General features: G+C 64.8%; 48 protein-coding genes (2 of these 48 only partly in view). 21 read left to right on the plus strand and 27 right to left on the minus strand.

The window, feature by feature from the left end; all coding sequences use genetic code 11:
- On the plus strand, positions 1-979 hold the 3' portion of the coding sequence (mnmE, locus tag DXT74_RS02435; RefSeq protein WP_194427242.1) for a tRNA uridine-5-carboxymethylaminomethyl(34) synthesis GTPase MnmE. 374 nt of this gene lie to the left of the window's left edge; only the last 979 of its 1,353 coding nucleotides appear in the window; the start codon falls outside the window, past its left edge; it ends in the stop codon at positions 977-979.
- A gap of 71 nt (positions 980-1,050) precedes the next feature.
- Here the strand turns inward: mnmE and DXT74_RS02440 are convergent, their stop codons facing one another.
- The 3 genes from DXT74_RS02440 to DXT74_RS02450 form a co-directional block, all read right to left on the minus strand.
- Entirely contained in the window at positions 1,051-1,509 is a 459-nt protein-coding gene (locus DXT74_RS02440; RefSeq protein WP_231138256.1) for a DUF805 domain-containing protein, read from the minus strand.
- Positions 1,510-1,520: 11 nt separating this feature from the next.
- A complete protein-coding gene (locus tag DXT74_RS02445) occupies positions 1,521-1,838 on the minus strand; it encodes a DUF4190 domain-containing protein (protein ID WP_194427243.1) in 318 nt (105 codons plus the stop codon).
- Between the two features lie 315 nt (positions 1,839-2,153).
- Positions 2,154-3,077, minus strand: a complete 924-nt coding sequence (locus DXT74_RS02450) for a LysR family transcriptional regulator (protein ID WP_194427244.1) — start codon at positions 3,075-3,077, stop codon at positions 2,154-2,156.
- A gap of 191 nt (positions 3,078-3,268) precedes the next feature.
- Here DXT74_RS02450 and DXT74_RS02455 point away from each other — a divergent pair, with 191 nt between their 5' ends.
- Positions 3,269-4,045 carry a hypothetical protein gene (locus DXT74_RS02455; protein ID WP_194427245.1) on the plus strand — a complete coding sequence of 259 codons (777 nt, stop codon included), beginning with the start codon at positions 3,269-3,271 and terminating at the stop codon, positions 4,043-4,045.
- Between the two features lie 10 nt (positions 4,046-4,055).
- Here DXT74_RS02455 and DXT74_RS02460 read toward each other — a convergent pair whose 3' ends face one another.
- From DXT74_RS02460 to DXT74_RS02480, 5 genes are read right to left on the minus strand one after another with little or no spacing between them, the layout of a single operon-like run.
- A complete protein-coding gene (locus DXT74_RS02460) occupies positions 4,056-4,967 on the minus strand; it encodes a GNAT family N-acetyltransferase (RefSeq protein ID WP_194427246.1) in 912 nt (303 codons plus the stop codon).
- Positions 4,964-6,238, minus strand: coding sequence for a phenylacetate--CoA ligase family protein (locus DXT74_RS02465; RefSeq protein ID WP_194427247.1), 1,275 nt, complete (start codon positions 6,236-6,238; stop codon positions 4,964-4,966). Before DXT74_RS02465 ends, DXT74_RS02460 begins: the two co-directional genes overlap by 4 nt.
- Positions 6,235-8,658, minus strand: coding sequence for an acyl-CoA reductase (locus DXT74_RS02470; RefSeq protein ID WP_194427248.1), 2,424 nt, complete (start codon positions 8,656-8,658; stop codon positions 6,235-6,237). Before DXT74_RS02470 ends, DXT74_RS02465 begins: the two co-directional genes overlap by 4 nt.
- A 1-nt stretch (position 8,659) precedes the next feature.
- On the minus strand, positions 8,660-9,784 hold the full coding sequence (locus tag DXT74_RS02475; protein WP_194427249.1) for an acyl-protein synthase: 1,125 nt from the start codon (positions 9,782-9,784) through the stop codon (positions 8,660-8,662).
- 29 nt (positions 9,785-9,813) lie between these two features.
- Positions 9,814-11,070, minus strand: a complete 1,257-nt coding sequence (locus tag DXT74_RS02480; RefSeq protein ID WP_196783812.1) for an MFS transporter — start codon at positions 11,068-11,070, stop codon at positions 9,814-9,816.
- Positions 11,071-11,565: 495 nt separating this feature from the next.
- Between DXT74_RS02480 and DXT74_RS02485 the strand changes: the two genes are divergently transcribed.
- The 6 genes from DXT74_RS02485 (at position 11,566) to DXT74_RS02510 (ending at position 18,056) form a co-directional block, all read left to right on the plus strand.
- Positions 11,566-12,051 (plus strand): oxidoreductase, encoded by a 486-nt coding sequence (locus tag DXT74_RS02485; RefSeq protein WP_194427250.1) that lies wholly within the window; start codon positions 11,566-11,568, stop codon positions 12,049-12,051.
- A 413-nt stretch (positions 12,052-12,464) separates the two neighbouring features.
- Positions 12,465-14,543 (plus strand): M60 family metallopeptidase, encoded by a 2,079-nt coding sequence (locus DXT74_RS02490; RefSeq protein ID WP_194427251.1) that lies wholly within the window; start codon positions 12,465-12,467, stop codon positions 14,541-14,543.
- Between the two features lie 230 nt (positions 14,544-14,773).
- Positions 14,774-15,730 carry a choline ABC transporter substrate-binding protein gene (gene choX / locus DXT74_RS02495; RefSeq protein WP_194427252.1) on the plus strand — a complete coding sequence of 319 codons (957 nt, stop codon included), beginning with the start codon at positions 14,774-14,776 and terminating at the stop codon, positions 15,728-15,730.
- Positions 15,727-16,629 (plus strand): 3-keto-5-aminohexanoate cleavage protein, encoded by a 903-nt coding sequence (locus DXT74_RS02500; RefSeq protein WP_081556472.1) that lies wholly within the window; start codon positions 15,727-15,729, stop codon positions 16,627-16,629. The genes choX and DXT74_RS02500 overlap by 4 nt, the downstream gene beginning before the upstream one ends.
- A gap of 1 nt (position 16,630) precedes the next feature.
- Positions 16,631-17,593, plus strand: a complete 963-nt coding sequence (locus tag DXT74_RS02505) for an L-carnitine dehydrogenase (protein ID WP_081556473.1) — start codon at positions 16,631-16,633, stop codon at positions 17,591-17,593.
- Positions 17,586-18,056 (plus strand): thioesterase family protein, encoded by a 471-nt coding sequence (locus tag DXT74_RS02510; protein ID WP_081556474.1) that lies wholly within the window; start codon positions 17,586-17,588, stop codon positions 18,054-18,056. Before DXT74_RS02505 ends, DXT74_RS02510 begins: the two co-directional genes overlap by 8 nt.
- A 49-nt stretch (positions 18,057-18,105) precedes the next feature.
- On the opposite strand, the gene DXT74_RS02515 is transcribed toward DXT74_RS02510, so the two are convergent.
- On the minus strand, positions 18,106-19,041 hold the full coding sequence (locus tag DXT74_RS02515; protein ID WP_052370633.1) for a GlxA family transcriptional regulator: 936 nt from the start codon (positions 19,039-19,041) through the stop codon (positions 18,106-18,108).
- Positions 19,042-19,386: 345 nt separating this feature from the next.
- Between DXT74_RS02515 and DXT74_RS02520 the strand changes: the two genes are divergently transcribed.
- From DXT74_RS02520 to DXT74_RS02545, 6 genes are all read left to right on the plus strand, one after another.
- Positions 19,387-20,094, plus strand: coding sequence for an ABC transporter substrate-binding protein (locus tag DXT74_RS02520; protein WP_143330333.1), 708 nt, complete (start codon positions 19,387-19,389; stop codon positions 20,092-20,094).
- A 461-nt stretch (positions 20,095-20,555) separates the two neighbouring features.
- A complete protein-coding gene (locus DXT74_RS02525; RefSeq protein ID WP_043639177.1) occupies positions 20,556-21,677 on the plus strand; it encodes a Re/Si-specific NAD(P)(+) transhydrogenase subunit alpha in 1,122 nt (373 codons plus the stop codon).
- 10 nt (positions 21,678-21,687) lie between these two features.
- Positions 21,688-21,984, plus strand: a complete 297-nt coding sequence (locus DXT74_RS02530; protein ID WP_019101645.1) for a proton-translocating transhydrogenase family protein — start codon at positions 21,688-21,690, stop codon at positions 21,982-21,984.
- A 9-nt stretch (positions 21,985-21,993) separates the two neighbouring features.
- Positions 21,994-23,370, plus strand: coding sequence for an NAD(P)(+) transhydrogenase (Re/Si-specific) subunit beta (locus DXT74_RS02535; protein WP_043639174.1), 1,377 nt, complete (start codon positions 21,994-21,996; stop codon positions 23,368-23,370).
- 173 nt (positions 23,371-23,543) lie between these two features.
- Entirely contained in the window at positions 23,544-24,215 is a 672-nt protein-coding gene (locus DXT74_RS02540; RefSeq protein WP_043639171.1) for an META and DUF4377 domain-containing protein, read from the plus strand.
- Positions 24,216-24,280: 65 nt separating this feature from the next.
- Entirely contained in the window at positions 24,281-24,958 is a 678-nt protein-coding gene (locus tag DXT74_RS02545) for an META and DUF4377 domain-containing protein (protein WP_081556477.1), read from the plus strand.
- 197 nt (positions 24,959-25,155) lie between these two features.
- On the opposite strand, the gene pgi is transcribed toward DXT74_RS02545, so the two are convergent.
- The 5 genes from pgi to zwf all read right to left on the minus strand — a co-directional run bounded on the left by pgi (position 25,156) and on the right by zwf (position 31,272).
- Positions 25,156-26,814: a glucose-6-phosphate isomerase gene (pgi, locus tag DXT74_RS02550; RefSeq protein ID WP_043639165.1), complete on the minus strand. Its 1,659-nt coding sequence runs from the start codon at positions 26,812-26,814 to the stop codon at positions 25,156-25,158.
- Positions 26,815-26,819: 5 nt separating this feature from the next.
- Complete coding sequence (hexR, locus tag DXT74_RS02555; RefSeq protein ID WP_019103156.1) at positions 26,820-27,671, minus strand: transcriptional regulator HexR; 852 nt, start codon at positions 27,669-27,671, stop codon at positions 26,820-26,822.
- 4 nt (positions 27,672-27,675) lie between these two features.
- Positions 27,676-28,701 (minus strand): glucokinase, encoded by a 1,026-nt coding sequence (locus DXT74_RS02560; RefSeq protein WP_194427253.1) that lies wholly within the window; start codon positions 28,699-28,701, stop codon positions 27,676-27,678.
- Positions 28,682-29,359 (minus strand): 6-phosphogluconolactonase, encoded by a 678-nt coding sequence (pgl, locus tag DXT74_RS02565; protein WP_194427254.1) that lies wholly within the window; start codon positions 29,357-29,359, stop codon positions 28,682-28,684. Before pgl ends, DXT74_RS02560 begins: the two co-directional genes overlap by 20 nt.
- Positions 29,360-29,793: 434 nt before the next feature.
- Entirely contained in the window at positions 29,794-31,272 is a 1,479-nt protein-coding gene (gene zwf, locus DXT74_RS02570; RefSeq protein WP_043639153.1) for a glucose-6-phosphate dehydrogenase, read from the minus strand.
- 254 nt (positions 31,273-31,526) lie between these two features.
- Here zwf and edd point away from each other — a divergent pair, with 254 nt between their 5' ends.
- The 3 genes from edd (at position 31,527) to DXT74_RS02585 (ending at position 35,064) form a co-directional block, all read left to right on the plus strand.
- The gene (edd, locus tag DXT74_RS02575; RefSeq protein ID WP_194427255.1) at positions 31,527-33,377 is read left to right on the plus strand and encodes a phosphogluconate dehydratase; all 1,851 of its coding nucleotides are present in this window, start codon (positions 31,527-31,529) and stop codon (positions 33,375-33,377) included.
- Between the two features lie 2 nt (positions 33,378-33,379).
- Complete coding sequence (locus tag DXT74_RS02580) at positions 33,380-34,006, plus strand: bifunctional 4-hydroxy-2-oxoglutarate aldolase/2-dehydro-3-deoxy-phosphogluconate aldolase (RefSeq protein ID WP_039753845.1); 627 nt, start codon at positions 33,380-33,382, stop codon at positions 34,004-34,006.
- Between the two features lie 236 nt (positions 34,007-34,242).
- Positions 34,243-35,064, plus strand: coding sequence for an HDOD domain-containing protein (locus tag DXT74_RS02585; protein WP_043639147.1), 822 nt, complete (start codon positions 34,243-34,245; stop codon positions 35,062-35,064).
- 324 nt (positions 35,065-35,388) lie between these two features.
- On the opposite strand, the gene DXT74_RS02590 is transcribed toward DXT74_RS02585, so the two are convergent.
- Positions 35,389-37,308, minus strand: coding sequence for a ribonuclease catalytic domain-containing protein (locus tag DXT74_RS02590; protein ID WP_081556479.1), 1,920 nt, complete (start codon positions 37,306-37,308; stop codon positions 35,389-35,391).
- A 113-nt stretch (positions 37,309-37,421) separates the two neighbouring features.
- Here DXT74_RS02590 and DXT74_RS02595 point away from each other — a divergent pair, with 113 nt between their 5' ends.
- Positions 37,422-39,011, plus strand: coding sequence for a diguanylate cyclase (locus DXT74_RS02595; RefSeq protein WP_231138257.1), 1,590 nt, complete (start codon positions 37,422-37,424; stop codon positions 39,009-39,011).
- Positions 39,012-39,137: 126 nt separating this feature from the next.
- Here the strand turns inward: DXT74_RS02595 and DXT74_RS02600 are convergent, their stop codons facing one another.
- The 3 genes from DXT74_RS02600 to argH all read right to left on the minus strand — a co-directional run bounded on the left by DXT74_RS02600 (position 39,138) and on the right by argH (position 43,640).
- Positions 39,138-39,905 (minus strand): DeoR/GlpR family DNA-binding transcription regulator, encoded by a 768-nt coding sequence (locus DXT74_RS02600; RefSeq protein ID WP_043639141.1) that lies wholly within the window; start codon positions 39,903-39,905, stop codon positions 39,138-39,140.
- Between the two features lie 120 nt (positions 39,906-40,025).
- Entirely contained in the window at positions 40,026-41,633 is a 1,608-nt protein-coding gene (locus DXT74_RS02605) for an EAL domain-containing protein (protein ID WP_043639139.1), read from the minus strand.
- A 621-nt stretch (positions 41,634-42,254) separates the two neighbouring features.
- Entirely contained in the window at positions 42,255-43,640 is a 1,386-nt protein-coding gene (gene argH, locus DXT74_RS02610) for an argininosuccinate lyase (RefSeq protein ID WP_081556481.1), read from the minus strand.
- Between the two features lie 164 nt (positions 43,641-43,804).
- On the opposite strand from argH, the gene DXT74_RS02615 reads away from it, so the two are divergent.
- From DXT74_RS02615 to DXT74_RS02625, 3 genes are all read left to right on the plus strand, one after another.
- Positions 43,805-44,797: a sensor histidine kinase gene (locus DXT74_RS02615; RefSeq protein ID WP_194427256.1), complete on the plus strand. Its 993-nt coding sequence runs from the start codon at positions 43,805-43,807 to the stop codon at positions 44,795-44,797.
- A 72-nt stretch (positions 44,798-44,869) separates the two neighbouring features.
- Positions 44,870-45,448, plus strand: coding sequence for a TMEM175 family protein (locus DXT74_RS02620; RefSeq protein ID WP_081556483.1), 579 nt, complete (start codon positions 44,870-44,872; stop codon positions 45,446-45,448).
- 127 nt (positions 45,449-45,575) lie between these two features.
- Positions 45,576-47,108 carry a catalase gene (locus DXT74_RS02625; protein ID WP_194427257.1) on the plus strand — a complete coding sequence of 511 codons (1,533 nt, stop codon included), beginning with the start codon at positions 45,576-45,578 and terminating at the stop codon, positions 47,106-47,108.
- A gap of 127 nt (positions 47,109-47,235) precedes the next feature.
- On the opposite strand, the gene DXT74_RS02630 is transcribed toward DXT74_RS02625, so the two are convergent.
- The 9 genes from DXT74_RS02630 to DXT74_RS02670 form a co-directional block, all read right to left on the minus strand.
- A complete protein-coding gene (locus DXT74_RS02630) occupies positions 47,236-47,685 on the minus strand; it encodes a hypothetical protein (protein WP_194427258.1) in 450 nt (149 codons plus the stop codon).
- Positions 47,686-48,586: 901 nt separating this feature from the next.
- Positions 48,587-50,002 carry an alkaline phosphatase family protein gene (locus DXT74_RS02635; protein WP_081556485.1) on the minus strand — a complete coding sequence of 472 codons (1,416 nt, stop codon included), beginning with the start codon at positions 50,000-50,002 and terminating at the stop codon, positions 48,587-48,589.
- A 4-nt stretch (positions 50,003-50,006) separates the two neighbouring features.
- Positions 50,007-50,897, minus strand: a complete 891-nt coding sequence (locus tag DXT74_RS02640; protein WP_196783814.1) for a TatD family hydrolase — start codon at positions 50,895-50,897, stop codon at positions 50,007-50,009.
- On the minus strand, positions 50,884-51,582 hold the full coding sequence (locus DXT74_RS02645; RefSeq protein ID WP_194427259.1) for an EboA domain-containing protein: 699 nt from the start codon (positions 51,580-51,582) through the stop codon (positions 50,884-50,886). Before DXT74_RS02645 ends, DXT74_RS02640 begins: the two co-directional genes overlap by 14 nt.
- Before the next feature lie 16 nt (positions 51,583-51,598).
- Positions 51,599-52,561 (minus strand): UbiA family prenyltransferase, encoded by a 963-nt coding sequence (locus DXT74_RS02650; RefSeq protein ID WP_196783815.1) that lies wholly within the window; start codon positions 52,559-52,561, stop codon positions 51,599-51,601.
- Positions 52,537-53,772, minus strand: coding sequence for a metabolite traffic protein EboE (gene eboE / locus DXT74_RS02655; RefSeq protein WP_081862692.1), 1,236 nt, complete (start codon positions 53,770-53,772; stop codon positions 52,537-52,539). The genes DXT74_RS02650 and eboE overlap by 25 nt, the downstream gene beginning before the upstream one ends.
- Entirely contained in the window at positions 53,759-54,991 is a 1,233-nt protein-coding gene (locus DXT74_RS02660; protein WP_196783816.1) for a 3-dehydroquinate synthase, read from the minus strand. Before DXT74_RS02660 ends, eboE begins: the two co-directional genes overlap by 14 nt.
- A 293-nt stretch (positions 54,992-55,284) precedes the next feature.
- Positions 55,285-56,346, minus strand: a complete 1,062-nt coding sequence (locus DXT74_RS02665; RefSeq protein WP_043639121.1) for a ferritin-like protein — start codon at positions 56,344-56,346, stop codon at positions 55,285-55,287.
- Between the two features lie 13 nt (positions 56,347-56,359).
- Positions 56,360-57,017, minus strand: partial view of a hypothetical protein gene (locus DXT74_RS02670; RefSeq protein ID WP_194427260.1) — the 3' portion only. 1,310 nt of this gene lie beyond the right edge of the window; only the last 658 of its 1,968 coding nucleotides appear in the window; its start codon lies off the right edge, out of view; the stop codon is at positions 56,360-56,362.

Below are 57,017 nucleotides of genomic sequence, written 5' to 3' on the forward strand. Positions count from 1 at the left end.
CCTGGCCCAGGCGGAAAGCGTGGCGGACTTGATCGACGCCAGCAGCGAAACCGCGGCCAAGAGCGCGCTTAAATCGCTGAAAGGCGCCTTCTCCAAGGAAATCCACGTACTGGTGGACGAGCTGATCACCCTGCGCATGCTAGTGGAGGCGACGCTGGACTTCCCGGAAGAAGAAATCGACTTCCTCAAACAGGCGGACGCGCTGGGCAAGCTGGAACGGCTGCGCGGCCGGCTGGTGCAGGTGCAGGCCACCGCCAAACAGGGCGCCATCCTGCGCGAGGGCATGCACGTGGTGCTGGTGGGCCAGCCCAATGTCGGCAAATCCAGCCTGATGAACGCGCTGGCCGGCGACGACATCGCCATCGTGACGGACATCGCCGGCACCACCCGCGACACCGTGCGCGAGGAGATCGTCATCGACGGCGTGCCGGTGCACATCATCGACACCGCCGGCCTGCGCGACACCGACGACGTGGTTGAGAAGATAGGCATAGAACGCACCTGGCAGGCGGTGGAGCGCGCGGACCTGGCCTTGGTGCTGGCGGACAGCCGCGACGGCCTGACCGGCGAGGTACAGGCCATCCTGCAACGGCTGCCGGCCGCGCTGCCGCGCGTGCACGTGTTCAACAAGGTGGACCTGTCCGGCGAAGCGCCGGGCTTGGCCGATGAAGACGGCCACCCGCTGGTGCGCCTGTCCGCGCGCACCCACGCCGGCGTGGATCTGCTCAAAGCCAAGCTGCTGGAAATGATAGGTTACAGCGGCGGCGGCGAAGGCGTGTTCCTGGCGCGCCAGCGCCACCTGGACGCCATCCGCCGCGCCGCCGAACATCTGGAGCTGGCGCACGCGGACTGGGAGCAAGTGGAAATCTTCGCCGAGGAGCTACGCATGGCGCAGAACGCGCTGTCCGAGATCACCGGCGAATTCAGCGCCGACGATCTTCTAGGGGTGATCTTCAGCCGGTTCTGTATAGGCAAGTAAGACCATCATGCTGTAAAACAAAAAGCCCAGCTCAACGCTGGGCTTTTTTCTGAACCGCTTTCAAGACGACATTATACGGCTGTCGGCTTGGGACTAGGGCCAAAGCGATTGGCGCCTGGCTTAGTATCCAACACCAGGAAGATGAGATTCACGATAGGCAGTAGCAGCCACCAGCCGCTATGATCCGTGTCGTGCAAGCGCCGTACGCCAACCGCTATGCTCGGCAGCAAAACCCCCAGGTTGTACACCAGCGCCAACCCCTCTCCGATACCAAGCAGCGTGCCCACAACCACCAGCGCGATATAAATCAATAAGCTGAACAAGGTAAAAAACCAGTACTCTTTACGCCTGGCCCGTCCATCCAGAACCGCGTATTTCTTGAGCACGACCAAGAACCAGCCAATCGGGCTGATATCTTGCGACGCGGCCGGCTGAGCGACTGTGCCACCCTGCAAGGCCCCGCAATGCGGACAGCTAGGCGCTGTCTCATGAATTTCCTTGGCGCACCCTCTACAAAAAACCATAGCCATATCATTTCCCTTTAAGAATTTGTCATACCCAGCAACGCAATTATCGATATCGACGCCAACACCACTCCCGCTACCGCCATTCCTTTGCCGGGCATTTTTTTCGCCAGGCTGAGGGTGCCGAACACAAAACCGGGCAACATGAAGAAGATCAACACGCCCAGTATCGTTTCCTTATCCCAAGGAGAATCGTCAAACAGGGTGCACAGGGAGAGAATCCCCATAACCAGAGAGGCAACCGAAAAAAACAATGTGCCTTCGCTGCGTGTCGCAGCCGCGGCAGAGCTTTGTACCCCTCCACAATGCGGGCATGTTGGGGCGGTTTCGTGCACTTCCTTGCTGCAGTACCGACAAAAATTCATAGTTATCCAGCCATTTGCTATTGCATCGAAAACAAGACGATGACTCGCTCCGCCTGATGTTCCAGAAACGCCTCAGCGCAGATAAATCACTGGGAAAACCATGCGGGACAGGCGTAGCGGAATGGCGGAACCGAAAGCCCACTCTATTTAAATTTACTGCGGAGAAGTGCAAGTCACATTTGCAAGCTGGCGAATATATACCATTTGCAAATTATTTGGAATATACAGCCATCTAGAAAATGCCATTTTGGCAACGTCTTGCTTCATGCGGCACAAGCTCGCGACTCATACCGCCAGCGTCACCCCAGGGTGGAAAACTATTGCCTGCAGCGTTTCATCCAGCACCTGCAAAAAGGTGAAAGCGGCCGGCGATAGCGGCACGCCGCGGCGGGTGAACACGTGGACATCACGCCGCAGCTCGGCCGCCTCAAACAAGCGGTAAGGCAGATCCCGCGCCGACGGGTGGGAGGCCGCCAGTGCCGACAGCACGCAAGCGCCCACCCCGGCGCGGATCAGGCAAAACTGCATGTCCAGATTGGTGACGGTGATCTTGCTGGACACCTGTTGCCAAAACTCAGGCTGGCTGCGCTCCAACGCGGACATGATGCTGGTGTCGCTCTCGTCCTGCAGCAAAGGCCATTGTCGCAAGGATTGGCAGTTGAGCGGCCCCGCCGGGGGCTCGAAGCCCGGCGGAAACATCACCCCCAGCCGGGCGGACAGCAGCTTGCGCTTGTCCAGCTTGTCTCCGGCCGCGCCCACATAAGAGCCGATGCCGATGTCCACTTCCCCGGATTCGATGCGGCGCACCACGCCGCCGCTGGTATCGTCCAGCAGGCGCACATGGATGCACGGGTAGTCTCTTCTCAGCCGTTTGAGCACCTCCGGCAGCACGCTGGACGCAAAGGCCATGCCGCTGGCCACGTAGACGCTGCCGCTGCTGCCGGCGGATTTTTCGCGCAGATCGGACAGCAGCAGCTCAAAGTCGTTCAGCAGCCGGCGGGCCACCGGCAGAAAGGCGTTGCCCTGAGTGGTGAGCGCCACTTTGCGGGTGGTGCGCTCAAACAGCGTCAGCCCAATCTCCTGTTCCAGCTCGCGTATGGTCTTGGTCAGCGTGGATTGCGTCAGAAACAACTGGCGGGCGGCGGCGGTGAAGCTTTCGGCTTCGGCAACGGCTGAGAAGGCGCGCAGGTGGCGGAGAGAGATATTCATGAAGGACTGGAATTGATTGTATTTATTAATTCATTTTACACCAATAACTTTCAATGCTTGCGTGCTTAACATCCACGCTCTTCATCATGGGACGGCGGCTCCGGCTTTGCCGATAAAACTTGAGCGCAAGCCGCTGACGCAACATGCCGTTTGGATTACGATGCCGGGTTTTGGTCGCCATCGACTCTCTCATGACCGTCTCCCATCGCAACCCGCTGCATGATCCCGACGCCGTGCTGCAACGGCTGCGCGGTCTGCGCCCCATAAGCGCCAAGCAGAAGCAAAGCTCCTTCGAACGCGGCTGCGAGCGCTACGCGCGGCTGGCCTTGATGATATCCGGCGGCTTATTCGCCGCGCTGCTCGTTCTGGCCCTATGGCACCTTGCTGCGCCCTTGCCCCGCTTTGGCGTCTGGACCGCGCAAATCCTGGCGCTGCTGTGCATGGCGCTATCCTTGCTCTCCATCATCGTCAACAGCCTTCCCGGCCTAGCCTTGATACTCTGTTTTCGCCGCCAGGCTCAGCGCGATTTGTTAAAGGAACTGGAGCATGACCGGCTCCAGACGGCTCTATTGCGGCCTTACCGGCAGTCCGCGCTGGAACAGGCGGCGCAGGCGCTGCAAGACAAGCAGGAGCAGGCCGGCAGCCGCATTGGCGCCCTTATCGGCAGTCATGAGCAGCTCGCCCTGTTTTCCATCGCCGGCTTCGCCTTGGCTGTGTGGGAAAAACTATCCGATCAAGGCTCGGCCTTGAACCGGCTGTTCCAGTTCTCCATACCGTACAGCCATTGGAATGGGCATGATCTATTGATGCTGGCGTTGGCCGGCGTCGCCGGCTTTCTGCTGGGCGGGGTCCTGCTCAAGGCGGTGCTTCACCGGCGCGCTTATCAGTTGGCCTTGCTGCGGCAGGCCATCGCCGACAAAACCCGCCGCCGGGACGCGCGGCGGCGGCGTTTCGGGCCACGTGCCTGAACTGTCGGCCTCAGGCGGCAACCGCCGCCGCCTCCTGCCGGCTCAACCGGTGCAGATGATTGGCCAGCGGGCAGCTCAGCGCCAGTTCTTGCTGGCCGTATCCGCGCAATAGCAGCGCTTGCCAGCTACCATCCGGACCGGGTACCAGGCCACCGCAGACGAAGCCCGCCTGTTGCAAGGCAAGCGCCGCGCGCGGAGCGTCCGGCCCCAGCGCCAGCCTGACGTAGACCAAGCGCCCGGCCGGCAGCGCCGCCACTTCCCGCAGCCGGCCGCCGCTGATGTCCTCCAGCACCACTTCCAGCCGCCGGCCGTGGCTGGCGATGCTGAGGCCGCCGGCCGGTGCCTGCGCCGGCGGCGGCGCGCTGCCGAAGGCGCGGCTTAGCGGCGTCAGCCATTCCCGCCACGCCGCCGGCCAGTTCAGCGCCGGAATTGGCCGGCTTTGCAGCGGCAGGCAGCCCAACACGATGCTTTCCGGCTGCGGTTGGCCAAACGGCGAGGCCACGTAGTCCAGCAGCAGGCCGGTGGTGTGGAAGCCCAGGGTCTTGGCCAGGCGCTGGCTCTGGCCGTGGGACGACACTTGCTTGATGGTGAGCATGCTCAGGCCCAGGGCCACGCCTTGGGCGCTGAGGTGGCGGCCCAGCGCGGTGGCCAGGCCCTGGCCGCGCGCGTCCGGGTGCACCACGTTGAGCGCCAGCTCGGCGCTGCCCGGACAATGCGGATCGCGCCACAGCGCAGCGTGGCCCAGCACCCGGCCATCGCGCACGGCCACGGCGGAATGCCAGCGGCCGGCGGCGTTGTGGCGGCGGATCATCGACGGCAGATAGACGTCCGGGTAGACGTAGTGTTCGCCGTAGATGGCGCGGAACAAGGCGCTGACGCCGGCGGCGTCGTCCGCCTGGAAAGCGCGAATGTCTATGCTCATGCCGCCACCTCGTCGTAGCGGCGCTGGTCCACCACCCGCATCAGCTTGCCGGAGCGCGGATGGGTGAGCATGGCCTCCGGCGCGCAATAGGCGGCGTCCAGGCGCAGCAGGCCTTGGCTGCAGAGTTCGGCCAGGGCCGGCTGCGCCGCCAGCAGCCGTTGGCGCAGCGGCTCCGCCGCCGGGGCCGGCGCGTATTCGCTGGCCACCCGCAGGCTGAGGGTGTCGACGCCGTCGCGGCGGCCCACCAGCAACTGCCAGGCCAGCACGCCATCCTGCTCCCGCAGCAGCGGGTCCAGCTCGTCCGGGAACAAGGACAGCGTGCAGACGCGCACGCGGTGGCCGCGGCTGGCGCGCCCTTGCAACGCGAACTTGCGTTCTGGCCGCCCGGCCGGTTCGCGCCAGCAGGCCAGGTCGCCTGTGGGGTAGCGGATCACCGGCATCAGCAGCCGTTGCAGATTGCTGACCACCAGCAGGCCCTTGCGGTCCGGCTCCGTGATCGGCAGGCCGCTGGCTTCGTCGATGATTTCAACCAGGGTGTCCGCGTCGAACACGCGGTGTTCGCCCTGGGCGCAATCCGGCCCGGCGGCGCCGATCAGGCCGGCGTCCACGCTGGCGCAGCCTATGGAGCCGATGCGTGCCTTGGGGAAGACCCGGCTCAGCAGGGCCAGCTGTTCGGCGAACAGGCTTTCGCCGCCGTAGAGCAGACAGCGTACACCGGGCAGCGTGCGGCCGGCTTGTTGCAGCCAGTTGGCGAAACGCACCAGTTGCACCGGCACGCCGGCCAGCACATTGATATCCAGCGCGGCGATGGCGTCGGCCAGCGCGGCGTCCTCGACATTGCAGGTAAAGGGAAACTCCACCACCGGCACCGGCGAGTGCGACAGCGCGCCGTGGATGAACAGCAGGCTGGTGTAGAGATCCCCGGCGAAGAACAGGTTGGCGACGCGGTCGCCGGGCTGCAGTTGCCGGCCCAGGCCCTGGCCGAAGGCGCGCACGAAGGCCTGCCATTCATCGCGGCGGAACACCGACAGCTTGCCCTCGCTGGTGGAGCCGCCGGTCTTGAACACATGGCCGTCCGCCAGCGGGCCGCTCAGCACCGGCCAGTCCGCCAGCGGCTGGCATCGGCTCCAGTAGTCCGCCGGCTCGATCAGCGGCAGATCGCTCAGCGTCCAGTCCGCCGGCAGAGCGCGGTACAGCTCGGTAAAAAATGGCGAGTGGGCGCGGGCGTGTTCCACCAGCCCGCGGAGCCTGGCATCGATGGCGGCCTTCATTGCGCCGGCTCCGTGTTGCGGCGCTGGTCCAACACCAGCGGGGTCTTGCCGCTTTGCGGATGACGCTGGAACTGGCTGGCCGGGGCGGCGATGACTTCCAGTTGCAGCAGGCCGCCGCTGACGACCTCGTTCAGCATTGGGTGTTGCAGCAGGCGGGCGCGCACCTTCTCGGCGTCGCCGTCGGCCAGCACCCGAATGCGGTCGCAGCCGTTGGCGGCATGGTCCACCAACCATTGCAAAGCCAGGCCCAGCGGCGCGGACAGCTCGATTGGATTGACAAAGATGGTGCCCGCGCGCAGCAACGCGCCGTGGCGGCCAGTGAGCCGGAAGCGCGGCGACGGCAGGCCGCAGCCGCAGCGGCCGGGCAGCCAGCGGCCCAGATCGCCCAGGTCGTAGCGCCGCACCAGCTGGCCTTCGCGTGCCAGCGAGGTGAAGGCCAGCCGGCCGACGGCGCCGGGCGCGGCCGGGCGGTCGCTGTCCTGTTCCAGGATTTCCAGCCACTGGATGTCGGCCAACAGGTGGAATTCGCCGTCGCGGCCGTGGCCGCAGGCATGGCCCAGCGGGCCGGCGTCCACCGATCCGTACATCGCGGAGCGGATCAGCTCCACGCCAAAGCCGGCCAGGAACCGGCGTTGACCTTCGCTGATGTGTTCGCCGCCGCAGAACAGCTTGCGCACGCCGCCGTAGGCGCGCAGCGCGGCTTCCTCGCACTCGAACAAGCGCTGCAAGGTGCCTGGCATCCCCACCAGGGTGTTGACGCCGCGGGACACGATGAAGTGGGCGATCTGGCTGAAGTCGTCATCCACCGGGCCGCCCATCGGGTATTGCGGCACGCCCAGCTTGTCCAGGATGGTAAAGAAACTGAGCATGCCGCCGTAGAGGTTGCCGCCGTAGAGCAGATTCATCACCCGGTCTTGCGCCGGATCCAGACCCGCGGCGAGCAGGCCGTCCGCCGCCGCTTGCATCTGGCGGTGGTAGTCGTGGTAGCTGAAGCCGGCCAGCTTGGGCTCGCCGCTGCTGCCGCCGCTGCGGAAGAACAGCTGGGCGGCCGGTCCCATCTCGGCTTGTTGGAAGGCCGCCTTGTCCATCACCGGCAGCGCGTCCAGGCCGGCCGGCGGCGGAGGCAAGGCGTCCAGCGTCGCATGGCCGGGCAGTTGGCCGTCGCTCAGGCTCACGGACACCCGCCGCGTCAGCCGGCTCAGCGCGTAGACGCCGTCGTGCGGCTCGCCGGCGTAGCCGTCGTGCATCGCTCCCACCGGGCACAGCCGGCTGACGCCGGCGTCCAGCAGCAGGCGGCTGAGCGCCGGCACTTGCTCCGGCGCGGCGATCAGGCCGCAGCTTTGCAAATGGGTGCGCCAGGGTAGCAGCAGTTCCACTAGTCGCGCGCGCGGCGCCGGCCGCAGTTGCAGGGTGCGGAACAGCGGCGAGGCCGCCAGCTCTTGGCGCTGCGCCCAGGCCACGCGCCAGCCCTCGCCCTGCTCCACCGCGCCGGCCACGCCGGCGAAAGACTGGTCCAGCCGCAGCATGGCCAGCTGGCTGGAGATTTCCGCGGCTTCCTGCACGTCCGGCTGCAGGGCCGGCCAGGCCGGCGCGCGCCGCGTCAGCGCGGCGGCCATGGCCTGGGCCGCGCCGCGCAGCGCGGCTTCGTCCTCGCTGTCCACCAGCAGACATTGCGGGCTGGAACAGGCTTGCTGGTCGAAACGGCAGACGTCGTCGGCCAGCGCGTCGTAATCGGCCTCCGTCGCCGCGGCCGGGTCCAGGTAGGCGAAGCTGATGCGGTGGCCCCAGGGTATCCAACGGCAGCCGGCCGGCGCCTGGCGGCGGATCGCCTCCAGCGCGGCGTCGCCGCCCCAGGCGGACACCGCGTCGGCGCGGGCCAGCAGCCCAGCCAGTTGATCAGTGGCCAGCGGCAGCACCGCCACGTGGGCGGACAGAACGCCGGCGGCGTCGTGGCTCAGGAAATCCGCCAGCAGCCGCGCGCTGCGGCCTTGGTCGCTGCCGCTGGGGCGCAGCCAGTTGACGTTGCCGGCCAGCAGGCTTTCCAGCACCGCCATGAAGGGCAGCAGCGGCGCGTTGGCCGGGGTGATGTGGGCCACCAAGCCCAGCGGCCGCCAGCTTTCAAAACGCGGCTGGCGGTAGTCGAAGCGGCGCAGCGAGAAGGCCTGCTCGCCCAGCTCGCGGCGGACCTTGGCTTGCAGCGCCTCGCGCCGGCAAAAGCCTTGCAGCGCGTCGACGGCGGCGGCGTCCAGGCCCAGGGCCTCCGCCCGTTGCGGCAGGGTGGCGGCGAAGCGTTCGGCGCAATCCAGCACCGCGTCCAAGGCCGGCGGCCGGGCCAGCGCGGCGGGCAGCCCCGCTTGCAACTGCGCCAGCACGGCGGCGGCGTCCACGGCGGCGTTCAGTGTTCCGTTCAATAGATACATATCAGGATTCCTTGATCAATTCAGAGGCGGCCACCGCGCAGCTGCGGCTCTTGCTGGTGCCGGCGCGGCCCAGCAGTTCGAACCAGTCGGTGGCCAGGCCGCAGCCGCAGCTCTCGGCCGGATGCAGCACGGCCAGATCGCCCATCACAATGCTGTGCGCCGGGCTGGAGGTGATGTAGGGCGACAGCAGGTTGAGGAAGCCGGCGGCGCCGTAGGGTTGCGGCCGCAGGCTGGCGGTGTCGCGGATCACGGCGCGGGCATAGCTAGGCAGGTGGAAACGGTGGCGTTCGCACTCCACGTAAGGCACCGGGTGCTCCACCGCGCCGTAGCCGTCGCGGCAACGCGCGTCCGGGATGCCCAGTTGCTCGCCCAGCCGCCGGTACAGCTCGGCCTTGGGAATGGCGCGGTCCGCGTGGGTTTTCCAGCCGCCGCCCAGGAACACCAGCGATTCCGGGTGCAGTTGCAGCGGCGGCAGGCTCAGTTCCCGCATGCGTTCCAGCGCGAACCACAGGAAGGCGGGGAAGCCCAGCATGCGCACCGGCAGGCCTTGTTCGGCGAAGTCCTGCAAGGCGCGGATCACGCCGAAGGGGTCGAACTCGTTGCCATGGCCGTTGTGGCGCAAGGCGTAACAGGCCTGGTTCACCGGCGCGTACTTGCACAGAAATTGGTCGGTGTAGGCGGTACCCAGGGTGATGGCGCCGGCCGGCTCATAGCTGAGCAGCAGGTAGTTGCACGGCTGTTGCGGCGTGTCCCAGCCGTAATGGCGGAAGATGCGGTCCACCATGCTTTGCGCCGTACCCAGGCTGCGTTCGTCGTAGCGCATGCGGCTTTTCTGGCCGGTGGTGCCGGAGGACGTCAGCTCCAGCGCGTCCTGACCGGCGGCGCTCACCACCAGTTGGCGTTTGAAATAGTTGGCGAACAGCGGCGGCAGCCGCGACCAATCGTCCAGCGTGTCCAGCGTCGCGGCGTCCAGGCCGTTGGCCTGCAGCCAATGGCGATAGCCGGGCGTGTGTTCGCAGTGGTAATGGCTGAGTTGGCGCATGGCGGCGTCGAACAGCCGGCCGCAGTCGGCATCGGCGCGATAAGGGTGTTCCAGCGCGCACAGCGCGTCGACGTGGTTCAGCATGGTGGAGCTCCGGGAGTGAGAATGGGGATTCAAGCCGCTTGCAGCGCGTAAGCGCGCTGCTTGAGCAAGCGCCACAGCGGCCAGGCCGCCAGGCCGGCGCCGAGCGCGGCCCAGCCGGCGAAGGCTTGCAGGCCGGCGCCGGCGCCCAGCCAGGCCAGCGCGCTGCAACCCAGGCCGAGCAAGGCGGTGGAAATCATGCCCAGCATCGCCGCCACCGCGCCCTTGCCGCTGTCGCTGGCGTAGAGGGTGAAGCGGTATAGGGTGGCGTGGCCCAGGCCCAGGCCGAAGGCGTACAGCGTCAGGCCCGCCGCCAGGGCCGGCAGCGCTCCGCTGGACCAGGTCAGCGCCAGCATCGCCGCCAGGCCGCCGAACAAGGGCCACAGCGCCAGCCGCAGCACCCGTTCCAGTTCCAGGCTGACCGCCAGCCGGTTCAGGGTCAGGTTGCCGGCGATCAGCCCGCCGAACACCGGCAGCTGCCACAGGCCGTACTCAATGCCGGACAGACCCAGCCCGCGCATCAGCAGCAGCGGCGACAGGCCGATCCACCCCACCAGCGGGATGGACAGCAGGCCCAACGCCACGCTGCCGTGCATGAAGGGGGCGTTGCGCAGCAACGCCGCGTACTGACGCGCGCTGCGGCCCAGGCGCAGCGGGCTCGCCGCCAGCCGGCTGCCGTCGCGCCGCTCCACGCCCAGGGTTTCCGGCATCCAGCGCCACAGGCCAACGGCCACCAAGGCCGCCAGCACGCCGATCAGCGCGAACAAGCCGCGCCACGGCAACAGCCCCAGCAACATGCTGCCCAACAAGGGGCCGACCAGCGGTGACAGCAGCGCGATATTGGCCAGCAGGGCCATCAGCCGCACCGCGTCTTTTTCTGGAAACGCTTCTTGCAGCGCCGGGTAGCTGACCACCATCACGAAGCCCAGAGACAGGCCCTGGATGAAACGCAGCAGATTGAACAGCTCGATATCGCGGCAGCCGACCGCCGCCAGGCAGGCCAGGGCGAAGCCGACGGCGCCGGCCACCAGCAGCGGCTTGCGGCCGTAACGGTCTGACAATGGACCAATCAGCCATTGCAAGGCCACCCCGCCCAGCAGGTAGGCGTTGAGCGCCGTGGGCACGTGGCGGGCGTCGGCGTTCAAGTCGGCGACGACTTGCAGCATGGCCGGCATCACCATATCGCTGCCGATATAAGTCAGTAGTTCGAAAGCGGCCAGCAATAGGCAAAAGCCCACCGCGCGGCCTCGGGAAATAGGCAGCAAGGATTGAATTGAGTTTTGACTCATAAAATATCAAGGTAATTGAATGGCAGCCCCATAAAACCATGGGCAATTTAAAACCGACAATGAAAAGCAACGCGGAGAGATGGACGGCGCGGCATTTGTTTCGGCAACTGAATAGACCCGAAGCATGACATCGGGCTACTCAGAAGGGGCGAGATTATAGACAGGCTTTTTGTTTGAATTGACTGCCCTATTGGACAGTTATTCTAGAGTAAATATATTAATATCCAAATTTGGCGACGGATATTTATATAAATAAACCACACCCTAGAATAATATGCAAATGGCAACGCCATTAATGCAAAACAAAACGATCACAATTAAAACCATTAATTGATTGGGAGATGACTTTTCCATCTAGCACCTAAATTAGCCAGGGGAATAGTAGGCCAAAACTTAAAATGGACTTGTTTTATTGCGCAGCAGCAGGCATGACAATGGATTTTCAAGGTTAGAATGTCATCTTCATCGACATTCCCCCTTCAGGAGTCCATCCCCATGAGATCCATCCTGTCCTTTGCCGCCCTCCTGTCTTTGTTCTGCGCCGCGTCTTCCTGGGCCGGCACGCCCCCGGCCCTGGTCGTCACCGGCCAGATCAAGGTATCCAATCAGGCCCGCGCCGGCGAATACCACTTCAGCAAGGCTGAGCTGGAACGCCTGCAACAACGCACCATCCAGACTAAAACCACCTGGACGCCCAAGTCCTCCTTTACCGGCCCCACGCTCTCCGCCATCCTGCGCGCCGTGGGCGCGGCCGGGCGGCCGGTGGAAGTGGTGACCGAAGACCAGTACAAGGTGGTGATTCCGGCTGGAGACCAAAGCCGCTATCAACCCATCCTGGCGCTGCGCATCAACGGCCGGCCGCTGGAGGAGATGGGCTTCAGCCAATGGATGATGTATCCGCTCAACGACTTCCGCGAACTGCAAACCGCCGACATCGACGCCAAGCTGGCCTGGCGGGTGAAAGCGCTGGTGGTGCGCTGAGCGCGGCGCGGCGCTGAAAGCCGGTTCAAAGTCCGCTGCGCTTCCCGGGGGACAACGCCTTGCCTCGCCCTTGCTCGCGAGACTTTGAACAGGCTCTAAAAGCCGCTAACAAAACTCTGTTTTACGGCTAAGACAAGGCGCGCCGACGCAGTCAGTACAATGAGTACGACAAGTCGGCGCAACCCAGCATCAGGGGTTTGTTAGCGGGTCTAAAAATGTCTATGTTCTGAACAAAATCAATCAGTCCAAAGTAAATATTTACCTAAATAAAATAAGAACTTTGGAATAAGAAGCGGACTCCAGTGGGTAGGTCCCCCCACCAAGCCAACGGGGACCAGGGCGCAACCCGCAACTGGACAGACCGTGCCCAGCGCCCACAGCAGTCCGGCATGGTCTGATGGAATAAGAGAAATATGCACGCATCTAAGCTCAGTTCCTGTCTGTGGCTAGGCGCCGCGATGGTCGCCAATCTGTCCTCTCTGCCCGCCTTCGCGGACGCGCCTCGCCAGTTGACGCTGGAACAACGCGGCGATCCCAGCGAGTGGCTGCTGGCTCACCGCCGCGGTTTTCTCACCCATCCCACCCAGTCCACCGGCTACTGGGCGCGCAAAGGCGAAGCGCTGAGCGTCAATATCGCCTACCAGGGCACGCCGCCCAACCTCCCCCCGGAGCTTTGGCTAGTGCCTATCGCCGGCGCCAACAGCCCGATGCCGTCCAATCAGGTGGTCCCGTTGCGTCCCGGCCTCAACCTGATCACCGCGCAGAACGACGGCGTGATCTATTTCGCGCCGCGCAGCCAGCCCGGCAGCGGCAAGATCGTGGCGACGCTGCAAAGCGGCGGCCGCGAAATACCGCGCTTCGTCCTGGGACAGCACAGCAAGGCGGACTGGAGCGCCATGCTGAGCCGCCTGGCGGCCGAGCCTTACGCGGAGCTGGTGGGCAAACGCATGATCGTGACCATGCCGTTACCTGTTCTGCGCCAGCAGGTGGACGACCCAAGCGCCACCATGACGCTGTGGGACCGCATCGTCACCCTGGCTGAGGAACAATACGGCCTGGCCGCCGGCAACCCTTATCCGCACGCGGCAACGCCGTTCCAGTACCAATTCGTCACCAAGCCGGACAGCAGCGGCGGCTATATGTCGGCCAGCAATTACTGGCTGGGCACCAATGTCAGCGGCGCCGGCTCGGTGGCCAATTCCAAATTGCTGCAGCAAGACGGTTGGGGCCCCTGGCATGAGCTGGGCCATCACTACCAGATGCCGGCGATGACCTGGAACGACCAGACCGAGGTGACGGTGAACCTGACCTCGCTCTATGTGCAGCGGGCCTTGGGCCAGCGCTCGCGGCTGGAAACCGACCGAAAATGGGACTTGGTGCACCAGCACCTGAACCAGGCGCAGCCGTCTTACGACGCGCAAGCGGACTTGTTCGTGCGCGCGGCGATGTTCTGGCAGCTGGACCTGGCCTTCGGCAAGGATTTCTACAGCCGGCTGGGGCAGCGCTACCGCAGCATGCCCTTTGCCGAACTGCCAGCCGGCGACGAGGAAAAACGCCAGCGCTTCATCATCGAAACCAGCCGCGTCGCCGGTCACAACCTGACCCCGTTTTTTGACAAATGGGGCTTGAAGGCCAGCGCGGCCACCCGGCAGACCCTGAGCGGCCTGTCCCTGCCCGCCCTGTCCCAGCCGATCTGGCTGAACCGCGACGAAAGCCTGCTCTATCACTACCCGCTTGAACAGCAGGGCTTGGCCGGCCGCGTGTCGCTGCCGGCCGCCGTCGACGCTGGCCGCGCCTTCAGCGTGGAAGCGCGGGTCAGCAACGCCGGCGGCAAGACGCTGCGTTACCAATGGCAGTTGCCGCCGGGTTTCGGCGGCTCCCCCGGCAACAGCGCGACGGCGACGCTGACCGCGCCCGCTCAGGCGCTGCAAGGCGCGTACGCGCCGATTCGCGTCACCGTCAGCGACGGCGTCACCCAGATGACGCTGGGCAGCGCCATCCAGCTGCGCCGCCCCGGCGCGCAAAGCTACGATGCGATGATTCTGGCCGCCTACAACAAGGGATCGCTGCAAAAATGGAGCGAGAGCCGCACGGGCGCGCCGGGAGACGTTTACGTCTACGACAACCCCTACCGCAACACCCGCGACTACTTCCAGCTGAAAACCGCGCGCTACGGCTACTTCCCGACCGACGGCGGCAGCAACGCCGGCTGGCAGTTCCTGGACAGCTACAACGGCGCCCCGCTGTCCGCCACCCAGTCCTACGACCTGGCGATGCTGACCTCGCAACGCAAGAGCCGTTTGAACAGCTGGAGCGAGAGCCGAACGGGCACGGTGGGGGACGTCTATGTCTACGACAATCCCTATCGCTCAACCCGCGACTACTTCGTGCTGAAGAACGCGAACTACGGCTACTTTCCCACCACCGGCGTCAGCAACAGCAATTGGACCTTCATCGGCGCTTATGACGGCAGCCAGTACCTGACCCCGTAAGCCTGGGTTCCGCAACCGGCGCCGGCCTCCTTCGACGAGGCCAGCCCGGTCGCCCTGGTGACGGCATTGGTCGCTCCCGTGCGCTAACATTCGGCGCCGCCCGCCTAGATTGGTCCTTGCGCTCCGGCTCCCTGCAAGTCCGCGGCGTCAACATGGTCACGGCCATGCCTTCCAACCCAGCGGCCCGGCGCTGCCCGTCGGCAACGGAACCGCTTGCGGGAGAAGCTGACATGAAACTCTCCACCCCCTGGCTGGCGCTGCTATGCGGCGCGCTGGCCGCCCAGGCCTGGGCCGCGGAACCGGAAAGCTGTCGCAAGATCCGCTTCGCCGACATCGGCTGGACCGATATCGCGGCCACCACCGGCCTAGCCTCCGCCGTGCTGCAAGGCTTGGGCTACCAGCCCAGCACCCAGCTCGCCTCGGAGCCCATCGCCTTCACCGGGCTCAAGAACCAGCAGATCGACGTGTATCTGGGCTACTGGGTGCCGTCGCAAACGCCGGCCATCACGCCCTTTCTACAGGCCAAGGCGCTACAAGTATTGCCCGAACCCAATCTGAGCGGCGCCAAATACACGCTGGCGGTGCCCAGCCAGCTTGCGGAGCAGGGCCTGCGCACCTTCGCCGACATCGCGCGCTTTCGCAAACAGCTGGACGCCAAGATCTACGGCATAGAATCCGGCAGCCAGGGCAACGCCATCATCAAGCGAATGATCGCCAACAACGATTTCGGTCTGAAAGGCTTCACCCTGGTGGAGTCCAGCGAAAGCGGCATGCTGGCCGCGGTATCCCGCGCCATCCGGCAAAAACGCATGGTGGTGTTCCTCGCCTGGGAGCCGCATCCGATGAACTACCTGATGCGGCTAAGCTATCTGGCCGGCGGCGACCAGGCCTTCGGCGCCGAATACGGCGGCTCCAAGGTCTATACCGTGGTGGCCAACGGCTTTATGCAACGCTGTCCCAACGCCGGGAAGCTGATCAGCCAGCTGCGCTTCAGCCTGGACATGGAAAACCAGGTGATGAACGCCATCCTCAAGCGGGTCCCGCCCGCGCGCGCCGCGCGCCAATGGCTGCAAGCCAACCCTCAGCCGCTGGAACGCTGGCTGGACGGCGTCTCCTCCTTTGACGGCAAACCCGGCCTGCCCTTGGTCCAGGCCTATCTGCGCCAAGGCGAAGGGAACGGGCCATGAACCGGGACATCGTGCTGAGCTGCGCCGTCACCGGCGCCGGCGACACCGTGGGCAAGCATCCGGCGATACCGGTCACGCCCAAGCAGATTGCCGCCGCCGCGGTGGAGGCGGCCCGCGCCGGCGCCACCGTGGTGCACTGCCATGTGCGCGACCCGCTCACCGGCAAGGGCAGCCGCGAGCCGGCGCTGTACCGGGAGCTGGTGGACCGCATCCGCGCGTCCGGCGTGGACATGATTCTGAACCTGACCGCCGGCATGGGCGGCGACGTGGAGATCGGCCCCGGCGAGCGGCCGCTGCCGCTGGGGCCGGGCACCGATCTGGTCGGCGGCCTGGAGCGCCTGCTGCACGTGGAGGAATTGCGCCCGGAAATCTGCACCCTGGACTGCGGCACGCTCAACTTCGGCGACGGCGACTTCATCTACGTGGCCACGCCCGGACAGCTGCGCGACGGCGCGCGGCGCATTCAGCAACTCGGCATCAAGCCGGAGCTGGAAGTGTTCGACACCGGCCACCTGCGCTTCGCCAAACAATTATTGAGCGAGGGTCTGCTGGACGCGCCGCCGCTGTTCCAACTCTGCCTGGGCATCCCCTGGGGCGCGCCGGCCGACACCACCACGATGAAGGCCATGGTGGACAGCCTGCCGCCGGGCGCGCAGTGGGCGGCCTTCGGCATCGGCCGGCTACAAATGCCCATGGTGGCGCAAGCGGCCTTGCTGGGCGGCCATGTCCGGGTTGGGCTGGAAGACAATCTGTATCTGGCCAAAGGGGTGTACGCCAGCAACGGCGCGCTGGTGGAACAGGCGCGGCGATTGCTGGACCTGATGGGCGCACGCGTGCTGACGCCGGTGGAAGGCCGGATCCACCTAGGCCTGCCCCCGCGCCGCGGAAAAGGAGATTGAGATGTACCGTACCGACATCGCCACCTTCGGCGTGCTGGGCGCCGGCGTCATCGGCGGCGGCTGGGCCTGCCGCGCGCTGGCGGCTGGCCGCGACGTGCTGGCCTGGGACCCCGCGCCGCAGGCCGAAGCACGTCTGCGCGCCCAAGTGGAGCGCGCCTGGCCGGCGCTGGAACGCCGCGGCCTGGCCGCCGGCGCCGCGCCCGAGCGGCTGCGCTTCGTTTCCCGGCTGGAAGACTGCGCCGCCGCCGCCGACTTCATCCAGGAAAGCGCGCCGGAAACGCTGGCGCTGAAACGGGAGCTGCATCGCCGCGCCGACGCGGCCGCGCCGGAGACGGTCATCATCGCCTCCTCCACCTCCGGCCTGCTGCCTTCCGAGTTTTACCAGGACGTCCGCCGACCGGCGCGCTGCGTGGTGGGCCACCCCTTCAATCCGGTCTATCTGCTGCCACTGGTCGAGGTGCTGGGCGGACGCGACACCGCGCCGCAGGCGCTGGATGCCGCCGAGCGCGTCTATACGGCGCTGGGCATGCGGCCGCTGCGCGTGCGCCACGAGGTGCCCGGCTTCATCGCCGACCGGCTGCTGGAGGCCCTGTGGCGGGAAGCGCTGCACCTGGTCAACGACGGCGTGGCCACCACCGGCGAAATCGATGACGCCATCCGCTTCGGCGCCGGCCTGCGCTGGGCCTTCATGGGCACCTTCCAGACTTACGCCCTAGCCGGCGGCGAAGCCGGCATGCGCCACTTTCTGAGCCAGTTCGGCCCGGCGCTGCAACTGCCCTGGACCCGGCTACCGGCGCCGGACTTGAGCGAAGCGCTGATAGATCGGGTGGTGGACGGTTGCGCGCGCCAGCTGGGTCAGCGCTCCATCGCCGATCTGGAGCGCTATCGCGACGACTGCCTGATTGGAATCATGGAAGCGGTGGCGGCCGCCAAGCGCAAGCATGGACTGGCCGCGCATGAATAAGCGCCTCGTCCTGCTCCACGCGCAAACGCGGCCGGAATGGCTGGACTACAACGGTCACGTCCGCGACGCCTATTACCTGCTGGTGTTCAGCCACGCGGTGGACGCGCTGATGGAGCGCATCGGCATGGACGCCACGGCGCGTGAGCGCGGCGGCCACTCCCTATACACGGCGGAGCTGCATCTGCGCTATCTGCGCGAAATCCGCCAACAAGCCGAGCTGCGGGTGGAGGGCCAGCTGCTGGACCACGACGCTAAGCGGCTGCGGCTCTATCTGAGCCTGCATCGCGACGAGGAGGCCGACGCCGCGGCCGGCTGCGAGCTGATGCTGCTCAATGTGGACCCCGAGCAGGGCCGGAGCGCGCCGTTCTCAGCGCCGGTGCGGCACAGCTTGGACGCGCTGGCGCGTCGACAAGCCGGCCTGCCCTGGCCCGAGGACTGCGGCCGCCGCATCGAGATGCGCTGAGAACCTGTTCCGTGCCTGCCGCGCTTTTGAACAAGCGCTGGGAAGCGGCTCACGCCTCGCGCCGCTCCGTTCCCGGCGCGCAGCCGAAGCGGCGGCGATAGGCGCGCGCGAAGTAACTGGCGGACTCGAAGCCGCACGCCGCGCTGACCTGGGTGACGTTGAGCCCGCTCTGGCGCAGCAAGCGCTGCCCGTGTTCCAGGCGCAGGCCCAGGTAAAAGACATTGGGCGCCGCGCCCAACTGGGCGCGGAACAAGCGTTGCAGCTGACGCGCCGTCACGCCCACCCCGGCCGCCAAGGCCGCGCTGTCCAGCGGCGCGTCCATATGTTTTTCCATCAGGGCCAGGGCCTGGATCAATTTGCGGCTGTGCACGCCGTAACGCGCGCCCAGCTCCAGCCGTTGATGATCGCTCTGGGCGCGGATGCGCCCCAGCACGAATTGCTCCGAAACCTGCACCGCCAGATCATGGCCATGGCTGCGCGCCATCAAGGCCAGCATCATGTCGATGGAGGCGGTGCCGCCGGCGGAACTGATGCGCCGCGGCCCCAGTTCGTAAAGCTCCTGCGTGGCATTGAGCAAGGGATAGCGCTCGCGGAACGCCGGCAGCGCCTCCCAGTGCAGGGTCAGCCGCTGCTGCCGGAACAGTCCGGCCTCGGCCAGGATGAAACAGCCGGTATCGATGCCGCCCAGCACCCGACCGGCGGCGTCCTGACCGCGCAGCCAGGCCAGCAGGCCGGCGCCGCCGTGGCGCAGCGGATGAAAACCGGCCACCACCAACACCGCGTCGGCCGCTTCCGCCTCGCCCCAGGCGCCGTGCGCCGCCAAGGACATGCCGTTGCTGGCGACCACCGGCCGGCCATCGGCGCTCAACAGCCGCCAGCGATAGGCGCCGCCGTGAAAGCGGTTGGCCACGCGCAAGGGCTCGGTGGCCGCCAGCAAACCCAGCATGGAAAACTCGGGCAGCAGCACAAAGCTGAAATCCCGCATGCTCAGCCCTCCTCCGCGGCGATGATGATACCCATGGCGCGCCTTCGTTAAACATGTTTACAATCAACAGCCTACCGTTCTTCGATTGAAAACGGCAAGCCGACGCGCGGCGCTCCACGCCGATCCGCGCCGCGCCAGCCAATGGGACAGGTTGCCAATGCGGACATTTCCAATACCATACTGTTTTCATGGTTTTTTTCGGAACGGTGAATTTTCCCGCCCGTGCCGCGCCCAGCCGTCCGATAATGGCTCTCTGGCTACAGTCGGCTGCGTGGGGCCGCCGACGCCCGTTCGCATCTGTGCATCATTGTGAAACTCAAGTCCCTTTTGGCTCTGGCCTGCCTGATGGCAGGCATGCAGTGCGCGGCGGCGGAGCCGGCACTGGTCTTCGCCTACAATCTGTTCCCGCCCTGGAAGACCATGGACGCGCACGGCGCGCCTCAAGGCCCGTACACCGAGCTGATGCGCGAGATGGCCAGGCGCGCCAAGCTGAGGCTGGTCTTCCTCCCCTGCCCGCTGACCCGCTGTCTTCAATACCTGCGCCAGGGCAAGGCGGATGTGGTGATCGGGGTGAAAAGCACCCCGGCCCGCCGCGAATTCATCGACTTCATCGACCCCGCCTTCGCCTCAGGCAGCCGTCTAGCCTTGTATCAGCGCGCCGACGACCCGCGGCCGCTGCGCAGTTATCGTCAGCTCTACCCCTTTCTGATCGGCGTGGAGGAGGGCGTACGCTACCAGGACGAATTCGATAGCGACCTGCGCGTGCGGCGCGAGCCGGCCCCGTCGCTGGACTCCAACTTCCGCAAGCTCAAGGCCGGCCGCATCGACGCCTTGATCGCCGATGAACGCCAAACCGCCGAGCTGGCCGCCAGCTCTGAATTCCGCCAATACGTAAAGCGCGCGCCGTTGCTGCTGTATTCCCCGGAACCGCGCCGCATCGGCCTGTCCCCGCGCTCTCCGCACAAGCGCCGCATCGCCAGGGCGATGCGCTCCATGTTGCAGGACGGCACCGTGGAGCGGTTATTGGCGGAAGCGTCGCGGCCGGCTTTCTAGCCGGCCCTCCGTCGCGCGCGCGCAACAGCCAACGCCGGCCGCCGCGGGCGCTCGCCCTGGCTGGCAACTGGCGCATGGCGCAGCTTTACAAGCCGCGCCATCAACGCTAGTGTCCTGCATAAGCCTTGCCGGCAGCATATGCGCGTCGACCGGCCGTACTTGCCTCCGCGCCTTGTTCCGCCTGCCCGCCCGTGGCTGCTTCGCCGTCTTTCTTCCGCATTTCCGCTCCAACAGCCGTTGACTGGCCTCTGTCTGATTCACGTCACATCGCTGCTGTAGGGTTTTGCTAGCATCCGGCCCTTTATCCGTCGAAATTGTCCGACGGTATACGGTCGGCAATATAAGTGTTGCGCGGAAAAATCCCGCATGCCTTTAATTGAATTCAAACGCTCGTTCGATTTTCGCCGCACGGGCGTTCGCTATCTGGAATCTTTGTTATCTAATCGCAGGAAAGGAAGACCATGCATATCGCTATCCCAGCCGAGAGGCTGGCCGGTGAACACCGCGTGGCCGCAACGCCGGACACGGTGAAGAAACTCGTGGCCGGCGGCCACGCCGTCACGGTGGAAAGCGGCGCAGGCCTCGCGGCCGCGCAGCCGGACGCGGCCTATCAGGACGCCGGAGCCGCCATCGCGGCGGACCGCGCCGCGGCGCTGGCCCAGGCCGACATCGTGCTGACGGTGCGCCCGCTGGACGAGGACGGCATTGCCGCGCTGAAGGACGGCGCGGTGCTGATCGGCCAGCTCAACCCCTATCACAACCACAATCTGCCGGCGCTGGCCGCCAAACGCGTCTCCGCCTTCGCGCTGGAATTGCTGCCGCGCAGCACCCGCGCGCAGAGCATGGATGTGCTCTCCAGCCAGAACAATATCGCCGGCTACCGCGCGGTGCTGCTGGCCACCCAGCACTATCCGCGCTTCATGCCCATGCTGATGACCGCGGCCGGCACGGTGAAGCCGGCCCGGCTGCTGATTCTGGGCGTGGGCGTGGCCGGCCTGCAGGCCATTGCCACCGGCAAGCGCCTGGGCGCGGTGGTGGAGGCCTTCGACGTGCGTCCGGCCACCAAGGAACAGGTGGAGTCGCTGGGCGCCAAGTTCATCGAAGTGCCGATGAGCGAAGAAGAAAAAATGGCCAATAGCGGCGTTTACGCCAAGGAAATGTCCGAGAGCTATCGCCAGCGCCAGGGCGAACTGGTGGCCAAACACGCCAAGGCGGCGGACATCGTGATCACCACCGCGCTGATCCCGGGAAAACCGGCGCCCAAGCTGCTGTCGGCCGAGGTGGTGGAGGCGATGAAGCCGGGCTCGGTCATCGTGGACCTGGCGGCGGAAACCGGCGGAAACTGCGCGCTGACCCGCCCCGGCGAAACCGTGCGCCTGGACAACGGCGTCACCGTGGTCGGCCAGACCAATCTGCCCGGCCTGCTGGCGGCGGACGCCTCCAGCCTGTACGCCAAGAACCTGCTGACCTTCCTCGGCCTGCTGCTGACGCCGGAAGGCCTGAACCTCAATCTGGAAGACGAGCTCCTGTCCGCCACGCTGGTGACCCACGCCGGCCAGGTCCGCTTCCCCGCCGCCGATTAAGGAGAACAAGATGGTAGATCCCTTCATCACCAGCCTCACCGTCTTCGTGCTGGCCGTCTTCGTCGGCTACCACGTGGTCTGGAACGTCACCCCCGCGCTGCACACCCCGCTGATGGCGGTGACCAACGCCATTTCCGGCATCATCATCGTCGGCGCCATGCTGCAGGTGGTGGACATCAACGGTTCCGAAATCACCCTCACGTCAGTGTTGGGCACCATCGGCATCTTCCTCGCCAGCATCAACATCTTCGGGGGCTTCCTGGTCACCCAGAGGATGCTGGACATGTTCAAGAAAAAGAAGAAATAAGGGACCAAGATGGAAAACCTGTCCGCAATTCTTTATCTCATCGCCGCGGTGTTGTTCATCCTGGCGCTCAAGGGGCTGTCCAGTCCGGCCTCCGCCTTGCGCGGCAACCTCTACGGCATGATAGGGATGCTCATCGCCGTGGCCACCACCTTGCTGATCATGGACAAACCGGTGCTGGCGCTGATCGCGTCCGCCATTGTCGCCGGCGGCGCCATCGGCGCGTGGAAGGCCAAGACCGTGCAGATGACCGGCATGCCGGAACTGGTGGCGGCGATGCATTCGCTGGTGGGCCTGTCCGCGGTGCTGATCGCGGTGGCGGCCATCTTCCACAGCGGCGTGGAGCACACCCAGGTGCAAAAGGTGGAGCTGTTCATCGGCGCCTTCATCGGCGCGATCACCTTCACCGCCTCGGTGATCGCCTACGGCAAGCTGTCCGGGCGCTTCGGCTCCAAGGCCGTGAACTTCAAAGGCCAACACCTGCTTAATCTGCTGCTGGCCGTCGCCATGGTTGGCTTTGGCGTGGTGTATTTCCTCAGCGACAGCCAGGCCGCCTTCCTGACCATGCTGGCCATCGCGCTGGCGCTGGGCGTGACGCTGATCATTCCGATCGGCGGCGCCGACATGCCGGTGGTGGTGTCCATGCTCAACTCCTACTCCGGCTGGGCGGCCGCCGGCATCGGCTTCACGCTGAACAACCCGGTGCTGATCATCGCCGGCGCTTGCGTCGGCGCTTCCGGCGCTATTCTGTCCTACATCATGTGCAAGGCCATGAACCGCTCCATCATCGCGGTGCTGCTGGGCGGCTTCGGCGCCGAGGCGGCCACGGGGGGCGGTGCCGGCGACAGCGGGCCCAAGAACCACAAATCCGGCTCCCCAGAGGACGCCGCCTTCCTGATGGCCAACGCCGACAGCGTGATCATCGTCCCCGGCTACGGCCTGGCAGTGTCGCGCGCTCAGCACGCCTTGCAGGAGTTTGCCGAAATCCTGCACCAGAAGGGCGTCAACGTGCGCTACGCCATCCACCCGGTGGCGGGCCGGATGCCGGGCCATATGAACGTGCTGCTGGCCGAGGCCGAGGTGCCCTACGAGCAGGTACAGGAGATGGAGGAGATCAACTCCGACTTCTCCAACACCGACGTGGTGCTGGTGATAGGCGCCAACGATGTGGTCAACCCGGCCGCGCAGAAGGACAAAACCAGCCCGATCTACGGCATGCCCATCCTGGACGCGCACAAATCGCGCAGCGTGATCGTGGTCAAACGCTCGATGAACGCCGGCTACGCCGGTCTGGACAACGAGTTGTTCTATATGGACAAGACCATGATGGTGTTCGGCGACGCCAAGAAAGTGGTGGAGGAGTTGCTCAGGGGAGTGGAGCAGCTATAGCGCATCAACCATGCCAATGGCATTTCAAAACCGTCCAATGTTTTAAGCTTGGGCGGTTTTTTGTTTCCGTCTATTTCGAGCCCCGCTTTTCCGCGCCGCCCTGCTTCACAAGCGGCGGTTATCAGGTATATTGTAAACAAATATTAGTTTTTGTTTATACATGGAGTATGGCAATGCAAAATACTGGCTTCTCCGCCCGGCGCCTGGCTGCGCTCTGGCTGGGCGCGCTGGCCTTGCCGCTACCGGCGCTGGCCATGCCCAATCTGCAGGGAACCGAATGGCAGATGGTGGAACCCGCGCCCGCGGGCCAGCCGCCCACCGTGGCCTTCCAACCGGGCAAGATGACCGGCTTCGCCGGCTGCAACCGCTTCATCCGCACCGTTGACGCTCAGGGCAAGGCGCAGGTGGCCACCACCCGCATGGCCTGCCGGCCGCCGCTGATGGAGATGGAGCAACACTTCATCGCCTTCCTCTCCAGCCCCTTCCGCGTGCTGCCGGACGGCCGCGCGCAGAAGCTGGTGCTGAAATCGGAACGCGCCGAGTACCGCTTCGTGCGCTTGACGCCTAACCCCGACCCGACGGCCCAGCCGGCCAAGCTGCAATACCTGTATGTGGCGCCGGAACGCCAGGCCTGCCACAACGGCGAAGCCACGCGCGACTGCCTTCAGGTGCGCGAACGCGCCGAGCAAAACTGGCGGCCGTTGCAAGGCGAAATCGCCGGCTTCCACCCCAAGCCCGGCGTCAGCTACTACATTAAGCTGAAACCGGCGGCGCAGGCCGACGCCGGCTCGCGCTGGACGCTGGAACGCATCGTCTACAGCGAGGAAGTCAGCAAGCTACGCTGAACTCTAGAGAACGGCGGGCGCTCCAAGAGCATCCCGTCCCTGCCCTTAACCACGGAACATCGATAATGAAAAAATCTCTTTTGCTCGCCGCACTGACCGCAGCCGCCCTGAGCGCCTGTGCCACCCCGCAAACCGGAGCCAAAATGGACGCTCAAGCGGATATCAAACTGGACGCGCTGGCCGGCCAATGGAAACAGGCCGCCGCCGAGCACCCGATCACCCTGAGCTTCAAGGACGGCAGCGTGTCCGCCCGCGCCGGCTGCAACGGCATGTTCGGCCCGGTGTCGCTGGAAAGCGGCAAGCTGGTCAGCGGCCAACTGGGCAGCACGCTGATGATGTGTCCGCCGGAAGCGATGGAGCGGGACCGCGCGCTGGCCGCCTTCCTGGGCGCCAAGCCCGCGGTGAAGCTGGACGGTGACAAGCTGACGCTGCAAGCCGGCGACAAGACGCTGAGCTTTGACCGCCAGCCCTCGCTGGAAGGCGGCCTCACCCGCTTCGTCTACGTGGCGGCCGAACGCAAGCCCTGCACCGGCGTGGCTCCAATGCAATGCCTACAGGTCCGCGAAAGCAAGGACCAACCGTGGCAGTTGCACTACGGCGAGATCGAGGGCTTCAAACCGGAGCCGGGCATCGCCTACCGCCTGCGCCTGAAGGAATTCAAAGTGGCGAATCCGCCGGCCGACGCCTCGTCCATCCGCTGGGTGCTGGACATGGTGGTGGAGCAGGAAATCGTCAAGAAATAAAGCCTATTCACGATCTCGCGAGCTAAGGCGGGACAAGGCGAAAGCGGCCGAGAAAGCGGAGGGCACACAGGGTGCCTGGGCATTTCGAGGCTGTTTTCAACGCGGTATTGCCGCAGCGCAACGAATCGTGCGCAGCGGCGAGATTCAAACAAAACGCGAGGCCTCGGCCCCGCGTTTTGTTTGGGCCGGCGTCCGGCTCAGCACTTGCAGTCGTCGGCGTTGACCTGACGGTACAGTTCGATCAACCGCCGGGTGGAGCTGTCGTGTTCGGCGTGCTGGAGCTTGCCGGTCAGCTCGGCGTGTATGGTCTTGGCCAGCTGTTTGCCCAGCTCCACGCCCCACTGGTCGAAGCTGTTGATGTGCCAGATCACGCCCTGCACGAAGATCTTGTGCTCGTACAGCGCAATCAAGGAGCCCAGATTGCGCGGGTTCAAGCGGCTCATCAGCAAGGTGTTGGTGGGCCGGTTGCCGCCGAACACCTTGTGCGGCACCAGCGCTTCCAGCGCCTCGCCCTTGAGGCCCTGCTCCTTCAGCTCTGCGCGCACCTCGTCCGCGGTCTTGCCGCGCATGAAGGCCTCGGCCTGGGCAAACACGTTGGCCAGCAGGATTTCATGGTGGCCGGGCAGGCTGGAACAGTTTTGCACCGAGGCAATCAGGTCGATCGGCGAAATATGGGTGCCTTGATGCAAGAGCTGGAAGAAGGCGTGCTGGCCGTTGATGCCGGTCTCGCCCCAGATAATGGGAGCGGTTTCGAAGTTCACCGGCTGGCCGTCCAGCATCACCTGCTTGCCGTTGGACTCCATGTCCAGTTGCTGGATGAAGGCCGGCAGGCGGTGCAGGTATTGATCGTAAGGCGCGATCACATGGCTGCCGCCGCCGTAGAAATTGATGTACCAGACCCCAATCATGGCCAGCAGCACCGGCATGTTCTGTTCGAACGGCGCGTTTCTGAAATGCTGGTCCATGATGTGGGCGCCGTTGAGGAGTTCGGTGAAGTTCTCCTCGCCCAGGTAGAGCATGATGGGCAGGCCAATGGCCGACCACAGGCTGTAGCGGCCGCCCACCCAGTCCCAGAATTCGAACATGTTCGACGGGTCGATGCCGAAATCCGCCACCGCCTTCTGGTTGGTGGACACCGCCACGAAGTGCTTGGCCACCGCGCTTTCATCGCGCGAGCGCTGCAAGAACCAGTCGCGCGCGGTCAGCGCGTTGGTCAGCGTCTCTTGAGTGGTGAAGGTCTTGGACTCCACCACGAACAGCGTGGTCTCGGAATGGACCTTTTTCAGGGTTTCCTTGAGTTGGGCGCCGTCCACATTGGAGACGAAGTGCATGTTCAGCCGCGGATGGCCGAAAGGCTTGAGCGCGCTACAGACCATCAACGGGCCCAGATCCGAGCCGCCGATGCCGATGTTGACGATGTCGGTGATGGGCTGGTTGGTATAGCCCAGCCATTCGCCGGAACGCACCGCGTGAGCAAACTTGCCCATGCGCTCCAGCACCGAGTTGACCTTGGGCATCACGTCCTCGCCGTCCACATGGATGGGCGAGTTGGTGCGGTTGCGCAGCGCCACGTGCAGCACTGCGCGGTTTTCGGTGCTGTTGAGCTTCTCGCCCTTGAACATGGCCTTGATCTTGGCCGGCAGCCCGGACTCGCGCGCCAGCTGCATCAAGCCCTTCAGGGTCTCATCGGTGATGCGGTTCTTGGAATAGTCGAGGAACAGGCCGCCCACCTCCAGCGCATAGCGCTCCGCCCGCTCCGGATCGGCGGCGAACAAATCGCGCATGTGCTGGTGCTTGGCCTCGGCAAAATGGTCCCATAGTGCCTGCCAGGCCGGCAGTTCGGTCAGTTCGCTCATGATGGTCAATCCTCTTCGGTTTTGTTGTCCAGCCTTCGGTTCTTCAGGCTGTGCTTGGTTTTTTCCAGCTGGCTGATCAGGCCCGGCCCGCGCTTGAGCGCCACGCTCACCGCCAGGATGTCGATCTGCACCAGATGCACGATGCGCGAAATCATCGGGCTGTAGGTTTCATTGTCTTCCAATGTGTCGGCGATCAAGGCCACGGTGGCGCGGCGCGCCAGCGGCGAACCGCTGGTGGTCAGCGCCACAACGCTGGCGCCGGCGGACAAGGCCACGTCCACGGCTTCCAGCAACTCCAGCGTGCGGCCGGAGCTGGAGATCGCCACCAGCACATCGCCCGGCCCCAGCACCGACGCCGCCATCATCTGAATGTGGGTGTCGGAATAGGCGACGGTGGGAATGCCGAAGCGGAAGAATTTGTGCTGGGCGTCCGCGGCGATGATGCCGGAGTTGCCCAGGCCGTAGAACTCGATGCGGCGCGCGTCGGTCAGCAGCCTCACCGCGGATTCTATCGACTGCGGATTGACGTCGTTGCGGCACTTGAGCAGCGCGGACACGGTGTTGTCGAATACCTTGGCGACGATTTCCGAGGTTGGATCTTCAGGGCGCACGCTGGAGTGCACATAGGGCACGCCGGTGACCAGGCTGCCGGCCAGCTTCAGTTTGAAGTCCGGCAGGCCGGAACAGCCCACGGTGCGGCAAAAGCGGATCACGGTGGGCTGGCTGACGCCGGCGTTCTTGGCGATGTCGGCCACCGCCGCCTGGATCACGGTGTAAGGCTGCTCCAGCACCAGCTCGGCCACTTTGCGCTCGGCCGAGGACAGGATCTCCAATTGGCTCCTGATACGTTCAAGCATGTATTTACTCTCCTGCCGCGCCGTCGTCAGGATGCGCCCGGGGTCGGGCGCGGGCGCTCGCCAGTTCGGCCGCCAGATGGGCGGCCACGCCCGGCAAAGCCGGGTAGGAGCTGACGATCAGATAGACCGGAATCGCGGCCAGATAGCCGGACATCCGTCCCTTATCCTCGAAGCGGCGGCGGAATGGTGATTGTTCAAAAAAACCGCGTAGACGCGGCACGATACCACCACCTAGATACACGCCGCCACGGGCGCCGAGATTCAGGGCCAGATTTGCCGCCGCGCCGCCCAGCATGCCGCAGAACACTTCCAGGGTTTCGCGGCAGCGCGGACAAGCTCCGGACAGGCCGCGCGCGGTGACCTCGGCCGGGTCCAACACCGCGGCCGTTTCGCCCGCGCGTTCGCACAAGGCTTGGTAAATCAACGGGATACCGGATCCAGACAGCAGCCGTTCGGCGGATACGTGGCCAAAGCGCCGCATCGCGTGCCGCCAGATGTCGGCCTCCCGCTCGTCAAACGGAGCGAAACCGACGTGACCGCCCTCGCCGGACAAGGGCGCGTAGCCGCCCGGGTAGGGAATCAGCGCCGACACGCCCAGGCCGGTGCCGGGACCGATCAGCGCCATCGGCGCGCCGGCCTCCGCCTCGCCGCCGCCGATGCGCAGCAGTTCGCTCGCCGGCAAATGCGGCAAGGCCAGGGCCAGCGCGGTGAAATCGTTGATCACCCGCAGCGTGGTCAGGCCCAGCGCCCGGCGCGTGGCCTCAATGGAAAACGCCCAGTGATGATTGGTCATCTGCACCCAGTCGCCCAGCACCGGGTTGGCGATGCCGAAAGCGGCATGGGCGACCGCGCGCGCGCCGGCCAGGTCCAGATAAGCGCGGATCGCGTCCAACAGCGTGGGGTAGCCGGCGCAGGGCAGCACCTCGATGTCCTCGATCACGCCGGGCGCGGTTTCCAGCGCAAAGCGGGCGTTGCTGCCGCCGATATCGGCCAGCAGCCGCGGCCATTGCTCAGGCAGACCAGTAGACATCCAGCTCCACCTTGTTCTGGGCCAGGAAATGGCTGATGGGCAACACGTCGCTGACGCCCTTGGCGGCGGCGTCCAGCACCTGGCGCTTCTTGTCGCCCTGGATGGACAGAATCAGACAACCGGCACGCAGCAACGCGGCGTAGCTCATCGAGATCCGGCGGTGCGGCGCGGTCTTGGGCGTCACCGCCAGGAAGGCCGCGGCGGAGGCCGGGTCCAGCCCGGCCGCCAGCTCGTCGGCGCCGGGGAATAGCGAGGCGGTGTGGCCGTCCTCGCCCATGCCCAGGATGGCGACAGTGGGCGGCGCAAATCCGGCGTTGGCGCGCGCCACCTCAGCGTCGATGTCCGCGGCGTCTTCCACCAGGGGCAGGAAACGCGCCTCCACGGCGCGGTCGCGCAGCAAGTGGGCGCGCACCAGCGCGGCGTTGCTGTCCGGATGGCTGTCCGGCACAAAACGCTCGTCCACCAGAGTGACAGTCACCTTGGACCAGTCTATCGCCATGGTGCTGAGCATGTGGAAAAAGGGAATCGGCGATTTGCCGCCGGACACCGCCAACACGGCGGCGCCCTGACTGGCGATGGCGGCGCCCAGCCTGGCGGCCACGCTATTGGCCAGCGCGGTGGACTGTTGCTCGCTATCGGAAAATTCTACGCAGTTCATCAGCGGCGCTCCGCGGGTAAAAAATTAAAATCAAACATCGCAGCGTTCGAGTTCGAAACGCGCTGCAAAACAGTCAGCATGGCGCAGCCATCGTCCATCGTCGCGAGCGCCTCAAGGTCGAAGCGAGTAGTACAGCCGTACAAGTAGTACGGCGAGCACCGCAGCACTCGAGATCGAAACGCGTAGCAAACGGTCAGCATGAGACAGCCATCGTCGCGAGCGCCTCGAGATCGAAGCGAGAAGCGCAGCCGTACAAGTAGTACGGCGAGCACCGCAGCATTCGAGATCGAGACGCGTAGCAAACGGTCAGCATGGGATATCCATCGTCGCGAGCGCCTCGAGGTCGAAGCGAGACGCGCAGCCGTACAAGTAGTACGGCGAGCACCGCAGCATTCGAGATCGAGACGCGCAGCAGATGGATGCCTCCATGCGGCTCAGCATTCCTCGTGCCAGCCTATCCCATCGCGCGATAACAAAGCACTAGACGCCGCCGGGCCCCAGGTGCCGGCGGTGTACTGCTTGGGCGGCAGGTTGCTGCTGCGGCTCCAGGCATCCATGATGGGCTCCACCCAGCGCCAGGCCTCGATCAGCTCGTCGCGGCGCATGAAGAGGGCCAACTTGCCGCGAATCACGTCCAGCAGCAGGCGCTCGTAGGCGTCGGCGCGGCGCACCTTGAAGGCTTTGTAGAAGTCTAGGTCGAGGTAGGCCGGTTGCAGGCGCATGGTGTCGCCGGGTTCCTTGGCCAGGAAGTACAGGCGGATGCTTTCTTCCGGTTGCAAGCGGATCACCAGCCGGTTGGCGGTGTGGCTGCCGCTCATCGGGCCATTGAACAGCTGGTGCGGCACGTCGCGGAAGTTGATGACGATTTCGGCCAACCGCTCTTGCATCCGTTTGCCGGTGCGCAGGAAGAAGGGCACGCCGGCCCAGCGCCAGTTGTCGATCTCGGCCTTGAGCGCGACGAAGGTTTCGGTCTGGCTGTCGGCGGGGATGCCCTGCTCGCTCAAATAGCCCACCACTGGCTGGCCGCCCACGGCGCCGGCCTTGTACTGGCCGCGCACGGTCTTGGCCGCCACGTCCTGCTCGCTGAACGGGCGCAGCGCCTTCAGCACCTTGAGCTTCTCGTCGCGCACCGCGTCGGCTTCCATATTGGCCGGCGGCTCCATCGCCACAATGCACAGCAGTTGCAGCAGGTGGTTCTGCACCATGTCGCGCAGCGCGCCGGTGCCGTCGTAAAAGTCGCCGCGGCTGCCCACGCCCAGGTCTTCGGAGATGGTGATCTGCACGTCGTGTATCCATTCGCGCCGCCACAGCGGTTCGAACAGCGCGTTGGCGAAGCGGATCGCCATCAGGTTCTGCACCGATTCCTTGCCCAGGTAGTGGTCGATCCGGTACAGCTGCTCTTCCTTGAAGAAGCGCGCCACGTCGTCGTTGATCTCGTTGGAGGAGTCCAGATCCGTGCCCAGCGGCTTTTCCAACACCACGCGCACGTTGCCGCTATTGAGGCCCACCGCCGCCAGGTTCTCGCAGATGCCGGCGAACAGATTGGGCGCGGTGGCCAGATAACAGACCACCACGCGGCCGTCGTCGCCCTTGAGCTTGTCCGCCAGCGCCGGGAAGTCCCGCGGCTGGGAGGCGTCCACTTTCAGGTATTCAATCCGCGCACAGAAGCTGTCCCAGGCGGCGGCGTCGAAATGGGCTTTAACGTGCTGGCGCGAGTTCTTCTCGACAAAGGCCAGGTAGTCGTCGCGGCTCAGTTCCTTGCGGCCCAGCGCCAGGATGCGGCCCTGCTGATTGAGCAGACCGGCCGCGTGCGCCTGATACAAGGAGGGCAGCAGCTTGCGCATCACTAGATCGCCGGCGCCGCCGAACAACACCATATCGAAGGCCGGGGTTGGCGTAGTACGGGTATCCATCCTGATCTTCCATCTCGAGATGTTTGTAGATGTAGTTATATTACCACCAGCATTTACCTTGTCCATGTCATCCCGCTGACGCAGGCCGCTTTTGCAACACCTTTTGCCTCAAAGCAAACAATTCGCTCAATCGCTGCAACGGCGGGTGTTGCCCAGCGCCGCCGGGCGTATCATGGCGAGACGGCGCTGGAGCGCGTCTTGCATTTTGAGTGTAGTAAAACTACTATCAACCCACTTCAACACGGAACGTCATCATGGCCTTGCATTCCACCCTGTCCGCCGTTACCGAGCGCATCGTCAATCGGAGCCAGGCAACGCGCGCCGCCTACCTGGACCGCTTGCGCGCCGCAGCCCATCAGGGAAGGGTGGAGCGCTCGCAATTATCGTGCACCAACTTGGCCCACGCCTTTGCCGCCATGCCCGACGGCATCAAGATACATCTTAAGGAAGAACACCGCCCCAATCTGGCCATCGTCTCTTCCTACAATGACATGCTGTCCGCCCACCAGCCGCTGGAAACCTATCCGGCGCAGCTGAAGGAAGCGGCGCTGGCGGCTGGCGCCACCGCTCAGTTCGCAGGCGGCGTGCCGGCGATGTGCGACGGCGTAACCCAGGGCCAGCCGGGCATGGAGCTGTCCCTGTTCTCCCGCGACATCATCGCGATGAGCACCGCGGTGGCGCTGTCCCACCAGATGTTCGACGCCGCGCTTTACTTGGGCGTGTGCGACAAGATCGTGCCCGGCCTGTTGATAGGCGCGCTCTCCTTTGGCCACCTGCCCGCGGTATTCGTTCCCGCCGGCCCGATGACCACCGGCATCGCCAACGATGAAAAAGCCAAGGTGCGCCAGCTGTACGCCGAAGGCAAGGTGGGCCGCGACGCGCTGCTGGAATCCGAGTGCCAGTCCTACCACGGCCCCGGCACCTGTACCTTCTACGGCACCGCCAACTCCAATCAGATGCTGATGGAGATCATGGGCCTGCACCTGCCCGGCGCCGCCTTCGTCAATCCGGGCACCCCGCTGCGCGAAGCGCTGACCCGCGCCGCCGCTCAGCAAGCGGCCCGTATCGCAGCCCAAGGCAAGGCTTTCACCCCGGTGGGCGAGATGATAGACGAGAAGTCCATCGTCAACGCCATCGTAGGGCTGCTGGCCACCGGCGGCTCCACCAACCACACCATGCATATCGTCGCCATTGCCCGCGCCGCCGGCATAGCCGTGAACTGGGACGATTTCGACGAACTCTCCGCCGTGGTGCCGCTCTTGGTCCGCGCCTACCCCAACGGCAAGGCCGATGTGAACCACTTCCACGCCGCCGGCGGCATGGGCTTTGTGATCCGCGAGCTGCTGTCCGCCGGTCTGCTGCACGAGGATGTGGGCACCGTGGTGGGCCGCGGCCTGTCGCGCTACGCGCAGGAGCCGTGGCTGGACAACGGCGAGCTCAAATGGCGCGACGCGCCCACCGACAGCGGGGACGATAGCGTGCTGCGCACCGCCGCCGACCCGTTCTCCGCCGACGGCGGCCTCAAGCTGCTGTCCGGCAAACTGGGCCGCGCGGTGATCAAGGTGTCCGCGGTCAAACCGGAACACCGGGTAGTGGAAGCGCCGGCGGTGATTTTCCACGACCAAAACGATATGCTGGCCGCGTTCAAGCGCGGCGAGCTGGAAAAAGACTTCATCGCGGTGATCCGCTTCCAGGGCCCGCGCGCCAACGGCATGCCGGAACTGCACAAGCTGACCCCGGCGCTGAGCATTTTGCAGGAACGCGGCTTCAAGGTGGCACTGGTCACCGACGGTCGCATGTCCGGCGCTTCCGGCAAAGTGCCGGCCGCCATCCACGTCTCGCCGGAAGCCTTGTCCGGCGGGCCGATCGGCAAAGTGCGCGACGGCGACCTGATACGGCTGGACGCCAATAGCGGCGCGCTGACCGTGCTGGTGGACGACGCCGAATGGGCCGCGCGCGAACAGGCGCAGGCCGACCTGACGCATAATGATTTTGGCATGGGCCGGGACTTGTTCGCGGTGTTCCGCTCGGTGGCAGACCACGCCGAAGCCGGCGCCGCCAGCTTCCGCCATCCCGACTTCCACCCCGCTTCTTGGAGAAAATGAATATGGACGCATTGACCCTGCTGCGCCAAGGCCCGGTTGTTCCGGTGATCATCGTCAACGACGCGGCCGTGGCCGTGGAGCTGGCCCAGGCGCTGGTGGCCGGCGGCGTGCGCGTGCTGGAAGTGACGCTGCGCACCAAGGCCGCGCTGGCGGCGATGCGCCGCATGCGCGACGAAGTGCCGGGCGCCATCGTGGGCGCCGGCACGCTGCGCACCCGCGCTCATGTGGAAGCCGCCATCGACGCCGGCGCGCAGTTCGGCGTCAGCCCCGGCTTCACCCCGGAGCTGGGCGCCGCCGCGCGCGCCGCCAATCTGACCCTGATTCCCGGCGTGGCCACCCCGTCCGAGGCCATGCGCGCCCAAGACGAAGGCTTCACCATCCAGAAGCTGTTCCCGGCCGAGGCCGTGGGCGGCGTCAAGCTGCTTAAATCGCTGGCCAGCCCGTTCTCCGATCTGCGCTTCTGCCCCACCGGCGGCATCGACATCAAGAAAGCGCCGGAATACCTGGCGCTGCCCAATGTGTTGGCCGTGGGCGGCAGCTGGCTGACGCCGGACGACGCCATCGCGAACCGCGACTGGGACCGCATCACCCAGTTGGCGCTGGAAGCCAGCCAGCTGCACAGGAATTAAACGACGTTGCTTCTTTACAGGGCCTCCCGGCCCTGTTTTTTTTTGGGCCGCCCCGCCGCTGGCGCGCCTCTGTCCGGTTTTGTCCTTCCTTTCCCCCGCCAATTGCCTAAGCTCAAGGAGCAGGACTTCATCGCCGCCGGCCCACGCCCGCGCCGGCGACGGCACCGTTGGGTTTGTTGACGCCTGTTTTGCCGCTGGAAAACAGACGTCAGCAAACCCTCATATTGGAGACCCATATGCAAGTGGCGGAAATATTTGAAAAAGCGTCGGGCAAGCTGCCCATGGTGCCCAAAGTGGTTCAGGAGCTGGTGGCCAGTTTTCACCGCACCGACGTGAACATCGATGAAATTACCGACAAGGTGGGACATGACCAGGTGTTGACCGCGCGCGTGCTGCGCTTGGCCAATACCGCGCGCTTCGGCGGCAGCCGACGCGTAGGTTCTCTGGACGACGCCATCATCCTGCTCGGCTTCGACAATCTCAGGGTGCTGGTGATCGCCTCCGGCGTCACCGGCGCCACGCTGGGCATTCAGGGCTTCGACATGAAGGCGTTCTGGCAGCGCAGCTTTGCAATGGCCAACGCCGCCAAACGGCTGGCCAGGCTGGCCAAGCTGGATCCGCAGTTGGGCTATACCTGCGGCCTGCTGTCCAATATCGGCGAACTGGTGCTCTACGTGGCGGTGCCGGAACAGGCGCTGCAGATAGACCGCATCGTTGCCGGCGGCGCCGACCGGGTGGCCACCGAGCGCATGCTGCTGGGCATGGATTTGACCGAGGTGGGCGCCGAGCTGGCGCGGCGCTGGAATTTTCCGGACGAAATCCAGGAGGCCATCTTCAATCAGCACGATCTGCTGAACGAGGAAGTGTCTCCGTTCGCGCTGCTGATTGGTCTGGCGTCCTTCATGACCTCCGGCTTCAATCACGATATGAGCGAGGAAGACATGCTGGCCACCTTGCCGGTCAGCGTGATGGAGCGCGCCGGCCTGCACCGCGAGGCGCTGGCGGAAGCGCTGCCGGAGTTGCGCGAGGCTTGCACCGCACTGGACGAGATGTTCTAAGAACGTGTTTACGATCTAGCGAGCTAGAGCGAGACAAGGCGAAAACAGCTGAGAAAGCGGAATGTACACGTGGTACATGAGCATTTTGAGCTTGTTTTTAACGCCGTATCGCCGCAGCGCAGCAGATCGTGAACAGGTTCTAAGAGCGGCTAACAAAACCCTTGATGCTGCGTTGCGCCGACTTGCCGTACTCACTGTACTGTCTGAGTCGGCGCGCCTTGCCTCAGCCGTAAAACTGAGTTTTGTCGGCCACTCTAAGCACCATCCAGCCGGATGCAAAAAAGGCGGCCTGGGCCGCCTTTTCGCACGTCTCGCATGGCGGACTCAGCCGGCCTGGCCGCCCGCCTCGCCCACCTCGCCGGTTGTCTCCGCTTCGGTCTCTTCATCCTCGGCGGCATCCACATGGCCGAGCACTCCGACGCAGCGCAGCTCGATCTCCTGCATCAACTCGTCGATGCGAATCACGGCCAGCTGGATGCGGTCGCCGCGCGCCAGTTCCGGCAGGCCCGGGATGCGCACCCGCATCGGCAAGCCGTCGATGCGCACCAAGTCCTCCTTGATGAAGGTGGCGGTGGGGTCGGACACCCCTTCCTGACTGAACCAGCGCAGGCACCAGAAATGCTCCATCCGGTCCTGGAAGCCCAGGTAGGCGGAGTAAGTGGTGTCGAAATCGCGCAGGATGGCGAACAACATCGCGTCGCCCTGCTCGAACTGCGGCTTCTCCTCGCGGATCATCGACATCAGCTGGCGCTGGTTGATGAAGTCGGTGGCGCGGCGCAACGGCGACGTGGCCCACGCGTACTGGGCCACGCCCAAGCCGGTGTGCGGCTCCGGCCGCGTGGTCATCCTCACCTTGCCCATGCTCTGCGCGCGGTACATGCCGGGGATGTCGGCCTCGGCCAGCATCCGGCCCCACTCGCTGTTGGCCAGGATCATCAGCTCGGACACCAGCTTGTCCATCGGCGCGCCGCGTTTGCGCAGGGTGATCAACACCTTGCCGTCGACTACGTCGAAGTTGTAGTCCATCTGCACCGGCCGGGTCGGATCGTATTTGCCGCGGCGCTTCTCCAAGGCCTCGGCGAACTGCCAGAACCAGATCAGCTCCTGCTTGAACGGATAGTCCACACCCGGATCGCAAGCCAGCGTCTCTTCGTTGAAGAACTGCTCCAGCGCGGCGTGGCGCAGGTTGGCGGCGATATGCACCTTTTCGATGCGGTTTTCGTAGGCGACCGGCTCGAACTCCGGCGTCACCTCCACATAGAGGCTCAGCGCCGGGCAATCGTGTCCTTCCTTCAGGGTGAACATCTCCACCAGATCGTCCGGCAACATGGTGATCTTGTCGCCGGGGAAATACACGGTGGACAGGCGGGACAGCACCAGCTTCTCCAGCGGAGAGCCGATCTCTATCCCCAGCGACGGCGCGGCAATGTGGATGCCCACGCGCTTATTGCCGTTAGGCAAGTCCTGCACCGACAGCGCATCGTCGATCTCGGTGGTGTTGGCGTCGTCGATGGAGAAGGCGCGCACCGGCGACAAGGGCAAGTCCTCCGGCAACGCCGGCAGCTCGTACTTGCCGAAACCGCGGCCCTTGGGGAAGAACTCCAGCATGAAACCGGCCATCAGGTAGTCCGGCACCGAAGAGATGCCGCCCACCTTGTCCGCCAGCCGCAGCGGCGGCAGGCTCAGTTCGCGCGCGGCCTGGTCAAAGGCTTTGAACTCCAGCGTGTTCTTGTCGGGTTTCCACAACAACGTCATCAACTGGCTGCGGATCGCCTCCGGCAGTTGGCCGGCTTTCAGCTCCGCCACCCACAGGTCGATCTGCTCCTGTTCGCGCTTTTTGCGTTCCAGCCCGGCCAGCGCTGCCTTCAGCGCGTCTTCCGGCGCCTTCTTGTAGCGGCCCTTGCCCTTTTTGTAGAAATACATCGGCGCGCCGTACAGACGCGACACGATGGCGGCGGCCTCCGCCGCCGACGGCGCGCGGCCCCAGTAATCGGCCGCCAACGCCTCATAGCCGAACTCGTCGTCCGGGCAGCATTCCCACAGGAAATCCAGGTCAATATCCGCGGCAAGTTGCTCTACCATGGGCAGAAAATCGCCCAATGCGGAGCTAAACTCCAGAAAAACATTCGCAGCCTTGATCTTGGCGCGCTTGCCATGCTGGGTATCCACTTGCAGACTAGCGTCATTGCGCGAAACGATGCTGCCGACCTTAAAGCCGCCGCTCTCTTCGTAAAAAACGTTCATTAAAAATTTTTGCCAGGCCGTTGCAATCCAACGGCGAATTATAACAGCGCGCCCAAGGCGCGGCTTCAGAACTTGAATATCGGACAACCGGGTCCACCGGGGAACACTTGACCATGTCGCAACATCAGGCTTTCAAACAACGCGTGCATCTGGCACAGGAAATCGATCGCATCGGCCACCTGCTGGTCACTCGCTGGGAACGACCGCTGGCCGCTCACCTGCTGTCGCTGATCCTGCGGCTGGAAGATATGGTGCGCGAGCAGGACCTCAACGAAATCACGGGAGAAATCCAAACCCTGTCGCGCTTGCTGCAGGGCTGGATCCAGCAACCGCAGACCGCGCCGTCGGAAAGCGAGCGCTACAACCGCCTGCGCCACCACCTGGGCCTGGTCAGCCAACTGGGCATGATGGAACGCAAGGACGGCTTGCCGGAGATCGACTACGACAAGCTGCTGGGCGGCGACTTGGTCACCCTTTATCTATGGCTGCCGCAGGATGTGGACGCCACGCCGTTGATCCAGCAGTTGTCCTGCTACGGCATTCACGCCAAAGTGATCCAGCAGGCGGCCAAACTGGCCCAAGCCTTGCAGGACATGGCGCCGGAAGCCGTGGTGGCCTTCACCGAATTCGCCGCCAACGACCCCATCCTCTTGCTGGCGCCCACCATCAGCAGCATCTGTCCGCTGATCCTGACCTCGCCGCGGCACGATTTTCAGGCGAGGCTGGCGGCGGTGCGGGCCGGCGCCGGCAGCCTGCTGGACTGGCCGCTGCAGGCGCATCAGCTGATAGACCAGCTGAGCTTTGGAGATTTGGGCGAGAAGCGCGAGCCCCTGCGCGTGCTGATCGTGGAAGACATGGAGTCGCTGGCCGGGCTCTACTCCAGCGTGCTCAACGCCCAGGGGGTGGAAACCCGCGAGGAGACGCAGCCGGAACGGGTACTGGACATGATAGAGCAGTTCCGCCCGGACCTGATCCTGATGGACATGTACATGCCGCAATGCAGCGGCATGGAGCTGGCCAAGGTGATCCGTCAGCAACGGCTGCTGGACGGCATCCCCGTGGTGTTCCTGTCTGTGGAAAAGCGCCAGGCGGTGCAGCTGGACGCGCTGACCCTGGGCATAGACGGCTTCCTGACCAAGCCGGTGGCGCCGGAGGAGCTGATCGTCACCGTGATCAACCGCGCGCGCCGTTACCGCAAGCTGCGCTCCTACATCATCAACGACAGCCTCACCGGCCTGCTCAATCACTCCCATCTGCACGGTCAGCTGGAGTACAGCATCCAGCGCGCGCGCCGCGATCAACGGCCGTTATCGCTGGCCATGCTGGATCTGGACTTCTTCAAAACCATCAACGACAGCCACGGTCACCCGGCCGGCGACGAGCTGCTGATCAATCTGGCGCGCTTTCTCAAGGAGCGGCTGCGCAGCAGCGACCTGGTGGGCCGCTACGGCGGAGAGGAGTTCGCCATCGTGCTGCCCAGCACGAATCAGACGCAGGCGCGTGAACTGATGGACCAATTGCGTCAGGACTTCAGCCAGATCCAGCAACGCGCGCCGGACGGCGATTTCCGTCAAACCTTCAGCGTGGGCATCAGCTCGCTGGATACCGCCGGCAGCAGCACGGAGCTGGTGCAGCAGGCCGACGAAATGCTGTACCGGGCCAAGGCCAACGGCCGCAACCGGGTGGAAACCATGCCGGGCTGAGCCTGGCGCGGCAATGAAAAAGCCGGGGCGTCAAGGACGCTCCGGCTTTTTTCGCGCACGCTCAGAGCCTGTTCAAAGTCTCGCGAGCAAGAGCGAGATCATAGACAGGCTCTTACACGCGGGTCATCAGGCCTCGGTCAACACCAGGCGCACGCCCTGCTCTTCCAGCAGCTTGGTCACCGGCTCCGGCGGCAGCGAGTCGGTGAACACGGTGTGGAATTCGCTGATGTGGCCCATGCGCACCAAGGCGTTGCGGCCAAACTTGCTGTGATCCGCCGCCAGATAGCGGTGACGGGCGTTGGACATCATCGCCTGCGCCACCCGCACTTCGCGGTAATCGAAGTCCAGCAGCGAGCCGTCCGGTTCAATGCCGGATACGCCGATGATGGCGTAATCCACCTTGAACTGATTGATGAAGTCCAGCGTGGCCACGCCGGTGATGCCGCCGTCGGACGCGCGCACCGTGCCGGAGGTGATCATCACCGTGAAATCCGGATTGGTGGACATGATGGAGGCAACGTGAATGTTGTTGGTGATCACCCGCAAGCCTTTGTGCGTGCTGGTCAGCGCCTGGGCCACCGCCTCTATGGTGGTGCCTATGCTCATGAACAGCGAGGCATGATCGGGAATGCTACTGGCGATCATGTCCGCGATATGCGCTTTTTCGCTCTGGAATTTTCCTTTGCGCGCGAAATAGTCCTCATTCTCCACACTGCTGCCCAAGGCGGCGCCGCCGTGGTAACGGCGCAACAAATTGGCCTCGCACAGCTGGTTGATATCGCGGCGAATGGTTTGCGGGGTGACATCGAGCAGTCTGGCCAGCTCTTCGATCGGCATGAAGCCGTTTTCGCGGACCAGCTGCAGAATCTTGTCGTGACGGGGTGAGCGGCTCATAACTATTCGGAATCGAAAATCACGTCACTTTAGTAACATATTTTGCGGGTCAGCGGCAAACAGAACCACTATTCCGGCTTGATATCGGCCAATAGTGTTCGTTTATTGCGCATTTTTTACTCAGGGAGCCGCCTGGCCCTCCGCCAAGGACGCACGCCGTCCCCACAGAAAATCGCGCAACTGCTCCAGCGGCATCGGCCGCGCCAGCAGATAGCCCTGCAGGTAATGCACGCCGCTTTGTTGTAGATAGGCGCGTTGTTGTTCGGTTTCCACCCCCTCTGCCACCATGGAGATGCGCAGTTGCTTGGCCAGGTCGATGATCATTTCCAGAATGCGGTTGGCGATGGAATCACTGCCTATCGCCGCCACGAACACGCGGTCTATCTTCAGATGGTCGGCGTGAATGCGGTTGAGTTCCGCCAAGCTGCTGTGGCCGGTGCCGAAGTCGTCGATGGCGATCTGCACCCGCATCCGCCGCAGCTCGGCCATCACCTGCTGGCTTTGCGGCGTCACCCGGATAGGCTCGCGCTCGGTCACTTCCAGCACCAAGCGCGGCGGCGTCTTCGAGAAGTGTTGCAAAAACGCCTGGCAATCCTCCACCAGCTGCGCATGTTGCAAATGGCTGGGCGACAGATTGAGCGCGACAAAGAAGCAGTCGGGCAAGGATAGCGACTCCATGTCCGCGGCCACCCGCCGCATCAGGTAGCGGGTAATCTGGATGATCATGCCGGAAGCTTCCGCCACCGGGATGAAGAGATCCGGCGGCGCCAGGCCCTGGCGCGGATGCTGCCAGCGCAGCAACACTTCCACCCCCATGCAGCGATGGCCGCAAGCGTCGAACACCGGCTGGTAGTAAGGCAGGAACTCCTGATTGCGCAAAGCCAGCAGTATCTCCCCGCTGACCGAGCCACGCTTGCGCAAATAGCCCAGCAGCAGGGCCGCCCCCACCACGCCCACCGGCAGCAACAGCAGCAAGGCGCGCAGCAGGCGCGCCGACGCGCCGCGCCACAGGTACTCGGAGTCCACCCAGCTGTGCACCGCCAGCGGATAGTGCCGAGACGCCGCAATCACGCGCAGCACCGCGCTGCCCGGCACCTCGGCAACGCCCGGCAAGGTGGATTGCACCGCTTCCTTATGGTTCAACACCAGCAGCGAGCCGCTGTGGCCGTCGTCGGCCTGCCAGGGCAGCAAGGGGCTGAAATAGGCCAGCTCCACGCTGGCGACAATGCCCTGCCCCCGCTCCCCCAGCAAAGAACGCATTAGGAAGGGGCGCTTGGGATACAGGGGGCCGGAACCCTGGCGATGGATCAGCTGTTGCGGCGCCGATGGAGTGAAGGGCAGCACCGTGTCCTGCGCGCCCAGCACCGAGGTGCAATACAGGCGGCGCCCGTCCAGCAGCCCCAGCGAGCGGATATAGGGGTCGAAAGCCGCCAGCGACACCAGTTTCCCGCGCGCCTGCGCGCAGGGCAGGCCAGCCAGCGGCGCGGCTTCGCGCAGCGAGCGATCCACCTGACCAAACACCCGGTCCACAGAATTGACCGCGCGCCCCGCGGCGCTTTGCAGCTGCGCCTGCACATCCAGCTGGTAGCGGTTCCAGGTCAAGGGCAGGCCTATTGCCGCCGGCAACACGGCCACCAGCAAGACCAAGGCCCATTCCGCGGCGTTGAGGCTGCCGCGGAACTGATTGCCTCGGCTGATCAGGTGACGGAAGCGATGGCGACAAAACACATTGTTCCCCGGCGTGACTGAGTGACTGAATGACAAGAAGCAGCCCGGCGCCCGGCCATGACGACGCGCGCCAATCCGCGACACGGCTGGCGCTGGCGAGAACAGCATGGATGGACGGGGACTGCCAGGATGAGGGATGAGCGGGCATTGCCGCGCGGCGCGTGCTCGGCCGCCATCGCGATTTTTCGAAGCTCCCGCAAGTCTGGCGCTAAAGATAACGGTTTAGCCGAAGACAGAAAAGCTAATTAGAAAGATTTATTTAATAAAATGTCTTTGATTGACTTATGTTTGATATAAATTGCCGCAATCGACGCCGCCCAAAACGCAATCGAGCCGCGTGCCGCCAGGGTGGGCGGGCGCGGCCCGACAGCCATGCGTGGTGTTTAGAAGTCTGCTGCGCTTCGTGGAGCGTCGCACGGTGAGTACAAGCTCAAGATGCTCATGTACCCCTCGCACATTCCGCTTTTTCGCTCGTTTTCGCCTTGTCTCGCTCTTGCTCGCGAGACTTTGAACAGGCGCTATAGAGCCGCTAACAAAACCGCGCAGAGAACCTGAGCCAAGGCGCGCCAACGCAGGCAGTACACGTAAGGCGCGCAGGATCAGGGGTTGTGTTAGCGGGTATTAACGCGGCTGCAAGCGTTGACGATGGCGCTCGATCTGCAAGCGCACCTGGCGCGGCGCGGTGCCGCCCACGTGATCGCGCTGCGCCAGGCTGCCTTCCGGGCTCAGCACGGCGAACACGTCGTCTTCGATCAGCGGCGAGAACTCGCGCAGCTTGGCCAGAGATAGGTCGGCAATGTCCACGCCCTGCTGCTCGGCGTGACGCACCGTCAGCGCCACGACCTCGTGGCTATCGCGGAAGGGCACGCCCTTCTTCACCAGATAGTCGGCCAGATCCGTGGCGGTGGCGAAGCCTTGCAGCACCGCCGCGCGCATCGCCTCCGGCTTGACGGTGACGCCGCGCATCATGTCGGCGTAAATGCGCAAGGTGTCGATCAAGGTGTCCGCGGTGTCGAACAGCGGTTCCTTGTCCTCCTGGTTGTCCTTGTTGTAAGCCAGCGGCTGCGCCTTCATCAGCGTCACCAGCGCAATAAGGTGACCCACCACGCGGCCGGACTTGCCGCGCACCAGCTCCGGCACGTCCGGGTTCTTCTTCTGCGGCATGATGGAGCTGCCGGTGCAGAAGCGGTCGGCGATGTCGATGAAGCCGACACGCGGGCTCATCCACAGGATCAGCTCCTCGGACAGCCGCGACAGATGCACCATCACCAGGCTGGCGGCGGCGGTGAATTCAATCGCGAAATCGCGGTCGGACACCGCGTCCAGCGAATTGTGGCAAACATCGTCGAAACCCAGCAGCTGGGCGGTGTAATGACGGTCTATCGGGAAAGTGGTGCCGGCCAACGCCGCCGCGCCCAGCGGCAGGCGGTTGACGCGCTTGCGGCAATCGCTCATCCGCTCGGCGTCGCGCGCCAGCATTTCCACGTAGGCCAGCATGTGGTGGCCAAAGGTCACCGGCTGCGCCACCTGCAAATGGGTGAAGCCCGGCAACACGGTTTCGGCGTGCTGCTCGGCCAGGTCCAGCAGGCTGTGCTGCAGCTCGCCGATCAGGCCGACGATGGCGTCGATCTGCGCACGCAGCCACAGGCGGATATCGGTGGCCACTTGGTCGTTGCGGCTGCGGCCGGTATGCAAGCGCTTGCCGGCGTCGCCGATCTTGTCGGTGAGCCGGCGTTCCACGTTCATGTGCACGTCTTCCAGATCCACGCTCCACTCAAAGCGGCCTGCGCGGATATCGTCCAGCACTTCGCCCATGCCTCGTCGGATCGCTTCCAGGTCTTCGGCGGACAGGACGCCGGCGCGCTGCAACATGGCGGCGTGGGCCAGCGAGCCCTCAATGTCGAATTCGGCCAGTCGTCGGTCGAAATCCACCGAGGCGGTGTATTTCTTGACGAGTTCGGATACCGGCTCCGAGAAACGGCCGGACCAGGCGTGTTGATCTTGCATGGCAATGCTTTCTACGATGGCTGCGGACGAAAAACTTGGCGAAACCCCGGACACGCGCAATGCCGCCGGGAACCTCTTACTATGCCAGCGGCGAGCGCCTTCGGCCAGTGCGGGTTTTCCTTGCTATGATGCGGCTATCCTATTTCGCTCTTCCCCGCGCCGCCATGCCGCTACCGTCCCCGCCCGACCTGCCCGACTACCGCAACCTGGGCGTGCTGCTGCGCGCGCTGCTGCTGCTGGGCTTGTTCCTGCTGGGCGGCCTGTTGCTGGACGACGGCGGAGAGCCGCTGCCCTGGCGCTTGCTGCGCCTGTCCAGCCTGCTGGTGCCCGGCGCCTTGCTTAGCCTGGGCCTGCTGGCCCTGCTGGGCCGCCGCCTCCACCACGGACGCCGCGCCGCGCTGGCCGCCGCCGCCATCTGTCTGCTCTCCTTCGCCTTCTGCGGCCGCCTGCTCAACCCGCTGGCGCCCATGCCCTGGGGCCAGGTGCTGCTGGCCGGCGCGGTGGGCGGGCTGATGCAGCACTACCTCAATCTACGCGCGCGCGCCCTGTCCCCGGCCTTGTCCGAGGCCCGGCTGATCGCGTTGCAGGCCCGCATCCGTCCTCATTTCCTGTTCAACAGCCTCAACGCCGCCATCACCCTGATCGGCAAACAGCCAGACAAGGCGGAAATGGTGCTGGAAAACCTGGCCGACCTGTTCCGTGCCCAACTGGGCGACCCGGCGCGACAATCCACGCTGGGCCGCGAAATCGAATTGGCGGCCATGTATCTGGCGATCGAGGCCGAGCGGCTGGGCGCGCGCCTGCAAGTGAGCTGGGACGTGCAAGCGCCGCTGGACGCCGCGCTACCGCCGCTGATCCTGCAACCGCTAGTGGAAAACGCGGTGTTCCACGGCATAGAACGGCTGGCCGACGGCGGCGAGATCCGCATCCAGGCGCGCCGGCATGAACAACTGCTGGAGCTGACGCTGAGCAATCCGGTCAACCCGGAACCCGCCGCGGACACGCCCGGACACCATATGGCGCTGGACAACCTGGCCGAACGGCTGGAGCTGTATTTCGACGCCGAGGCCTCGCTCAGCGCCCGGCTGGACGGTGATCGTTTCATCACCCGCATCCGCCTGCCTTACCGCCCGGCGCCAACCCAGCAGCCAGGCTGAGAACCTATTTACGATCTGCAAAGCCGTCTATACTCCCCCTATCATCCGATTGAAACAGCTGATAGGGATATCATGGGAAAGAACCGGCTAGAAGCGTTCAGCGACGGCGTGCTCGCCATCATCATCACCATCATGGTGCTGGAGCTGAAAGTGCCGCACGACACCAGCTGGACGGCCCTGCAAGACCGCTGGCCGGTCTTCCTCAGCTACGTGCTGAGCTTCATCTATGTGGGCCTGTACTGGAACAACCACCACCATTTCTATCACGCCATCCAGCGCGTGGACGGCCGCGTGCTGTGGGCCAATCTGCACCTGCTGTTCTGGCTGTCCCTCATTCCCTTTGTCACGGGCTGGATGGGAGAAAACCACTTCGCCCCGCTGCCGCTGGCCCTGTACGGCGTGGTGCTGCTGATGTGCGCGCTGGCCTGGTGGCTGATGCAACAATCCCTGCTGTGCCTGCCCGGCAACCGCACCCGGCTGTCCGAGGCGCTGGGCAAGGACATCAAGGGCAAGATATCCCCGCTGTGCTACCTGATCGGCATCGCCGCCGCCTTTTACTGGGAATGGCTGTCCGCGGCGATGTACGTGCTGATGGCCCTGATCTGGCTCGTGCCGGACCGGCGCATTGAGCGGCTGTTGGCGGAAAAGTAACGCCGTCGTCTTCGCCCATTAATAAACACTATCAAACAAATTGTGATTTAAGATTTAACAAAACTATTGTCAGTTCCGATAATGGCCACTCCCTTAGTAAATGTTCTAATAATTTATGGGAGTGCCAATGTCTGCTCTGACCTTTTCCGTGAACCGCAAGCTTTTCACCGTGGCGCTGGCTTGTAGCGCCGCTCTGACCCAAGCCGCAGCCCTGACTCAGGACAATGGCGCGCCGGTGGGCGACAACCAGAACAGCCAAACCGCCGGCCCCAACGGCCCCACCCTGCTGCAAGACATTCAACTGCTGCAAAAGCTGCAACGCTTTGACCGCGAGCGCATCCCGGAACGCGTGGTGCATGCGCGCGGCGTGGGCGCCGGCGGCGTCTTCGTCGCCAGCGAGGGACTGCAAGACGTCAGCCGCGCCCTGGTGTTCCGCAAGGGCGAACAAACCCCGGTATTCGTGCGTTTCTCCACCGTGATAGGCAGCCGCGGCGCGCCGGAAACCGACCGCGACCCGCGCGGCTTCGCCACCAAGTTCTACACCGCGCAAGGCAACTGGGACTTGGTGGGCAACAACCTGCCGGTGTTCTTCATCCGCGACGCGATCAAGTTTCCGGACATGGTGCACTCGCTGAAGCCGGACCCGGTGAGCAATGAGCAAGACCCCAACCGTATCTTCGACTTCTTCTCCCACCTGCCGGAATCCACCCACATGCTGACCCGGGTGTACTCCAACTACGGCACCCCGGCCAATTACCGTGAAATGAACGGCAGCAGCGTGCACGCGCTGAAACTGGTGGCCGCCGACGGCCGCTACCAATACGCCAAGTTCACCTGGAAATCGCGCCAGGGCGAGCGCAACCTGCGTCCGGACGAACTGCCCAAGGTGCAGGGCCAATCAGTTGGCCACGCCACCGCGGACCTGCTGCAAAGCATCGAACAGAAACGCTACCCGTCCTGGGATTTGTACGTGCAGCTGATCCAGCCAGAGGACATGAACCGCTTCGCCTTCAACCCGCTGGACCCCACCAAGGTGTGGACCGGCGTGGCGGAACGCAAGGTGGGCACCATGACGCTGAACCGGATTCCGGCCAACTTCTTCGAAGCCACCGAGCAAGTGGCGATGTCGCCGGCCAACTTGGTTCCGGGCATCGAGGCCTCGGAAGACCGACTGCTGCAAGGCCGGCTGTTCTCCTATCTGGACACCCAGATGCACCGCGTGGGCACCAATTTCCAGGCATTGCCGGTAAACCGCCCGCGGGTTGAGGTGGTGAACAACAATCAGGACGGCGCGCAAAACGCCTCCGGCCGCCAGGGCAGCGTCAATTACGAACCCAGCCGGCTTGCTCCCAAGCCGCAAGACCCGCAGTTCAAACACAGCCGCCTGCCCTTGCAGGGCAACACCCAGCAAGAGGCCATCGCCAAAACGCTGAACTTCCAGCAGGCCGGCGAGTTCTACCGCTCGCTGAGCGCGCAGGACCAGGCGGACCTGATCCGCAATCTGTCCGGCGACCTGTCCAAGGTACGCAATGCCGAGACCCGCGATGTGATGTTGTCGCACTTCTACAAGGCGGACCGCCAGTACGGCGAGCGTCTGGCCAAGGCCTTGAAGGTGGAGGTGAAGGGGATTGAGCGCAGGGCGGCGCTGTTGCAGGAATAAGCGTAGCCGCTTGAATGAAGCGGGGCGGCCCATGGCCGCCCCGTTTTTTGCGCCCGCGCCGCGCAGTGGCAAGCGGCGGCAGCGGGGTTTGGTGGGTATCGCCTACGGCTCCACCCACCTGCTTAGGTCAGCGATTGCGCAGGCGGATGCGACGGAAACGCGCTTCCAGGCTGAGCCGTTGTCCCAGCGCCAGATAGAACTGATGTTGGCTATCGACATGGCGGTAGACCCGGACCCGATCCGCTCCCAGCAGCATCATGATTTCCAGATAGTTGAAGAAACCCATCCACTGGCCGCGTCCGTCGCGGTCGTCAAAATCGATGTCGCGCGCCACGCGGCTGAGCAGGCCTTTGCCAACGTATTCGCGGTTGTCCTTCATCCATTGCAGCAAATGCGCCGCGCATTCGCGGCCGTAGGCGCTGTCGGCGGGGTAATCCTTACGGGGCGTGGGCATTTGCCAGTAATGCGCATAGGTGCGGCCGGGGCAGAAACGAACAAAGGGAAGCAGGGCTTCCTGCTGCTCCAGCGAGTGCAGTTTGTAGCGGCGACGACGAGGGAAGTTTTGAGGATGTTGCATGGTGTTTCTCCTGCTGTGACACAAGATAAACTACCTGCCGGGGAAGGCTGAGGTGAGGCAGGCGCGTGGCAGGATTGGCGTACCGGGTGTGTACCAGACCGGTGAGTGCATGGCACTCTCCCACCACGCGCCTGCCAAACGGCACAGCCATGGTGAAACAGCCCGCGCAGTATGCTGCGTAGGCTGGTGGTACACACGAACGGGACGCCAATCCCGTGTGCCGCTTGTTTTGGCGGCAACGGGGGGATTGTTGCCGAGGGGGCGGTTGGGGTCAAGGTGAGGTGGTTGGTGTGGCTAGGTGTGTGGGTTTTGTATCCGCTGCGCGGATGATGTTTTGGGTGCCGCTTTCCGCGCTGACCGAGCGAGGCAAGCGCAGCGTCGCGAGGGAATAAGACGGGAAGGGGGCGGGCCGCCGCCCCCTTTCATCCCCCCTCGTCCCCAGGACGCGAAACCCCGAGGGGACACCTGGGCGCTGCACGAGGTGGTCTGCTCTCTTAAAAAAAGATCAATGACTTGGCTGAGTGAGTCCCTTTTGGGGATAACTCTCCAATTCCACCCGATCTGTGGATATCTCCAAAGAACCAAGAAGAAACCACGTATTCGACGCACCCCTAGTCCCTTCAAGCCTGCCGACGGGTGGCAGGCCCGAGGTTTTAAGCGGCTGCTTGTTCGAGCAGCGCGACGTTAGCGCGCTGCGAGTTCAGCCGCGCCTCGGGCCTGACGGGACCCGGCGGGAAGCCGTAGGCCAGGCTTGCAGGGCGGCCTTTGGGGTGAAGGGGAATTTGGCCGAGCAAATTCCCCTTCCTGCCTGCCGGGCAGCCCCGGCAATGCAAACCATCATCCGCGCAGCGGATTCAACACAACAATCACACTGAACATCGTGCAGGAATAAGGCAGCCCCCTACTCCATCACCCCATGCGCCCCATACGCCAGCCGCGTCTCCACCTCCCCAAACATATGATCCATGATGATGTCCCGCACCGCCGTCGCCGGCACCGCCCCCGACGGCAAACTGTCCGGCAAAGAACTAATCATCAATGGACCATGCTCCGGATTCAGCGTGGGACGTCCATGCGACCCCCGCACCAAAGACGGATCCAGCGGAATCACCTCCAACAAACTCCGCATCCCCAACTTGCGCTTCAACAACGTCCAGGCAATGTCCAACTTCGGCCAACTTAAAGCCGGGTCCAAAAATAACTCCACCGGGTCATAGCCCGGCTTACGGTGAATATCCACCGTGCGGGCGAAATCCGGCGCGTGCGCATCGTCCAGCCAATAGTAATAACTGAACCAGCGATCCGGCCGGCTCACCGCCACCAGCTCGCCGGAACGCGGATGATCCAGCCCCAGCAAGCGCTTGCCGGCCTGGTCCAACACCATTTCCACCCCCTCCAGCTCCAGCAACAAAGCCTTCACCTCCGGCACCAACGCCGGCTGGCGCACATAGACATGAGCGATCTGATGATCCGCCAGCGCGAAAGCCGCCGACGCGCCGCAGTCCAGCTTGTCCTCGCCCTGCTCCTCCCGCACCTTGAGCCAACCGGCCATGCGCAGAACGCGGTTGATGGCGATGTCGTTGCTGACCGGCGTGACGCCGTACTCGGATAAGACGATCACGCGGCTGCCGTCCCGGTCAGCCTCCTCGATCAACTCCCCGCACAACTGATCCACCGCCGCCACCTCCGCTGCCACGTCCGGATGATCCGGCCCCAAGCGCTGCAGGCAGTAATCCAGATGCGGCAGATAGACCAGGGTCAGCGTGGGCTGGCGCGAGCGGTACAGATGCAGCGCGCAGTCGGCGATCCAGCGGCTGGAGCGGATATCCGCCGCCGGCCCCCAAAAGTGAAACAAGGGAAAATCGCCCAGCTTTTGACGCAACTCCGCGTGCAGCTCCGGCGGGTTGCAGTAGAAGTCGGGAATCTTGCGGCCGTCGGCCTTGTAGATCGGGCGCGGCGTCACGCTCCAGTCCACGTCGGCATACATGTTGTACCACCAGAACAACTGCGCGCAGCTGAAGCCGGCGTGTAGGCGCCGGGCTTCGTGCCAAAGTTTCTCGCCCTGAATCAAGGCGTTGTTCTGTCTCCAGAACAACGGCTCGGCCAGCTCTCGCGAATACCAGCCGTTGGCGACGCAACCGTGCGCCTGCGGCAGCTGGCCGGTCAGATAGGTGGCTTGCGCCGGGCAGGTCAGCGCCGGCGTCACCGCCATGAGCGGGCGCTGCGCGCCGCGTTCCGCCAACCGGATCAAGTGCGGCGCGTACCGCAGCAGCTGCGGCGTCAGGCCCACCACGTTCAGAACGAGTGTGCGTTGCATGATGTCACTCCACGATGTCCACCTGCGGATTTTGACCACGCAGCACGGAATTGCCCTGATACAGCCGGCGCTGGTCCACCGCCAGCGGGCTGTTGGCTTCTTCTATGTCCAAGCGGCCGCTCTGGGCGAAGAAGTCCAGCGGATTGCGCCAGACGATGGTTTCGATGTCGCGCTCGGCGATGCCGGCGGCGCGCATCGCCTCTACGGTTTTGGGCACTTTCAGCGGATCGCTGACGCCCCAGTCGGCGGCGCTGTTGATGATGATGCGCTCGCTGCCGTACTGGCGCACCAGCGCCACCATCCGCGGTTCGTCCATCTTGGTGTTGGGGTAGATGGAGTGGCCGGCCCAGCAGCCGGAGTCCAGAACCAGCGGCAGGGTTTCTTCGGTGTTGTGGTCGATCAGCACCCGCTCCGGCGCAATGCCGCTGTCGCGCACCAGCGCCAGGCTGCGCAGGGTGCCCGCCTTTTTGTCTCGATGCGGGGTGTGGACCAGCGCCGGCAGGTCGAACGCTATCGCTAGTTCCAGCTGACGGGCGAAGTAGCGCTCCTCGGCCGGGGTTTCGTCGTCGAAGCCGATTTCCCCCACCGCCACCACGCCGTCCTTGTCCAAGTAGCGCTCCAGCAGCGCCATCACGCCGTCAGCCACGTCCGGGTTGTTGGTTTCCTTGGGGTTGAGGCCCAAGGTACAAAAGTGGCGGATGCCGAATTGCGCGGCGCGGAAGCGCTCCCAGCCCAGCAGCGACAGGAAGTAGTCGTCGAAGCTGCCGACGTGCCGCCGCGGCTGGCCCATCCAGAACGCCGGCTCCACCACCACGCTGATGCCGGCCCGGCTCATCGCCTGGTAGTCGTCGGTGGTGCGGGAAGTCATGTGGATGTGCGGATCAAACATTTTCATGATGCAGTCCTTGCAGTAGGAAAACGACGTCGTCGGACACGCTGCGGCCGGCGGCGCGTCGCTCGCTGGCGTAGGCGGCCACCATGTGTTCCAGCTCTGGGCTCCAGCGCCGTTCCAGGCCGGCGATACGCCGCGCCGGCGCGCCGGTAAACAAGGCCTTTAGCACCAGCTGGTTGAAATTGAGATCGGGAAACTGTTGCGCCGGGTAGGCGTTGTCGCAAGCCAGCGCCTGGAACACGCCGGCCACGTGGCTGCGGCTGGCGTCGGTGGCCAGCGCCAGCCAATCTTCCGGCTTGGGCAGCAGGATCAGCGCCTTGACCACCGCCTGCTGTTCCAGGCTGTCGCCGCCGCGATACAGATCGAACGCCAGCGCCGGATCCGCGCCGGCGGCCAAGGCCCGCAACAGCAGCAGGGCGCGGCCGGCGTCGCCGGGCGACCAGGCCTCCGCCGCCAGCACGCGTTGGGCTTGCAAGGCCTTGATCGCGGCCTTGGGCAGCAGGGTCAGCGCCGCCAGTTGCCGGTTGGCCACGCTAAACAAGCGGCGACAGGCGACGGGCTCCGGCGCATCGGCGGTCAGCCGACGACAGGCATCCAACCACACCAGCGCCTGGGCGGCGTTGTGGCGGTCCGCCGCGTCCAGCAGGCTGGCGTGCAATTGATCCGCCAGCATGGTTTGCGTTTCCATCGCGCAGATTCTCCGTTCAAGTGCCCGGCACCCGGCGTTGCCATGTCCGGGTCAGCCAGGCGGCCAAAACCGCCAACGCCGCCCACTGCGGCTGGCCCGCGGCGGCGATGAACAAAGCGTCCGCCAGCGCGATGCCGGCGATCAGGCCGCCGACGGCGCGCGGCATGTCGCGGCCGGGTCCGGGCCAGGCCAGCCGCAGGCAATGCGCGCTCCACCCCAGGCTGAGCAGCAAAAAGGGCAGCGCCCAGGGCTGGAACGGTTGGCTGAGCAGGTAGAGCGGCGGCGCGGCCAGGCCCAGCAGCGGCGCCAGCCGCCCCAGCCCGGCGCGGCCTTCCTGCTTGGCCACGTAAGTCAGTGCGATCAGATAAGCCAGCAGCGCCAGCGCCGCCAGCAACAGCGGGCCGGATAAAGCTCCAGCGCCCAGCGCCAGGCCGCTGATCAGATAAACCTGCATCCGGCACAAACCCATCAGCAGCGGGCTGAGCGGATTGTGTTTGTGCCAGAGGTCGTAGAGCACCACGGTGGCGGCCAGGCACAGGCCGGCCAACAAGGCGGGGAGGCCCAGCGCCGCCAACAGGGCGACGCCGACCGCGAGCTGGGCGGCGCCGGCCAGCAACACCAGCCGCGCCGACACCAGCCCGGCGGGAATCGGCCGTTCCGGCCGTTCGCGCGCGTCGATATGGCGGTCGCAGACATCGTTCAGATACATGCCGGCCACGTAGATCAAGGACAGCGACAGCAGCAGCAAGGCCAGCGGCCCGCCGGCCACGGCGTGGCCGGACAATACCGCGCCGGCGAGGACGTTGCTCCACACCGTGGGCAGGTTGGATACCCGGCCCAGCCGCAGCGCCAGCGACCAGACCCCGGCCACGCGCCGGCGGGTCTGGCGCGCGTGCCGCCGCGACAGCCTCCGCCGGGCGCTGGTCTTGGGAATGGGCAGGGCGCGCTGGCCGCTCATCGCAGCTGGCCCTCCGCCCATTGCAGCTCCCGGCAGATGGCTTCGCCCAGGTCGCCCTGACGGTGGGCCGGGGGCAGCACGCCCCAGCTATAGGTTTCCACTTCCAGGTGGCCGCTCAGCGGCCGCTGGCGTTGCAGAGCCAGCAACCGCGACAGAAAGTCCTGGGTGCTGGCGAACGGCGCCAGCGCGGCGTGGCAGATGGGCACATGGAAGTGGATGCGCCATTCGTCGGCCGGCTGTCGCGGCAGAGCCGCCAGCGCCGCCGGCAGGTCCGGGTAGCGCCACAGATCGTCGCCGCGCCGCGCCACCACTTGGTGCAGATAGGTGTCTTCGGCGAAGGCGCGCAGCGCTTCCGCCGCCATCCGGTCCGGCCGCGTCACGCGCAGGCCGGCGCTGAGCTGCAGCTTGGCGATGGCGATGCCGGCCTGATCCAGCCGCGCCACCGCGTCTTCCGGCTGTTCGTACTCCACCGCGGCGTGGCAGGCGTCCAGGCACACGCCCAGGTGCCGCCGCACGATGGCTTCGGCTTCTTCGCGTTTGACATTGCACCATTTGGCCACTTGGTTGAGCGCGGCCCGGCTCAATAGATGCAGCTCGAAGAAGGCGACAGCGTCTTCGCTGGTGGCCAGCAGGCAGTCCGGTTCCGGTTCCAGCGCCAGCACGATGCGGCGGCCGCTGTCCTGCCGCAGCCGATGCAGGAAGGCGGCGTGCTCCAGCAGATGGGTGGCGATCCACAGCGCGCCGCTGCCGTCGCCGCTCAGATGTTGGCGATAGCCGCCGGGCACGGTGCTGACGCTGCCGTATTCCAGTTCCGGCGGCAGCAGCGCGGCCAGCAGCTGAGCCAGCCGGTTGCTGTAGTTCAGCCGCTGCGGGTCCCGCCAGTCCGGCAGGTAAACCGCTTCCTTCACCGCTTGCCGATGGAAGGCGCCAAAGGGGAAGCCGTTGAGGGTGAACACATAGCATTGGTGTTCCGCCAGAAAATCGCGGAATTCCGCCTGCGCCGGCTCCTCCTCCAATTGGCGCGCGGCCAGCGCGGACAACCGCAGCCCAATGCCGAACGGCCGGTCCGGCGCCACGCGCGCCTTGATCCGCGGCAGGTGGAAGCCCAGTTGAGCGCGCATTTCCTGCCAGCTTTCGCCGGGGTGGATATTGGTGCAGTAGCTCATGTGGACCGCGGGCAGAGTGGCGGCGGGCAGACTGTCCGGCCGTTGTTGAGGGTCAAGCAGCAACATGGTCTTCGCTCCTGTCGCGCAGCCAGTCTATGGCCGCGTTCATTCGATCCGCATCGATGGCGTGCACTTCCACCCCCTGCCCCAAACGCTGTAGCAGGGTGATGGTCAGTTCGCCGCCTAGGTGTTCGCGGAACTCATCCAGCCCGGCCAGCACCTGGCGACGCTCGCCGTCGCGCCAGTCCAACGCCGGGTGCCATAACGAAAAGCCCAGCCGCAGCAGTAGCCGGTGCAAACTCAGTTGCGCCGGTTCGCGCAGCAGGCCTGCCAACACCGCGTAGCGGCAGTCCAGCGCCAGCCCTATCGCCACCGCCTCGCCGTGGCGCAAGGCGTAAGCGCTCAGCGCTTCCAGCTTGTGCGCGGCCCAGTGGCCGAAGTCCAACGGACGGGCGCTGCCGAACTCGAAGGGGTCGCCCCCCTGGCCGATGTGGTTCAGATGCAGTTCGGCGCAACGCCGTATCATCCATTGCATCGCTTCGTCGTCCCCGTCGGTGAGCGCTTCGGCGTTGGCGTCCAGCCAGTCGAAGAAGGCGCGGTCGCGTATCGCCGCCACTTTCACCGCCTCGGCGATGCCGGCGATGCGGTCTCGGCGCGGCAGGCTGGCGATGAAGTCGTAGTCGTTGAGCACGGCGAACGGCGGCGCGAAGGCGCCGAGGAAGTTCTTGGCCCCGAAGGCGTTGATCGCGGTTTTGACGCCCACGCCGGAATCGTTCTGCGCCAGCACGGTGGTGGGCATGCGCACCACGCGCACGCCGCGGTGGGTGGTGGCCGCGGCAAAGCCGGCCATGTCCAGCAGGGCGCCGCCGCCGACGATGACCAGGCAGCTGTGACGGTCTACATGGCATTGCTGCAACCAGCTTTGCAGCGCGAACAGCTGCTCCGGATCGTTCTTGCAAGCTTCGCCGCCCATGGTCAGCCGCGGCGGCGCGGCCAGCTCCAGCGCGTCGCTGTGACGCCGGGCGTAACGCTCGAAGGCGGCGGGCAGCCGCGGGTGGGCGGCGGCCACGTCCTGGTCAATCAGAACCACGAACCGATGACGCCGTTCCGGCTCGCGCCGGCAGATGGCTTGCCGCAACAGCGGGTTGCCAGGGTCGCTCAGCAGGCCGCGGCCGAAATACACCGGGTATTCGAACGGCACGCTGAAGCGCTGCATGGTCATGGCCCCCGCGCGGCGGCCGCTTGCGGCGTCGCCGAGGTCTGGCTTGCTGACTGGCAGTGGCATGGCTCTGCTCCTAAAAAAAACCGGCTCTTACGACCCGCTAACAAAACCCCTGATCCCGCGTTGCGCCTCCTTGTCGTACCACTTTGTACTGCCTGCGTCGGCACGCCTTGGCTCAGGTTCTCTGCGAGGTTTTGTTAGCGGTTCTTAAATCTGCTGCGCGTTGACGGTCCGGCGCTGCGGCTCGCCTAAGCTTGGCTCCGTATCCCGCGGCCAGTGCGCTTGCTCCGATGAGATGGCAAACGCGGTCCGGCATCCGCCGGACCGCTTTGGCCTTGCGCAATGGCGGGCGGCGTTTAATCGCTGGTATCCATCCCCCCCTGCGTGTTGACGTAGCGATAGCTGGGCCCGGCGGTTTTCTCGCTGCCCGGCGCCACCGGCGTTTCCATCAGACTCACCGCTTGCACTTTGAGGTCATACATCAGGCCGATGGCGGTATCGATGCGCTTGGGCTCGCCGTTAAAGGCCTGGTGCAAGGCGTTGAGCAGGCTGCTGTAGCTGTAGGCGAAGGCCTCCACCCTCACCTTGGCCTGGGTGTTGTCCTGGTAGTCGTAGTCCTGCGGATTGGACACCATCGGATAGACCCCGGCCGGGTCGTAAGGCACTTCGGCGCCGGCATAGGCGTAGCCGCCGTCAGGGGTGCTGACGATGCGGCGGCCATAATAAATTTCACCGAACTTGTAGTAGTGCGCCGGGTTGCCCGGAGATTGGTTCGGGTTGGTGCTGGTGCCCTCGCCTTCAACGATGATGATGTTGATGGCGTGCAGGGCGCTGGCCACGTCGGTGATGGGGAACAAGCGCTCCGGCGAGAACCAGCCCAGCACCTGCTTGGGCACGGTGGCTGGAATGAAGATGCCGTCGCCCAGTTCCTTGATCTTCTTTTTGATCGCGTCGTAGAACTCGCCGATGGTGGCGTAGTCCGGCTCTTCCTCGGCGGCGAGCTTGGGCGTTTCCACCGGCACGGGGTCTTCCGGTTCCTCGATCACCATGAAGGTGTTGAACACCAGCTCCTTGGAAAACGGTTCGATGCCGACGATGAAGTCGTCGCCGCCGATGGACATTGGCAGCGGCCCCGGATATTTGGGGATGAACGGCGGCTTGTTGATCTGCGGATGGCCGCCGATGGCGATCAGGATGTTGCCGGCGATGCACATGTGCAGCATTTCCTGCATCACGATGCTGTGGATCAGCTGGCGGATTTCCACGTTGTAGCCCGGCTTCAGCGAAAACATCGCGGTCAGATAGGGGGGAATGGTGGCGTGCTCCAGCTCCACCGCGTTTTGCAGATAGTAGTGCAGTTCCGCCGCGGTCTTGGCGGCGCGGATGCCGTGGATGATGCTGCGTTGCAAGCGAATCATGGCCTGTTCTCCCTCAATCCTTGGACGACGCGGCTTTGCGTCGCGCCTGGAGTTGCAACACCACCGCGCTCTTGCCGGCGATTTGCAGATCGTCCAACGCCACCGCCACCGCATCGGTATCCACCTCCCGCGGCGCGGGCACGGCGGCGGCCTTGAGCAGCGGCGCGCCCTTGAGCGGTTTGCCCTGGGCATCCGTCTGCTTCAACCATTTGAGGATGATGGCGCGCTTGTCGTCGGACAGGTCGCGAGTCACCGGCATGTGGTTGGGGTCGCTCATCGGCAGGGCGAACGCCAGTTTGAGGATGTCCACATGGCGCACCACGGAGTCGTAATCGCCCAGATCCACCACGTATTTGCTCATGATGGGATAGAGGTTGCCGTACTGGACGAAGATGGGCCGGATATCGTCGTACCAGGTGGGATGTTCCGGCACCGGCACGCGGTCGAAGGCCAGCACGCTGACGAAATTCCAAGGGTTGTCGGTGTAGTCTTGCGGCTGCAGCCGCAACTGGTAGCCAATGCCGTAGAGCTGGCCGTCGATATAGCCGCGCGGATTGCCCGGCCCGGCCGGAATCGCGCTGATCACCGCCCGGCCATGACCGCTGTCGTTGGTGTGGATGGAAGCCGGATACTGCACCGCGTCCACCGGCACGCTGATCCTGGGCGGCAGC

Origin of the sequence: Chromobacterium sp. Rain0013 (assembly GCF_015291765.1) — a bacterium.
Taxonomy (GTDB): domain Bacteria; phylum Pseudomonadota; class Gammaproteobacteria; order Burkholderiales; family Chromobacteriaceae; genus Chromobacterium; species Chromobacterium haemolyticum.

What these genes read in the sequence shown, in the direction of transcription:
- DXT74_RS02440 (WP_231138256.1), bottom strand. Translation starts at nt 1,509, where the DNA reads ATGGCTATGGTTTTTTGTAGAGGGTGCGCCAAGGAAATTCATGAGACA.
- DXT74_RS02450 (WP_194427244.1), bottom strand. Translation starts at nt 3,077, where the DNA reads ATGAATATCTCTCTCCGCCACCTGCGCGCCTTCTCAGCCGTTGCCGAA.
- DXT74_RS02455 (WP_194427245.1), top strand. Translation starts at nt 3,269, where the DNA reads ATGACCGTCTCCCATCGCAACCCGCTGCATGATCCCGACGCCGTGCTG.
- DXT74_RS02460 (WP_194427246.1), bottom strand. Translation starts at nt 4,967, where the DNA reads ATGAGCATAGACATTCGCGCTTTCCAGGCGGACGACGCCGCCGGCGTC.
- DXT74_RS02465 (WP_194427247.1), bottom strand. Translation starts at nt 6,238, where the DNA reads ATGAAGGCCGCCATCGATGCCAGGCTCCGCGGGCTGGTGGAACACGCC.
- DXT74_RS02470 (WP_194427248.1), bottom strand. Translation starts at nt 8,658, where the DNA reads ATGTATCTATTGAACGGAACACTGAACGCCGCCGTGGACGCCGCCGCC.
- DXT74_RS02475 (WP_194427249.1), bottom strand. Translation starts at nt 9,784, where the DNA reads ATGCTGAACCACGTCGACGCGCTGTGCGCGCTGGAACACCCTTATCGC.
- DXT74_RS02480 (WP_196783812.1), bottom strand. Translation starts at nt 11,070, where the DNA reads ATGAGTCAAAACTCAATTCAATCCTTGCTGCCTATTTCCCGAGGCCGC.
- DXT74_RS02485 (WP_194427250.1), top strand. Translation starts at nt 11,566, where the DNA reads ATGAGATCCATCCTGTCCTTTGCCGCCCTCCTGTCTTTGTTCTGCGCC.
- DXT74_RS02490 (WP_194427251.1), top strand. Translation starts at nt 12,465, where the DNA reads ATGCACGCATCTAAGCTCAGTTCCTGTCTGTGGCTAGGCGCCGCGATG.
- choX (WP_194427252.1), top strand. Translation starts at nt 14,774, where the DNA reads ATGAAACTCTCCACCCCCTGGCTGGCGCTGCTATGCGGCGCGCTGGCC.
- DXT74_RS02500 (WP_081556472.1), top strand. Translation starts at nt 15,727, where the DNA reads ATGAACCGGGACATCGTGCTGAGCTGCGCCGTCACCGGCGCCGGCGAC.
- DXT74_RS02505 (WP_081556473.1), top strand. Translation starts at nt 16,631, where the DNA reads ATGTACCGTACCGACATCGCCACCTTCGGCGTGCTGGGCGCCGGCGTC.
- DXT74_RS02510 (WP_081556474.1), top strand. Translation starts at nt 17,586, where the DNA reads ATGAATAAGCGCCTCGTCCTGCTCCACGCGCAAACGCGGCCGGAATGG.
- DXT74_RS02515 (WP_052370633.1), bottom strand. Translation starts at nt 19,041, where the DNA reads ATGCGGGATTTCAGCTTTGTGCTGCTGCCCGAGTTTTCCATGCTGGGT.
- DXT74_RS02520 (WP_143330333.1), top strand. Translation starts at nt 19,387, where the DNA reads ATGGCAGGCATGCAGTGCGCGGCGGCGGAGCCGGCACTGGTCTTCGCC.
- DXT74_RS02525 (WP_043639177.1), top strand. Translation starts at nt 20,556, where the DNA reads ATGCATATCGCTATCCCAGCCGAGAGGCTGGCCGGTGAACACCGCGTG.
- DXT74_RS02530 (WP_019101645.1), top strand. Translation starts at nt 21,688, where the DNA reads ATGGTAGATCCCTTCATCACCAGCCTCACCGTCTTCGTGCTGGCCGTC.
- DXT74_RS02535 (WP_043639174.1), top strand. Translation starts at nt 21,994, where the DNA reads ATGGAAAACCTGTCCGCAATTCTTTATCTCATCGCCGCGGTGTTGTTC.
- DXT74_RS02540 (WP_043639171.1), top strand. Translation starts at nt 23,544, where the DNA reads ATGCAAAATACTGGCTTCTCCGCCCGGCGCCTGGCTGCGCTCTGGCTG.
- DXT74_RS02545 (WP_081556477.1), top strand. Translation starts at nt 24,281, where the DNA reads ATGAAAAAATCTCTTTTGCTCGCCGCACTGACCGCAGCCGCCCTGAGC.
- pgi (WP_043639165.1), bottom strand. Translation starts at nt 26,814, where the DNA reads ATGAGCGAACTGACCGAACTGCCGGCCTGGCAGGCACTATGGGACCAT.
- hexR (WP_019103156.1), bottom strand. Translation starts at nt 27,671, where the DNA reads ATGCTTGAACGTATCAGGAGCCAATTGGAGATCCTGTCCTCGGCCGAG.
- DXT74_RS02560 (WP_194427253.1), bottom strand. Translation starts at nt 28,701, where the DNA reads ATGTCTACTGGTCTGCCTGAGCAATGGCCGCGGCTGCTGGCCGATATC.
- pgl (WP_194427254.1), bottom strand. Translation starts at nt 29,359, where the DNA reads ATGAACTGCGTAGAATTTTCCGATAGCGAGCAACAGTCCACCGCGCTG.
- zwf (WP_043639153.1), bottom strand. Translation starts at nt 31,272, where the DNA reads ATGGATACCCGTACTACGCCAACCCCGGCCTTCGATATGGTGTTGTTC.
- edd (WP_194427255.1), top strand. Translation starts at nt 31,527, where the DNA reads ATGGCCTTGCATTCCACCCTGTCCGCCGTTACCGAGCGCATCGTCAAT.
- DXT74_RS02580 (WP_039753845.1), top strand. Translation starts at nt 33,380, where the DNA reads ATGGACGCATTGACCCTGCTGCGCCAAGGCCCGGTTGTTCCGGTGATC.
- DXT74_RS02585 (WP_043639147.1), top strand. Translation starts at nt 34,243, where the DNA reads ATGCAAGTGGCGGAAATATTTGAAAAAGCGTCGGGCAAGCTGCCCATG.
- DXT74_RS02590 (WP_081556479.1), bottom strand. Translation starts at nt 37,308, where the DNA reads ATGAACGTTTTTTACGAAGAGAGCGGCGGCTTTAAGGTCGGCAGCATC.
- DXT74_RS02595 (WP_231138257.1), top strand. Translation starts at nt 37,422, where the DNA reads ATGTCGCAACATCAGGCTTTCAAACAACGCGTGCATCTGGCACAGGAA.
- DXT74_RS02600 (WP_043639141.1), bottom strand. Translation starts at nt 39,905, where the DNA reads ATGAGCCGCTCACCCCGTCACGACAAGATTCTGCAGCTGGTCCGCGAA.
- argH (WP_081556481.1), bottom strand. Translation starts at nt 43,640, where the DNA reads ATGCAAGATCAACACGCCTGGTCCGGCCGTTTCTCGGAGCCGGTATCC.
- DXT74_RS02615 (WP_194427256.1), top strand. Translation starts at nt 43,805, where the DNA reads ATGCCGCTACCGTCCCCGCCCGACCTGCCCGACTACCGCAACCTGGGC.
- DXT74_RS02620 (WP_081556483.1), top strand. Translation starts at nt 44,870, where the DNA reads ATGGGAAAGAACCGGCTAGAAGCGTTCAGCGACGGCGTGCTCGCCATC.
- DXT74_RS02625 (WP_194427257.1), top strand. Translation starts at nt 45,576, where the DNA reads ATGTCTGCTCTGACCTTTTCCGTGAACCGCAAGCTTTTCACCGTGGCG.
- DXT74_RS02630 (WP_194427258.1), bottom strand. Translation starts at nt 47,685, where the DNA reads ATGCAACATCCTCAAAACTTCCCTCGTCGTCGCCGCTACAAACTGCAC.
- DXT74_RS02635 (WP_081556485.1), bottom strand. Translation starts at nt 50,002, where the DNA reads ATGCAACGCACACTCGTTCTGAACGTGGTGGGCCTGACGCCGCAGCTG.
- DXT74_RS02640 (WP_196783814.1), bottom strand. Translation starts at nt 50,897, where the DNA reads ATGAAAATGTTTGATCCGCACATCCACATGACTTCCCGCACCACCGAC.
- DXT74_RS02645 (WP_194427259.1), bottom strand. Translation starts at nt 51,582, where the DNA reads ATGGAAACGCAAACCATGCTGGCGGATCAATTGCACGCCAGCCTGCTG.
- DXT74_RS02650 (WP_196783815.1), bottom strand. Translation starts at nt 52,561, where the DNA reads ATGGGCGGAGGGCCAGCTGCGATGAGCGGCCAGCGCGCCCTGCCCATT.
- eboE (WP_081862692.1), bottom strand. Translation starts at nt 53,772, where the DNA reads ATGTTGCTGCTTGACCCTCAACAACGGCCGGACAGTCTGCCCGCCGCC.
- DXT74_RS02660 (WP_196783816.1), bottom strand. Translation starts at nt 54,991, where the DNA reads ATGCCACTGCCAGTCAGCAAGCCAGACCTCGGCGACGCCGCAAGCGGC.
- DXT74_RS02665 (WP_043639121.1), bottom strand. Translation starts at nt 56,346, where the DNA reads ATGATTCGCTTGCAACGCAGCATCATCCACGGCATCCGCGCCGCCAAG.